Here is a 57,130-nt window from a genome sequence, read left to right as displayed (position 1 = left end):
CTGGGTTCCGGCACGGCCGGCGTCGTGCTCGCCGTGTTCGCCATGGCCGCGCTCGCCGTGCTGCCGTTCACCGGGCGCGCCATGGACCGGCGCGGGCCCGTCCCCGTGCTGATGGGCGCGGCCGTGACCGCCGCCGCAGGCGCGCTGGCGCTCGGCCTCGCCACCTCGGTGACCGCGGCAGTGGCGTCCGCCGCACTGCTTGGTGCCTCGACGGCCGTCATCCAGCCGGCGCTCGCCACCCTGATCGTCTGGTGCTCGACGCCCGCGAACAGGACCAGGGCGTATGCGACGCAGTTCTTCCTGCAGAACCTGGGCCTCGGCATCGGCGGCCTCGTCGGCGGGCAGATCGTCGACGAGCACCGGCCGGCGACGTTCACCCTGCTGTTCTCCATCGAGGCCGCGATGTTCCTCGTCCTGGCGGGCGCCGCCGCCACCGTGCGCATCGCGCGGCCCGCCGTGGACGCCGGCGGGGACGGCGTCCCGGCAGCCGGCGGCAACGGGGTGCGTGCCCTGCTGTCGCACCGGGCGATGGTGCAGATGCTGGTCCTCGCGTTCGTGGTGTTCTTCGCCTGCTACGGCCAGTTCGAGTCCGGCCTCACCGCCTACGGCACGGACGCCGCGGGCATCGACCCGTCGTCGCTCGGGGTCGCGCTGGCGGTCAACACGGCGGTGATCGTCGTGGCGCAGTTCCTGGTGCTGCGGACCGTGGAGCGCCGGAGGCGCACGCGCGTGATCGCGCTCGTGGGGCTCGTGTGGGCGTTCGCGTGGGTCGTCGCCGGGTACGCGGGGCTCGCGCATGCCGGGCAGGCCGTGGCGACGGTCGCGTTCGTGTCGACGTACGGGCTGTTCGGCTTCGGGGAGGCGCTGCTGTCGCCGACCGTCGCGCCGCTCGTGTCGGATCTGGCGCCCAGCTCCATGGTCGGCCAGTACCAGTCGGCGTTCGCGCTGGTCAAGCAGCTGGCGCTGGCCGTGGGTCCCGCCGTGGGAGCGCCGATGGCCGCAGGGCTGCACGCCCCGTACATCGCGACGTTCGTGCTGTTCTCGCTGGCCGTGACGGTGCTCGCGGTGCGGCTCGGCAGGCGGCTCACCCCGGGTCAGGAGCGGCCGGCGCTCGCGACGACGTCGCGTGTGGTCGCGCAGCACCTGCCCGAGCCGTCGGACGGGCTCGCTCACGCGCCCGGACGCGTGAGCTGACGCGGCGCCCGCAGGGCACCGGTCCGCCCCGGCGCCGTCAGGGCTCGGGCAGGGCGAACTCGCACCACACGGCCTTTCCGCCGCCCGGTGTGCGGCGTGAGCCCCAGGACGAGGCGATCGTCGCGACGATGGAGATGCCGCGGCCCGCCTCGTCGGCCGGTTCGGCCTTGCGTCGGCGCGGCAGGTGATCGTCGCCGTCGGTGACCTCGATGATCAGCCGGCGGTCCGTGCGGCGCAGCCTCAGGCGCATGGGCGGCACGCCGTGCTTGAGCGAGTTCGCGACCAGTTCGCTGGCGGCGAGGACGCCGAGGTCGCGCAGTTCGACGGGGAAGCGCCAGGACGCGAGTACGCCCGACGCGAAGGCGCGGGCGCGGGGTGCCGCCTCGACGCCGCCGAGGAGTTCGAGGGCCGCGTTGTGGAAGAGCTCCGCGTCGCTTCCCGTACGTGCGGGGTGCTGGAGGACGAGCACCGCGACGTCGTCGTCGTGCTCGGCGGTGATGCCCTGGCTGCGCAGCAGCCGGTCGCAGACGACCTGCGGCGTGCCCTGGGCGCCGGACAGCGCCTTCTCCAGCTTGGCGACGCCCTCGTAGATGTCCTCGCCGCGCCGCTCCACCAGGCCGTCCGTGTAGAGGACCGCGGTGGATCCCGGCGGCAGCGGGATGGATCCCGAGGTGTGCATCCAGCCGCCCGTGCCGAGCGGCGGGCCCGTCGGGTCGGCGCCGCGGGCGACCGTGCCGTCCTCGGACCTGACGAGGATCGGCAGGTGGCCGGCCGACGCGTAGACGAGGACGCCCTCGTTGGGGTCGTGGACGGCGTAGACGCAGGTGGCGATCTGGCTGGCGTCGATCTCGGCGGCGAGGCCGTCGAGTAGCTGCAGGACCTCGTGCGGCGGCAGGTCGAGACGCGCGTAGGCGCGGACGGCGGTGCGCAGTTGCCCCATGACGGCGGCGGCGCGCACGCCCCTGCCCATCACGTCCCCGATGACGAGGGCTGTGCGGCCGGCGCCGAGGGTGATCACGTCGTACCAGTCGCCGCCGACGGCCGCGTCGGCGCCGCCCGGCTGGTACGTGGCCGCGACGCGCAGGTCGTCGGGTTGTTCCAGCTCCTGCGGCAGCAGGGACCGCTGGAGAGTGACCGCCGTCTCGCGGTGCCTGCGGTCGCTCGCGCGCAGCCGCTCGGCCGCCTCCGCGTGGTCGGTGACGTCCGCCGCGAAGACGAGGACGCCGCCGGTGCCCTCGCGGCCGACCGGCGCGCACGTGACCGTGAACGACCCTTCCGCCCGCCGCTCGGACTGCCCGGCCGGGCCCGTGCGCCCGGTGTGCAGGTGGCCGGGCACGGCGATCCTGCGGGACTTGACGGTGCGTGGCGTGCCGCTGCGCAGCACCTGGTCGAGCAGCGGCATGAGTCCGAGGTCGGCCAGTTCGGGGCAGCTGCCGGCGGCGGGGCTGCCCAGCTCGCGTGCGCCGAAAGCCGCCTCGTAGGCGTCGTTGACGTAGGAGACACGGTGCTCGGGGCCGTGCACCAGCGCGACGAGTGCGGGCAGTTCGCCGAGCACCTGCCGTACCGCCAGGTCGTCGGGGGTGAGCGGGCGTTGCCCTGCCTCCTTGCCGCCCTCGCCTTCCGTGGCGGGCCGCTCGTACTCGCCGCGGGCGGCCGGCACCGATCCGCGGTCGCCGCGCGTGGCGGTTCGGCGCTGCGTGCTGCGGGGGAGCCGGGCGCTCCAACGCGTGAAGTTCACGGTTCTTTCAGGCCTCGTGTGGTGTCGTGCTGTCGTCGTGGCGCGGTGGCGTCCGCCGGGCCCGACGCGTCGGGCCCGGCGGGTGGTGCGTGGTGCGGTCTGCGGCGGTGCGGCGGTGCTGGGCGGGACGGCGCCCACGGGCCGTACCCGTGCGGACCGCTCCATGGTCACACGTCCAGTGTGGCGGAGCCCACTGACAGTAGTGCCCGCCGTGACGGTGGGGGCGGGCGGCGCGGTCCCGGGTCGCTATATCTTCCCCGGCCCGCCGGGCGGTTCGCGGCCCGCCGCGCTCTCGAACTCGGCGCGCGGGTGCTCGAGCGAGCCGAGGGAGACGATCTCCCGTTTGAACAGGCCCGACAGCGTCCATTCCGCGAGGACGCGCGCCTTGCGGTTGAAGGTGGGGACGCGGCTGAGGTGGTACGCGCGGTGCAGCAGCCAGGCCGGATAGCCCTTCAGGCGCCGGCCGCGCACGTACGCGACGCCCTCGTGCAGGCCGAGGGAGGCGACCGAGCCCATGTGCGCGTGCCGGTATTCGCCGAGCGGTTCGCCGTGCAGCGAGGCGGCGATGTTCATGGCGAGCCTCTTCGCCTGGCGCACGGCGTGTTGCGCGTCGGGGACGCACAGGGCGCCCTCTTCCGCCGCGGCCAGGTCGGGCACGGCCGCCGCGTCGCCCGCGGCCCAGGCGTGCTCCGTGCCGGCGACACGCAGTTGGGCCGTGCACAGGAGCCTGCCCTCCGCGTCGCGCGGCAGGTCGGTCGCGCCGACGAGGGGATTCGGCCTGACGCCGGCGGTCCACACGAGCGTGCGGGTGGGCAGGACCGTGCCGTCGCTGAGATGGGCGACGCGGCCCTCGCAGGACACGAGCCGGGTCTCCAGGCGCACGTCGACGTTGCGGCGGCGCAGCTCGCGCACCGCGTAGTCGCCCATCTCCTCGCCGACCTCGGGCAGGATGCGCGCGTCCGGCTCGACGAGCACCCATCTCAGGTCCTCGGCCTTGAGGTTGTGGTAGTAGCGCGTGGCGTACGCGGCCATGTCCTGCAGTTCGGCGAGCGCCTCGACGCCCGCGTACCCGCCGCCGACGACGACGAAGGTGAGTGCCGCCTCCAGGACGCCGGGGTCGCGCGTGGACGAGGCGATGTCGAGCTGCTCGATGACGTGGTTGCGCAGGCCGATGGCCTCCTCCACCGTCCTGAACCCGAGGCCGTGCTCGGCGAGTCCCGGCACGGGGAGGGTACGGGCGACGGAGCCGGGCGCGAGGACGAGTTCGTCGTAGGGCATCCCGAAGGTGCCGGTGCCGTCCTCCATGGAGGCGGCCGTCCGCACGGTGACGGTCCGTTCGGCGTGCGAGACGGCGGTCGCCTCGCCGACGACGACGGTGCACCCGTCGAGGACGCGGCGCAGTGGTACGACGACGTGACGCGGCGAGATGTTGCCCGCGGCGGCCTCCGAGAGGAAGGGCTGGTAGGTCATGTACGGGTCGGCCGAGACGACCGTGATGGCGGCTTCGCCCGCGCTGAGCCTCCGCTGGAGCCCGAGGGCCGTGTACAGCCCTACGTAACCGCCGCCGACGACGAGAATGCGCGCTGCGGTCCCTGCTCCGCGTGTGGTGTCTCGGGGGGTGTCAGCCATCACCTGACCATGAGGCAACGCGAGCCGGGGTTTGTCCACAGCCCCGGCAAATTGTGTGACCGGAGCGTTCCGGCGCACACCCTGGGGCATATCGCCACGATTACCGGGGGACGCGCAGGTCAGTGCCCATGTGCACCGTGGCGAATGTTGATTGAATCCAATATCTTCTCCCCCTTCCTCCGGTCGGGGGCCGTCCGGACGGAATTACCCCTTCTGAATTACGGTGGGCTCAACTATGTTCGTATCCCGTCGGGGTGCGGGTCCGTGACTGGTCTGCGCCCTTCGTGTCGAAAACGGGGAATGTCTCCGGGGGGAGACGTACATGAGCCGGGGGAACGGTCATGCGCATTAAGGATTCGTATTGGCAGGGCGCGCCGGTCGTCGACAGTGACGGCGCGGCGGGTGACGGTGCGGCGGTGAAGGCCGTCGCGCCGGAAAACATCGGGGGGCCGGCACAGGTGACAGCGGCGCAGGGTGCGCAGGGCGCCGGTCAGCCGGCCACGAGCACCGCGGGGGGCGGGCGTTCCGTGCCGCTGCGGGTCGACGCACAGCGCAACCTCGAACACGTGCTGCGCGCCGCGCGCGAGGTCTTCAGCGAGCTGGGCTACGGCGCGCCGATGGAGGACGTGGCACGCAGGGCCAGGGTCGGCGTGGGCACGGTGTACCGCCGCTTCCCCAGCAAGGACGTGCTGGTGCGGCGGATAGCCGAGGAGGAGACGTCCCGGCTGACAGATCAGGCGCGTACCGCCCTCGGGCAGGAGGAGGAGCCCTGGTCGGCGCTCTCGCGTTTCCTGCGCACATCGGTCGCGTCGGGCGCGGGCCGGCTGCTGCCGCCCCAGGTGCTGCGCGTGCGGATGGCGTCCGACGAGGTGTCGATGCCCGGGGAGAGGCGCGTGCCGCAGCAGCGCCATGCCGGGGAGGGCGAGGTGCACCCGATCGAGCCCCGGTTGAGCGTCGACGAGCTGGACGCGCCGGGCGCGGTCGAGCTGCTGGATGTCGTCGGGCAGTTGGTGGCGCGTGCCAGGGAGGCCGGTGAGCTGCGCCTCGATGTGACCGTCGCCGATGTGCTGCTGGTGATCGCGACGGCCGCGCCCTCGCTGCCGGACGCGACGCAACAGGCCGCCGCGTCGGCACGGTTGCTCGACATCCTGCTCGAGGGGCTGCGCCCGCGGGCGCTGTGAGGCTTTGACCGGCGGTGGCGGCCGGGCCGTGTGTCAGGGCGCCCACCGTTTCTCAGCTCCCGAACTGACGTGCCTTTCCTGTGTGGGCCGGGCGGCCGCGAGACGGTCCCGAGGGGGAGAAGAGCGGACCCGGTGCCCACTTCGCGCCCCTGGCGTGTGGTTGAGCCGGAACCGCTCACGCCGTGCCTCTGCGCTGTGGCACGCTTACCCGGTGTTTGGGTCTCATGGTGCATACGGGGGCTGCCGCGATGAGCGGTGAGGGACGGGACGAATCGCAGGGCGGGCCCGGCGGCGCGGACGGCGGTACGGACGGCGGCGGCCCATCGGCGCGCCAAGTGCCGGGTCAGGGCGGCCCCGCCGGGGCCGGAGGGCCGGTCGGGCCTCCCGGCGTGCCGGGGCCGGCAGCCGAGCCCGGCCCGGCGGACGGAACGGGTCCCGAGGCCGACACCAACGTGCCGCAGCAGCGCGAGGGGCGCGGCGACCCCGCGCCCACGGCGCCGCTGCCCAAGGTGCCCTCGCCCGCACAGCGGCAGGGCTCGCAGTCGGCGCGTACCGCCGCCACGGCCGCGCCGCCCCTCGCCGACTCGGACCTCGTCCAGCGGATGCGGGAGGGCGACGACAGCGCGTACGAGGAGCTGTTCAGGCGCCACTCGGTCGCCGTGCGCCGGTACGCGCGTACGTGCTGCCGCGACGCGGACACGGCCGACGACCTCACGGCCGAGGTGTTCGCCCGCACGCTCCAGGCCGTCCGTGGCGGCGCGGGTCCCGAGCAGGCCGTGCGGGCCTACCTGCTCACCACGGTGCGCAGGGCGGCGGCGGCGTGGGCGAAGACCGCGAAGCGCGAGCACCTCGTCGAGGACTTCGCGGTGTTCGCGGCGCAGGCAGCCGCGTCCTCGACGGTCTCCGATGACGACACGCTCGAACTGGGCGCGGACGTCCGCGCGATGCACGAGGCCGAGCAGTCGCTGGCGATGCAGGCGTTCCGCTCGCTGCCGGAGCGGTGGCAGGCGGTGCTGTGGCACACCACCATCGAGGAGGAGCCGCCGAGCCAGGTGGCGCCGCTCTTCGGCCTGAGCGCCAACGCGACGGCCGTACTGGCCGGGCGGGCGCGCGAGGGCCTCAAGCAGGCGTACCTCCAGGCGCATGTCAGCTCCGCGCTGACCGCGGGCGGCGACTGCGCGCGGTATGCGGACCGGCTCGGCGCGTACGCGCGGGGCGGGCTGCGGATGCGCGCCGAGCGCGGCCTGCGCAAGCATCTGGAGGAGTGCGCCAAGTGCCGCATGGCGGCCGGGGAGTTGGCGTCGGTCAACGCGCAGATCCCGGCCGTCGTTCCGGTCGCCGTCATCGGCTGGTTCGCCACCGGGTTCTCGCTCAAGGCCCTGGGCATCATCGGCGGCGCCGCCGCGGGCGCCGCGGGCGCGGGCACGGCAGCCGCCGCGGGCGCCTCCTCGGGGGCCGCCTCCGGCGGCGCGGCGGGTGGCGCCGCCGCCGAGGGCGCCAGTACACCGCTGAAGGTCGGCGCTGCCGCGCTCGCCGCGGTCGCCGCGGCCGCGGGGCTCGTCTGGGCGCTCACCTCCGGCGACGGCAAGAAGGCCCCACCGGCCGAGGCCAAGCCGCCGGCGGCGCAACCGCTCGTGCCGCAGATCCCCGTGCCGTCGCACAAGCCGCCCGCGAAACCCGCGCCCCCGGCCGCCCCCGCGCCGAGGGCGCACACGCCGCACCCGGCCCCGCCGCGGCCCTCTCAGGCGCCGACGCCCAAGCCCAAGCCGACGACACCGCCGCCGGCGCCGTCGCACACGCCGCCGCAACCGTCTCCGACGCCGCCGAAACCGACCCCGACGCCGCCGCCTCCCCCGCCGCCGTCCGTCTTTCACGTGAACCAGCTGCGGTACGGCCAGTTCGGCGACGCCACGGACCCGCGGGTGCGGCTCGGCGCGGCCGGGTTCCTGTGGCAGCGGTCCGGTATGTCCGTCGGTGGGACGCGCTACGGCTACGGCGTGAGCATGCACGCGCCGAGCAGCGTCACGATCGACCTGAACCGTCCGTGCTCGACGTACCGGGCGTCCGTCGGCGTGGACGACGTGACGCTGGGCATCGGTTCGCTGCGCTTCTCCGTGTACGGCGACGGCGGGCGCCTGTGGACGTCGCCCGTGGTGCGGGGCCGTCAGGCGGCCGTGCCGGTTTCCGTGAACGTCGAGGGGCAGAAGACGATCAGGCTCGTGGTGCAGCCGGTGACTCCGTTCAGCGCGGTCGCGGTGGCGGACTGGGCCGACGCACGGATCGAGTGCGGCTGACCGTCACGCGCGGGCGTGCACGCCGACGCCGCCGGAGACCACGAGGTCGTCGCCGGTGATGTAGGCGGCGGCGTCCGAGGCGAGGAAGGCCACCGCCTCGGCTATGTCGACGGCGCTGCCCGCGCGGCCCAGCGGCACGTCACGGCCCCAGGCGTCGACCATCTCCTGGGAGACGCCCAGCTTGCCGTATGCGGGGGTGTCGATCAGCCCGGGGCTGACGGCGTTGACGCGGATGCGGCGGGGCGCGAGCTCGATCGCGAGGGACCGCATGAGGGGCAGCAGGGCGCCCTTCGCGGCCTTCATGGCGGCTCCGACCACCTCGCCCGCGCCCACGGTGAACACGACCGACGACCCCTCCTTGAGGAGCGGGAGCGCCTTTTGCAGGGTGAAGAAGTTGCCCTTGACGTTGATGCCGAACAGCGCGTCGAAGGTCTCCTCGTCGGTCGACTCGACAGGACCTGGGCGGGAGATGCCCGCATTGAGGAAGAGCAGGTCGAGGGAGCCGAACTGCCTGCGCGCGTGGTCCATCAGGCGGTCGATGTCGGGCAGTGACCGCGCGTCGGCCCGGACGACCGTGACGCCTTCGGGCAGACCCGCGCCGGTCGCGTTGCCGAGTCCGCTGACCATGACGCGATGGCCGCGCGAGTGGAGCAGCTCGGCCGTCGCCTTGCCGATACCGCTCGTACCGCCGGTGATCAGAGCTGTGGGTGCGGACATGACGTACTCCTTCGTGTGCTGTCGCAAGGCAGGCGGCTCGCCGCCCACTTCTGTCAGCGTACGGCAGCCTGGCAGCGACTGCCATCCCCCGTGCGAGTGTCATGCTGGCAGTGCTGGGCTAATCTGGTGGCATGAAGCAGGAAGCCAGGACGGCGACGGGGACACCGGCCACGCTGTGGGACCGGACGCGGCAGCTGGCCTCGCGGGAGATCCTCGACACGGCCCTGCGCCTGTTCACCGAGCAGGGCTACGACGAGACGACCGTCGCCCAGATCGCCAGGGAGGCCGGGGTCTCCCAGCGCACGCTCTTCCGCTACTTCCACGGCAAGGAAGACCTGCTCGGCGCCGACCAGGACCGGTTCAGGCAGGTCCTGACGGCCGCGATCGGCGAGCAGCCGGACGAGGCCGGCGTCTGGGAGGTCCTGCGCGCCGGGGTCGCCGCCGTACTGGCCCTGCACGAGAGTCGCGAGCAGGCATTCGAGCGGTTCCGGCTCGTGCACACGACGGCCTCGCTGCGCGCCGGCCGGCTGGAGAAGCAGCTGCGGTTCCAGGAGGATCTGCTGCCGCTGATCGAGGCGCGCATGGGCGGGGGCGCCGGCACCGCCGCCGTCAGGGCTCGCGCGGTGATCGGCACCTCGTTCGCCTGCCTGGACGCCGCGTCGATGACGTGGGTCGCGGGCGGCGGCCAGGGCGAGATCATCGACCTGTACGACGACTGCCTGGCCGCGGTGCGCGGCTGACCACCGGCGTCCCGGGGGAAGGTACTCAAGCACTCAGGTGCTCAGGTGCTCAGGTGCTCAAAGCGCTCAGGTGCTCAGGTGCTGAGCTTCGGGCGCGGGATCACGCCGCCCGCCACCGCGCGCCGGCGCGGCGCCGCGGTGCCCGTCCAGCACGTCCCCCTGCGGGACAGCAGGCGGCGCAGCCACAGTTCGGTGGAGACGAGGTCGGCCAGGCCGTCCAGGGGCACCGGTTCGCCGTCCGCCGCGGCGCGCAGCGCCTTGCGCACCACCCGGGCCTCCACGAGGCCCGCGTCCGCGAGCAGCGGCGCGTCGAACAGCGAGACCAGCTCGCCCACCGCGGAGCGCAGGCCGGCGCGGTCGGCCGCCGCGTACGTCGCGCGCGAGGTGGCGCCCCAGCCGGGCGGCAGGTCGTGGATGCCGGTGCCCGCGAGGACCGTGCGCAGCACCTCCGCGCGCGCGTCGGGCTGGACGCGCAGCGCCTCGGGCAGCTCGCGGCACGCGCGTACGACCTGGTTGTCGAGGAACGGCGCGTGCAGCCGCTGGCTGCGGATCTCCGCGGCCTGCTCGAAGACGCGGTGGTCGGCGGCGTAGCGCGCGAGTGCCGCACGCGCGCGTGCCTCGCCCGGGCGCTGTACGGAGGTGGGGCGGGTGGCTGCCGCGTGCAGCCGCTGGGAGACCTGGGCGAGCGCCTCCCCCGTCAGCCAGCGCGCGGCGGGACCCGGGCGCGACCAGGTGAGTGCGGCGAGGGAGGCGTCGACGGGGCCGCCGTAACCGTTCGTGGGCGCAGCCCGGTTCGCCGCGGGCAACCGGGCGGCGGCGTCCTCCATTCCGGTGCGGTACGGCGTGCGGGCCAGACGGCGGGCCGCCCGGTAGACGGTCAGCGGAACGAAGAGCGAGAACAGCGAGAACGCCGACGCCCCCTCGGAACGCGCCAGTTCGGAGCGGGCCAGTTCCGTCACGGGATGGAGCAGGTGGCGTCTGCGCCGGTCGAGCAGGAGGTCGGCCAGGCGCGCGGGGTGCGCGTCGAGCACCTGCCGCGCGCCGGCGCCCGTCAAGTGGTCGGCGCTGCCCGCCGCGAGGCGCCGCTTGTGGCGGGCGGCCCCGACGAGTGCGGGCCCCGGCTCGTCGGTGAGCGGCCCGTCGAGGTCGGCGTACGGCAGCGCCTCGGCGCCGCCCGCGACCACGACGTGGTGGAGGCGCGGGTTCTCCGCGATGAGGCCCGCACGTTCGAGTTCCGCGTCGTCCCTGCCGCCGGTGGTGAGGTCGTTGAACGTGACGGCGAGCAGGCGTTCGCCGGCGCCCGTGCCGTGTCCGAGCACCGTGCCTGGCGCGCCGGGCAGCCCGGCGGCGAGCAGCGCGAGCGTGGCGGACGCGCTGCCTCCCGAGAGGTCGGCGCCGATGCCGGGCAGCGGGGCGCCGCGTGCGGCGCGGCGGTCCGCCGGGCCCATGCCCGGCACGGGGCCCGGATCGGGCAGGGGCGTCTCGGGCGCGTGGCGCGGCGCCGTGAGGCGCGTGCGCACGGCCTCGACGAGGGCGTCCTTCACGTCGCGTACGGCGTGTTCGGGGTCGCGCTGCGGCGCGGCGACGGCGAGGGACGCGACGGGTTCGTAGCCGGTGATCTCGCGCGAGCCCTCGCGCAGGATCAGCGCGTGGCCCGGCGGGATGCGCTTGACACCCTCGTAGGGGGTGGAGTCGCGCAGCGCCTCGGGCGTCTCGGGGCAGGCGAGCAGCGCCGCGAGATGCCCGACGTCGAGCTGGGCCTCGATGAGGTCGGCGAGCGGCAGGGCCGCGGTGGCGTAGGCGGTGCCGCCCGCCCAGGGCGTGTGGAAGACGGGGCGCGCGCCCGCGAGGTCGCCCGCGATGGTGATGCGCCGCCCTATCTGCGCGACGGCGGTGTAGCTGCCGGGCCAGGCGGTCAGGTGGCGCAGGGCGCCGCCGCGCGCGGCGACGATCCCCAGGCGCAGTTCGTCGTCGGTGGCGCCGCAGCAGCCGAGGACGGCCAGGCGGTTGAACGGGTCGACGGACACGACGCGTACCTCGTCGGGCCGCCAGTCGCCGACGGCCCACAGCGGATCCGGGTCCCCCCACAGGAGTTGGGAGCCCACGGGCGTGATCGTGCCGCCGTCGTCGAGGTCGCCGAGGGAGTCTACGGCACCGACCGTGCCGAAATGAGCGGCGATACTGCTCCACCCCACCAGCCAGCGCATCGCCGCCTCCACACCCTGTGGACAATCCAAGCCATAGCCCGTTCGGGACCATGCTGCCACGCCAACGGCGCACAGGAGGGGGGACGGAGGCACGGGCCGCGTGGCGCATGCGCCCCTGGCATGAGCCAACTGGCCGGAACACGCCCCTTGCCGGGAACCCTTCGCCCGGCGGCGGTCCGCCGCCGGCGTCGGCGCACGACGGGCGTCATTCGGCCAAATCCGCGAGCGGCGCCGCACCGCGGCCGGGCGTGCGGAAGCACGCGGGGAACGTACGCACGCTCGGTCCGGGAGGACGCCTCGCGCCTCCCGGACCGGTCCGCCGCCCGCGGGGATTGGGGCGGCGGTGTCCCCCAGCCCGCTGGTTCCAGTACGCAGCGGGCCGACCCACGCAGGACCCATGGAAGCGCTCTCCCCGGCGGGCGGCCACGGCGCACGTCCGGGCGCACGGCCACACGGGAGGAGCACGGCGCGTCGTCACGACGGCGTGCGCCGCCGCCGGCCGCACGGATGTGCGTCCCGCCGACGGACCACATTCCCGCCATCCGGAAGTCCGCCCCTTAACGGTCGGGATGTGGCGAACTACGCTGGGTTTACGAATGCCGCGCGCCTATGCCGCGACGCGGCGGCCGTCTGTGTGTCGAGGGGTGACGCATGTCCAGGGAGCTACGCGGGCCGAACGAGAAGCTCGGTACGGTCCTCGCCCTCGCGGGAATCAGCAACGCCGGGCTTGCCAGGCGTGTCAACGACCTCGGGGCGCAACGCGGCCTGACGCTCCGTTATGACAAGACGTCCGTGGCGCGGTGGGTGTCGAAGGGCATGGTGCCGCAGGGCGCCGCGCCCCACCTGATCGCGTCCGCGATCGGGGCGAAGCTCGGCAGGCCGGTACCGCTGCACGAGATCGGGCTCGCGGACGCGGATCCGGCGCCCGAGGTCGGGCTGGCGTTCCCGCGCGATGTCGGCCAGGCGGTGCGCACGGCCACGGAGCTGTACCGCCTCGACCTCGCGGGCCGCAGGGCCGGCTCAGGAGGCCTGTGGCAGTCGCTGGCGGGATCGTTCTCGGTGAGCGCTTACGCGACGCCCGCCTCACGCTGGCTGATATCGCCCGCCGATTCCTCCGTGGCACGCGACACGTCCGTCGCGCTGGCCGCGCGCGGGGCGCACGGCGCGGACACCGCGCGGGGCCGCAGAACCGGCCAGGCGGGCGCCGGCACGGGCACGGGCGGCCCCGGCGCGCAGGCGGCGGCCGAGGGGACCGCGGCGGCGGCAGGGGCCACGGTGGCGGGCACGGGCACCGCCGGCCTCCAGCAGCCCGGCGCCGACGGCGCGAACGGCGCCGCCGCCGACGCCGCGGCACCGCTCAGGGTCGGCCACAGCGACGTCGCGAAGCTGCGCGAGGCGGCCGCGGACGCGAGACGCTGGGACTCCAAGTACGGCGGCGGCGACTGGCGTTCCTCCATGGTGCCCGAGTGCCTGCGGGTCGACGCGGCGCCGCTGCTGCTCGGCGCCTACAGCGACGAGGTCGGGCGCGGCCTGTTCGGCGCCACGGCGGAACTGACCAGGCTCGCCGGGTGGATGGCCTTCGACACCGGCCAGCAGGAGGCCGCGCAGCGCTACTACATCCAGGCGCTGCGGCTCGCCCGCGCGGCGGCGGACGTGCCGCTCGGCGGGTACGTGCTCGCGTCGATGTCCCTCCAGGCGACGTACCGGGGCTTCGCCGACGAGGGCGTCGACCTGGCGCAGGCCGCCGTCGAGCGCAACAGGGGCCTGGCGACGGCGCGCACCATGAGCTTCTTCCGCCTCGTCGAGGCCCGCGCGCACGCGAAGGCGGGCGACGCGACGACGGCCGGCGCGGCGCTCAAGGCGGCCGAGGGCTGGCTGGAGCGCTCGCGCGAGGGCGACGCGGACCCGACCTGGCTGGCGTTCTACTCGTACGACCGGTTCGCCGCCGACGCCGCGGAGTGCTATCGCGACCTGAAACTGCCGCGGCAGGTGCGCAGGTTCACCGAGCAGGCGCTGTCGAAGCCGACGGAGGAGTTCGTGCGCTCCCACGGCCTGCGGCTGGTCGTGAGCGCCGTCGCCGAGCTGGAGTCCGGCAATCTGGACGCGGCGTGCGCGGCGGGCTCACGCGCGGTGGAGGTGGCGGGCCGCATCTCGTCGGCGCGTACGACGGAGTACGTCAGGGACCTGCTGCACCGCCTCGAGCCCTACGGGGACGAGCCCCGCGTCGCGCGCCTGCGCGAGCAGGCGAGGCCGCTGCTGATGGCGCCGGCGTAGGCGGGCCCCCGCACGGGGAGTCGTGGCCCGGGCACGGAGGTGGCGGCCACCGCGGTCCTTGACCGGCGGGCGGCCGGGCGGCCGGGCGGCAGGACCCGGCGGCGCGGGGGCGGGCCGGCGCGGGACCCGGCGGCGCCCGGCGGCCGTTTACGATGGGTGCACCATGTCCCCCCAGTCCGAGACCCCCAGCCGGCTGTTCCCCGACGGCGGCCCCGCGGCCGACCCCGCCGGGGAACACTTCGAGCGGCGCATCCGCAGCTTCCAGCCGCGCCGCAGCCGCGTGACGGCCGGGCAGGCCGACGCCATCAGGCGACTCTGGTCCACCTGGGGCTTCGACGTCGACGGGCAGCGGGTCCTCGACCTCGACGCGATGTTCGGCGCGGTGCCCGTCGTGCTGGAGATCGGGTTCGGCATGGGCGAGACGACCGCCCGCATGGCCGCCGCGGATCCCGGCACCGGCCTGCTCGCCGTGGACGTCCACACCCCGGGACAGGGAAACCTCCTCGCGCTCGCCGAGCGCGAGGGGCTCACCAACGTGCGCGTGGCCAACGGGGACGCCGTCATCCTGATGCGCGAAATGCTGGCGCCCGCGTCGCTCGCCGGGATCCGCGTGTACTTTCCCGACCCCTGGCCGAAGAAGCGCCACCACAAGCGCAGGCTCGTCCAGCCGGAGTTCCTGGACCTGGCCGCCACCCGAATGGCCCCGGGCGCCGTGCTGCACTGCGCGACCGACTGGGAGCCGTACGCCGAGCAGATGCTGGCCGTCCTGGACGAGCACGATGCGTATCAGAACACGGCACCCGGCGGCGGCTTCGCCGAGCGGCCCGCCCACCGGCCGCTGACCCGCTTCGAGGGCCAGGGCCTCGACAAGGGGCACGTGGTGCGTGACCTGCTGTTCCGGCGAAAATGAGCCCGAATGGGGCCGAAGGCGCCATCGCCGTTGTCAGTGACCCTCGTTAGGGTCAATACGTGAGCGAATCGACCCCGCAGTTCCTTCAGCCGCGGCCTGCGATGCGCCTCGGCGGCCGGTCACTGCGAGAGCGGGGGCGCGCGCTGGCGCGGCGCCGCGGGGTGCGGATCGGTGCTCTCGTCACGCTGCTCACACTCTGCGGCCTCGTCATCCTGGCGCTCGTGCGCGACCAGACGGGCACGGAGGGGTTCTTCGTCGGGCTCGCGCTGGCCATCGCGCCCGTGCCGGTGCTGGTGGCCGTCTTCCGCTGGGTCGGCCGGGTGGACCCGGGCCCCTGGTCCAACCTGGCCTTCGCGTTCGCCTGGGGTGCGTGCGCCGCCGCGCTCATCGCGATCATCGCGAACTCGTTCGCGACGCAATGGCTGACGACCGCCACGGCCGACCCCGCGGGCGCGCAGTCCCTGGGGGCCACGGCCATAGCGCCCGTCGTCGAGGAGAGCGCCAAGGGCACGGCCGTACTGCTGCTGTTCCTCTTCCGGCGGCGCCACTTCACCGGCGTGGTCGACGGCATCGTCTTCGCCGGCTTCACCGCCACCGGCTTCGCGTTCACGGAGAACATCCTCTACCTCGGCAACGCCTTCGGTGAGGACAAGCTGCTGGGCGGCACGGGGATCGCCTCGTTCACGGTGGCCACGTTCTTCGTCCGGATAGTGATGTCGCCGTTCGCGCATCCGCTGTTCACCGTGCTCACCGGCGTCGGTTTCGGGCTGAGGACCCTCGTCGGCGGCCGTCACGCGAAGGCGCTGCGGGTGGCGGCGCCGCTGACCGGGCTGCTCCTGGCCATGGGCATGCACGCGCTGTGGAACGCCTCGTCGGGGTTCTTCCGGCCGTTCGGCTTCTACATCGTCTACGCCCTGTTCATGGTGCCCGTGTTCGGCCTCGTCACGTGGCTGACGATATGGGCACGCCAGCGAGGCCTGCGGATGGTCTCCGACGTCCTGCCGGCGTACGTGGCGGCGGGCTGGCTCGACCCGGCCGTGCCCTGCGCGCTGTCCTCGATGCGGGCCAGGACCATGGCACGCGACTTCGCGGGCCGCACGTACGGCACCTCGGCGGCGAAGGCCGTCACGGAGTACGGGCGGCACGCGACGGCCCTCGCCGCCCTGCGCCGGCAGGCGGAGCGCGGGGCGGTGCCGGCCGCCGAATTCGCCGTGCGCGAGCGCGAGCTGCTGGCCCGAATATGGGAGCGCCGGGAGCCGGCCGGGCACGCGCTGCTGCACGCGGCGCGCGCCACGGGCCGGGTCTGGGCGCCGCCCCCGTATCTGGACCACTCGGGCTTCAACCCGTACCGCCTCTAGCCCCGCTCGCGAGCCGACTCCGGGTGTCCTCAGGCGGACGCCGTCGTCAGCTCCGCCATCTCGTCGTCCGTCAGGCGCAGGTCCTGCACCGCGAGCAGCGCGGGCAGCTGTTCGAGCGTGCGGGCCGACGCGATGGGCGCGGCCACGGTGGGGCGCTGCGCCAGCCACGCCAGCGCGACGGTCGCGACCTCGGCGCCACGCGCCTGCGCCACGCCGTCGAGCGCGGCCAGCACCTTGCGTCCCCTGTCGGTCTCCACGTAGGCGCCCGCCCTGCCGGAGCGCACGCTCTCCACCTGGGTGCCCGGCCGGTACTTGCCGGTGAGGAAGCCCGCGGCCAGCGAGAAGTACGGCAGCGTGCTCAGGCCGTTGTCCGCGACGACGTCCTGCAGCGGGCCCTCGTACGTGTCGCGGGAGACCAGGTTGTAGTGCGGCTGGAGCGCGACATAGCGTGCGAGGCCCTCGCGCTCGGAGAGGGCCAGGGAGGCGGTCAGCCGCTCCGGGCTGATGTTGGAGGCCCCGATCTGGCGCACCTTGCCCTCCCTCACCAGCGCGTCGAGCGTGCCGATGATGTCCTCGACGGGGACGGACTCGTCGTCGAAGTGCGTGTAGTACAGGTCGATGTGGTCGGTGCCGAGCCTGGTCAGCGACAGTTCGACGGCGGCCCTGATCGTTTCGGGCGCGAGGCCCTTGTACTCGGGGTGGTTGCCGACCTTGGTCGCGATGACGACGTCGTCGCGGTTGCCGCGCGCCGCCATCCACTTCCCGATCAGCGCCTCGGAGCCGCCGCCCTTGGACCCGTCCGCCGCCCGCCCGTACGAGTCGGCGGTGTCGACGAAGTTGCCGCCGCCCGCCGCGTACGCGTCGAGGACGTCGAACGTCGTCGCCTCGTCGGCGCTCCAGCTGAAGACGTTGGCGCCCAGGCAGAGAGGGGAGACGGTCAGGTCGGAGGGGCCCAGCGGGCGTCGATCGGTCATGCCTCCATTGAACCCGCAGGCGGCAGCGCCCGCGCAGCCCCCTCCCGCCGGCCGGTCAGGGGGTGTGGCCGTGCGCCTCGAGCCAGGGCCTCGGGTCGATCGCCTTGCCCGCGGCCGTGTGGACCTCCAGGTGCAGGTGCGGCCCCGTCACGTTGCCGGTGGCGCCGACACGGCCGATGACCTCGCCGGTGGTGACTTTCTGCCCGGCCGACACGAGCATCGACGACTGGTGGCAGTACCAGAGCTCCTCGCCGTCGTCGAGCTTCACGACCGTGCGGTACCCGTAGGCGCCCGCCCAGCCCGCCGACACGACCGTGCCGCCGTGCACGGCCTTGATCGGCGTGCCCGTGGGGGCCGCGAAGTCGAGGCCTGTGTGGTAGCCGGACGACCACATCGAACCCGGCTCGCCGAAGGTGCCGGTGATCCTGTACGAGGAGACGGGGAGCGTGTAGCTCTTCGCCAGCTTGGCGAGGCGCTCGGCCTCCGCCTTCTTCTTCGCCTCGGCGGCGGCCTTCTTCTTGGCCTCTTCCGCCTTCTTGTGCGCCGCGGCCTGCTGCTTCTCCGCCTCGGCGTGCGCCTTGGCGGCCGCCTGCTGCTCGGCCTGCTGCTGCGCGGTGTCGTCGGCGGCCTGCTGCTGCGCCGCGGCCTGCTCGAGTATCCGCGCCCGCAGGGCCTCGCCGGCGTCCGTGGAGCCGTGCTTGAGGTCGGCGGTGGTCATGCCCGCCGTGGTGAGCGGTTCGCTCGCGAGGACATCCTGCGGCGAGGCCTTCTTGTCCGGCACGATCGACCCGACGACCGGGATCGACGCCACGCTCTGCGGGATGTGGTCCGTGATGGCGTCGGGCACGGATATGGAGACGGGCGGCTTGCCCTGGGCGGCCGCGACCCCGCCGGCCCCGACGGCCGCGATGACGCCGACGCCGAGCACGGTGGAGCTGCGGGCAAGGCCGCCGCGCTGCTTGACGACGCGGTGCTTGCCGCGCAGCGGGGAGATCGAGGTGGCCGACCCCTCCTCGGCCGAGAAGGCACCCCACGCCTTCTCCTCCTCCTCGGACAGGCCCTCGTCGAACGCCGGGCCCTCGTCGAATGCCGGGCCGTCGTCGAATGCCGGGCCGTCGTCGTACGCGGGCCCGGCCGGCGGGGCCGCCTCCTCGGGGAAGGCGAACGCCGGGGCGGCGTAAGGGCCCTGTGCGTGGGCCGGTGCCTGACGCGGCGCGAGGCCCTGGTTGCCGTAGCCGTACCCGCCACCGTTGCCCTGGCCGCCGCCGTATCCGACCGCGGGGGCGTGTGATCCGTACGTCCCGGGGTAAGTCTCCATGTGCGGACCGCCGTTGTACGCGGTGGCGTTGTACGCCGCGCCTTCGAACGGGGCGGCAGCGCCGAAGGGGCGTGTTTGGAACGGGGGTTCCGGGGCAGGCTTGTTGGACGCCACGAGGGCGACACTCCTTTCCTTCCTTCTCGCCTACCGGGTTAGCTGACGGGTTCGGAGCAGGAAGGTCTCCTACGGGTGCGCCCGGCCGCCTCAGCGGTGGCAGGTAGCGCCCGATTCACCCCAATGGTTGGTTCCCCGGTTCCCTCGCGGGATTCGGCGCACGCGCACGGAGCCGCCTCTGGCGACGGCTGGGACGACCGCGCTGCGTTATCGAACGTTAATAGAGATCCGGTCGTTATTCCAAGCCGTTCCCGGTGATCGTTTAACGACTTCGCATCGGATCAACCGGGACAGAACCAGGCGGATTGGGGCGAGTTGACCCGCCCTCAGCGTGCCGGTCACCCCCGCCGAGGCCGTCGCGGACGCCGCGCCGCGCAACCGCACTCCACTCGGCCGTGCGGAGCGCTCGCGAACGCTCACGCACGGTGACACTCCCGGGTTGCCCACGGCCGGGACTCAGAGCGGCGGCACGACGCTCATGATCCTGCGCCGTTCCGGTTGCCCCTCCGCCGGCCTGCTCACCGCGAGCAGCGCCATGTCGTCGCTGCTGCCGCCGCCCGTGTGCACGCGTACGTCCCCCACTACGGCGTCGAGCATCTCCTCGGGTCCCGGGAAGATCCGGCCGTCAAGACGCGCGGCCGGGTCGTAGAAGACGCCGTCCTTGTCCCGCGCCTCCGACAGGCCGTCGGTGTAGAACAGCAGGGTGGCGCCCGGCGGATAGGGGCGCTCGTCCGCGCGGTCCGGCCAGGAGCCGATCTCCGTCATGCCCAGCGGCAGCGCGAACTGGCCGGGGTCCAGCGTGTGCACCGTCCCCGAGGGTTCCAGCAGCATCGGCTCGGGGTGGCCGCGGTTGACGAGCCGTACGACGCCGCCGCTGTGCGGGACCTCGGCCAGCACGGCCGTCGTGAACGACTCCGACGAGTCGCGCTCGGCGCGCCGCGTGCCCTCACGCGTCAGCGCGCGGTCCAGCCGGTGGGCGACGCCCTCCAGCGTGCGCTCCTGCTCGGCCGCCTCGCGGAACGCGCCCACGAGCACGGCCACCGTCTCGACGGCGTCCATCCCCTTGCCGCGCACGTCGCCGACGATGAGACGCACCCCGTGCGGGGTGTCCTGCACGGCGAACAGGTCGCCGCCGATGAACGCGTCCTCCTGCGCCGCCTCGTACCGCGCCGCGATGTGCAGTCCGCCGATCCGCTCCGACGGCTGCGGCAGCACCGCGCGCTGCGCCATCTCGGCGATGATGCTCGCGGATGCCAGTCGCTCGCCGCTGAGCCGCACGATGCGGTTGATGCCCATGGCGAGCACCGTGACGGTCACCACGGTCAGCAGGTCGCCCACCGCCTCGGGCCTGGCGAGCGTGCCGTCGTCGTAGCGCAGCAGCACCTCGCACGCCAGCCCGGTGAGCCCGGTGACGAGTGTGCCGAGGAGCCCGAAGAACGGGGCCGCCACCATCGGGGCCGCCGCGAAGAAGGGGGACGCGGTGAAGCGGGTCGGCGTCAGCGCGTCGAAGACGACACCCACGGCGATGACGATGACGGGCAGCCAGAACATGACCTTGTTGGGGCGGGGACTCGCCGCCACCTCGCCGCGGGACGGCTCGCCGTCCCGGCGCGCGACCCAGTCACGCGCGATGCGCACACCACGCGAGCCCTTGCCGCCCCTGCGGCCGCGCGTGTCGCGCCCCGACTTGCCCACGAGTGGCCTCTCCTGCCGGTCTCCTTGAGGCTCGGACGGTACCCCGCCCCTACCAGGCTGGCCGCCGCGGCGCCGGGCGGCGAATCGCCGTCGACCGACTGGCGTACGAAACACACCGAAGGCCCGGATCCATGGGATCCGGGCCTTCGGTCTCTGAGTAGCGGGGACAGGATTTGAACCTGCGACCTCTGGGTTATGAGCCCAGCGAGCTACCGAGCTGCTCCACCCCGCGTCGGTGAGTACAACACTACGCCATGCGGACCAAGATCGTCACCACTGCGGGGCGGCGGCCGCCGCGACTACGCGGCCGGCACCACGTCGGCCTTCACCGCGGCCGCCCACTCGACCAGCAGCTCCTGGTAACGCTCCTGCTCGGCAGGGGTGAGCGTGGCTCCGGCCCGCGCCCACAGGGCACGGATACGGGCGTTGACATCGGCGGCCGAGCGCCCGGAACCAGGCTCGTCGACGGTGTCGGACAAGGAAGCGAACATGGGTACAAGACTACGGGCCGCCACTGACAGTCGGCGGAGCGTACGGGGCCCGTGGGGCCACGTGTGATACAGGACACGTGGGGGGTCACCGCGTCGCGTAATCGTGCGGCGGGCCGCCCTGCCACTCCACCCACCCCGGGTCGTCGAGCAGGTCGCCGGCGTCGGGCAGCCCCGCCCTGCGCAGGAACTCGACCAGGTCGCCGTCCGAGTGGGCGAGACCCATGATCTGCCCACGGACCGTCACCCGCCGGCCACCGGTGCCCGAGGCCCTGTGCACGACGATCGGTGCGTCACTCATAAGGCCAAGCGTGCGACGAACCGGCGCGCTCCGCAGCCTCCTGGGCGCATTCCTTTCCCAGGAGCACCGCGGCGCCGGGCGGGAGAAGTAGGCCGTGTGGGACTTGAACCCACAACCAACGGATTAAAAGTCCGCTGCTCTGACCAATTGAGCTAACGGCCCGCACGGCGAAGCATAGTCCGACGCCGGCACGAGACGTGCCCGAGCCCGGGGTCGCGGACACCGGCCGCGGCCGAGCAGGGAGCGCGGCCGTCAGAAGCGCTTGTAGAGGTCCGACAGGATCTGCTTCGTCCGGCTCGCGGACTCCGCGTGCGCGACCATGCGGTCCATGGCCTCCTTGTGCTCCGCGACCTCGGTCACGTCGTCCAGGTAGAGCGCGCCCGTCAGGTACTCGACGTAGACGATGTCCGGCACCTCCGGCGCTTCGAACCGGAAGAGCACGAACGACGTGTAGGTGCCTGGGTGGTGGCCCGCCGAGAGCTCCGCCATCTGGAGCGTCACGTTGGGCAGTTCCGCCATCTCCAGCAGGCGGCCGATCTGGTCGCGCATCAACTCGGGCGTGCCGACGGGCCGCAGCAGCACCGTCTCGTCGATCACCGCCCAGTACGTGGGCGCGTCCTTCCTGGTCAGCAGCGCCTGGCGGCGCCCACGCAGCGCCACGTGCCGTTCGACGCGGTCCGGGTCGAGCCGGCCGATCGCGCCCGTGCGCAGGATCTCCCGCGTGTACTCCTCCGTCTGGAGGACGCCGGGCACGAAGTGCGGCTCGTACGTGCGGATCGTCTTCGCGGCCTCTTCCAGGCTGACGTATCCGCTGAACCAGCCGGGCAGCACATCGTGGAAGTGCTGCCACCAGCCGGGCTTGTTGGCCTCCTCGGTGATGTCGAGGAACGACTGGACGCCGGCCGCGTCGACCCCGTACGCGGGCAGCAGCACCTGAAGGTACGGGATCTTCAGCGCGACCTCGGCGGATTCCATGCGCCGGATCGTCGCCACCGTCACGTGCAGCAGCTTCGCCGCCTGCTCGCGGGTGACGCCCGCCCGCTCCCGGAGCCCGCGCAGCTGCCTGCTCAGAACGAGCTGCCCTATGGTCGGGGCGGACCGGGCCTCACTCATGATCCGTATCCCCCAGTGCTGGCATGGTGGCAGTCTGCCACAGGCGGGAGAACGCGCGTGCGGGACCACTCGCCCCGTTTTGCCCGTATTCGTGATCCGCGTCGTGACCCGAACCGTGTCCCCCCGGGCGCCTCATGCCGGGGACGGCTGCCTCGCCCGGCCGTGTCCGGCTCCCTTCAGGAACGTCAGCCCGTACACCGACGCCACGGCCGCCATGATCCCGAAGCTCGGCGGCAGCGTGGGCACCGCGTAGCTCAGCCCGAGCCCCGCCCACATCTCGGCGAGCGCCAGTCCCGCCGACAGCGCCAGGCCGCGGAACGGGCGGTCGGTGAGCCGGGCCGCCGCGCCCGCGGGGGCCGCGAGGAGCCCGAGCAGCAGCAGCGACCCGACCGCCTGGGTGGCCTCCGCCGCACACGCGCCGACCAGGACGAGGAAGACCAGGCCGAGCAGGCGTACGGGCACCCCGCGCGCGGCGGCCACCGCCTCGTCCACCGACGCGAACAGCAGCGGGCGGGCGATCAGCAGCAGCACCGCGCAGACGGCCGCGGCCACCAGTGCCGCCGTCAGGGCCTGCCCGGCCGACAGGCCGAAGAGCGACCCGAACAGGACGGACACCCCCGCGCCGCCGTTCCCGGCACTGCGCGAGGTCGTGTAGAGGGTGAGGAAGAAGGCGCCGAGCCCGAGGATCCAGGCGAAGACCGACCCGATGGCCACGTCGTCCGCACGGCCCCCGCGTCCGATGGTGCCGATCAGCAGGGCCACGGCCACGGTCGCGGCGAACAGGCCGAGCCTCAGGTCGTAGCCGCCGGCCAGTGCGGCGAGCGCCCCGGTGAAGGCGACGTGGCTGAGCGCGTCGCCGGTGAACACCTGCGCGCGCAGCACGAGGAAGTACCCCGTAAGACCGGCGGCGAGCGCGATCGCGGACCCGGCGAGGAAGGCGTGCAGGAAGTACGGGTGCGTGAACGCGGCGAACCAGCCGCTCCCCGCCCCCGCGGCCAGTGCGTGCGAGGCGAGAGTGCCTGCTGCGAGGGCGTGCGCCGTCATGCCGCACCCCCCGCGGGCAGCGGCGCCGGGGCCGGGCGCGCGATCCGCTCGCGTGCGTACCGTCCGCCGCGCGAGAGTACGTACGCGGCGAAGGCGAACGTCGTCACGTAGAACCCCACCGGGTAGGGCGAGTAGTACGCGACGGTGAGCCCCGCCCACGTCACCGCGACCGCGATCAGGACCGCGAGCGCCAGGCTCGCCGCGGGCCGGGCGCTCAGCGCCTGCGCCGCGGCCGCCGGCATCACCAGCAGGGCGAAGACGAGCAGCGTCCCGGTGATCTGGCTGGCCTCGGCGGTCGCCGCGCCCAGCAGGACGAGGAAGAGCGCGGACAGCGCACGCACCGGCACGCCGCGCCCGGCCGCCACGTCCGGGTCGACGGACGCGAACAGCAGCGGCCTCCCGACGGCGGCGAGCACGGCGAGGACCGCGGCGGTGACCGCGAGCAGCAGCCACACCTGACTGTTCGTGATGCCGAGGAAGCTGCCGAACAGCAGGGACGTCAAGCCGCCGAGCAGGCCGTGGTACAGCGTCGTGAACAGGAATCCGCAGGCGAGGAGGAAGGCCTGGACCGTGCCGGTGACCGCCGACTCGTGGCCGCCCGAGGCGCGTCCCCCGCGCGGCATGGCGGCGATGACGAGCGCGGCCGCCACGCAGAACGCGAAGTAGCCGTAGCTCACGGACACGCCGAGCAGGGCGGCGCATGCGGCGCCGGGGAAGCCGACCGTGGCGACGGTGTGGCCGGCGAAGCTCTGCCGGCGCAGCACCATGAACCACCCCATGGCCCCCGCGCAGACGGCGACGAGCGTGCCCGCGCGGAAGGCGTTCACCATGAAGGGGAAGGCCCACATCCCCCGCAGGTCGGCCACCGGGTTCCAGGACCATACGGGCAGCGCGCCCGCGGCGAGCAGGACGTCAGGCACGGCGCTCGTCCCCCCGGACGGGCGGCGCCGACGGCGCGGGGCCTGCCGCGACGGTAAGGGCGTCGCGGGGCGCGGGCACGGCGGACCCGCCTCCGCCGTCCGCGTGCCGGTCGACGTGGCGGGCCGGCGCCTCCGGCTGGCCCACCACCACGAGCCGGCCGTCCGACGTGGCCAGCACCTCGATCGGCGTCCCGTACAGCCGCGACAGCGTGGCGGACGTGATGACGTCCTCGGGCCGGCCGGTCACCGCGCCGCCCTCCGCGAGGTACACCACCCGGTCGAGGTGCGCGAGTATCGGGTTGACGTCGTGCGCGACCATCATCACCGCGACGCCCTCCTCCCGGCAGATCCGGCCGATCAGCGCCGCCACGGCGGCCTGGTTCGGCAGGTCGAGGCTGTCCAGGGGCTCGTCGAGCACGAGGAGCCGTGGGCGGCGCACGAGCGCCTGCGCGATCAGCAGCCGCTGCTGCTCGCCGCCCGAGCACTGGCCGATCGGGCGGTCCGCGTACCCCTCGGCGCCGACGAGCCCGATCACCTCGGCGATACGTGCCGACGCGGCCGCGGCCCCACGGCGGAACCTGGCCGGCAGCGGCAGCCCCCACCGGTCGCCGTCCCAGCCGAGCCTGACGATGTCCGTGCCCCGCATCCGCAGGGACGCGTCGAAGCTGCGGCGCTGCGGCAGGTAGCCCACGCTCGCCCCGGCGCGCCCCGGCGCGGCGCCGAGCACCCGCACCTGCCCCGCGGCCGGCTGCCTGACGCCGAGCACCACCTTGACCAGCGTCGACTTGCCGACGCCGTTCGGCCCGAGCACGGCGACGAACTCGCCCGGGCCGACGTCCAGATCGACCCCGGACCACAGGGTCCTGCCGCCGACGCGCACGGCGGCGCCGCGCAGCGACACCACGGGCGGCGCGGCGGGGTCCGCGACGGCACGGAGCGGCGCAGTGTCAGCCGCGGTCATTTCTCCTGCCCCTTGCCCGTGCCCTTCGCCAGCGCGGCCTTGATGCCCTTGAGCTGGCGCACCTGCCAGTCCTGGAAGGAGGCGCCCGCGGGCGTGAGCGTCTCGGTGACCGTGGCGACCGGGATGCCCGCCGCCTTGGCTGCCTTGACCTGCGCCCGCACGTCGGGCGTGGCGTTCTGGGAGTTGTAGACGTAGGCCTTGATCTGCTTGTCCGCGATCTGCCGGTCGATCGTGGACTTGTCCTTCGCGGTGGGGTCGGTGCCCTCGCTGATCGCGTCGAGGAACGACTCGGGGGTGAGCAGGTCGAGGCCGAGGCCCTGCGCGAGCGGCGCGAAGATCGATTCGGAGGCGCCGACCGGCGTGCCCTTGTAGGCAGCCTTGATGTCGGCGATCTCCTTGTCGTAGGGGGCGAGCGTGGTGTTCTCGAAGGTGCTCTTGAGCCGGTCGAAGTCGGCGGAGTCGGCCGGGTCGAGCTTCTTGTAGTCCGCGGTGATGCGCTCGATGACCTGATGGACGTCGTCCGGCGAGTACCAGCGGTGCGGGTTGCCGTCGGCGGGTACGCCGACGAGCTTGCCGACGTTCAGGTCGGTGCGGCCCTGCCCGGGCTGCGCGGCGAGCAGTTTGCCGGCCCATGAGTCGTAGCCGACTCCGTTGACGAGGGTGAGCCGCGCACCCGCGACGGCGCGCGCGTCGGCCGCGGTCGGCTCGTAGTCGTGCGGGTCGGCGGCGGGGTTGTCGATGATGCTCGTGACCTTCACGTGGTCGCCGCCCAGCTGGGAGGCGATGCTGCCCCAGAAGTTCTCGGCCGCCACGACGGGTATGCGGGTGCCGGCGCTCTTCGCGGCGGCGGCGGAGGCATCGGACGAGCCGCCGCCCGCGCCCGGGGAGGTGGAGCAGGCGGCGACGGACAGGGCGGCAGCGGCGGCTATGGAGCCGAGGGCGAGACGGGAGGCATGGGCGTTCATGACCGCAACGCTAAATGAAAACGACTTTCAATACCAGGCACCCTCGTGCGGATATGAAAATCATTGCCGTTTCGTGATACGAGCAGGGCATGGGCAGGAGGCAGCGCGAGGCGAGGAGCCGGCGAGGCAAAGAGAGGGGCGAGGAGAGGTGGGCCGTGTGGGACTCGAACCCACAACCAACGGATTAAAAGTCCGGAGCTCTGCCAATTGAGCTAACGGCCCCTGTACGGCACACCGAGCATAGTCCGGCGGGCCGTTGCGGCTTCGACGGCAGCGGGCCCGCCCCACCGCGAAGGTGGAGCGGGCCCGCCGTCAAGCCGGTACCGCGTCAGTCGTCACCGCGTCAGCCGTTGCGCTTCCAGCGCGGCTTGTCGTCGCGGCGGCCGAACGAGCCGGCGCCGCCGCGGTGGTCGTCGCGGCGACCGTACGGGCGCTCCGACGAGCCGCCGCGGTAGCCGCCGCCCGACGGGCGGTCGTCACGGCGGTCGCGGTTGAACGGGCGGTCGCTGCCGCGGTGTTCGCGGTGGTCACGGCGGTCGAAGGAGCGCCCGCCGCGATCGCCCTGGCGGTCGCGGTTGAAGCCGCCGCGGTCGTCGCGCCTGTCGCGGTTGAAACCACCGCGGTCGCCGCGGTCGTCACGGCGCTGGAACCCACCGCGGTCGCCACGGTCGCCACGCTCGCCGCGGTCGCCACGGTCACCGCGGTCGTCACGGCGGAAGCCGCCGCGGTCGTCACGGCGGTCGCGGTTGAACCCGCCACGGTCGCCGCGGTCGTCACGGCGCTGGAACCCGCCGCGGTCGCCACGCTCACCGCGGTCGTCACGGCGGAAACCGCCACGGTCGCCGTCGCCACGGTCGTTCCTGCGCTCGAAGTTGCCGCGCTCGTCGCGCCGCCGGCGCTGGCGCTCCGCCTCGGCGGCGGCGGCCTGCGCCGCGGCCTCCTCGATCGCGCGCTCGGCCTCGGCCGCCACCTCGGCGACCGCTGCCTCCGGGTCGTCACCGCGCTCGCGTGCTGCGCGCGCCACCAGGCGGCCCGCCTCGTCGCGCAGTTCGGCCGCGCGGCGCTGTGCGCGCTCCAGCTGCTTCGTCAGGTCGGCGACTTCGCGCTCGGCCTGCTTGGCCGAGTTGTTCGCGGAGTCGGCCTGCACCTCGGTGAGCGAGCGGGCGCCGGTGATCTCGGCGACCTCCGGGTCGAACGCGCCGGCGCCGCCCACCATGTGACGGGAGGCGTCGACGCCCGCGTCCTCCATCAGCCGGAAGATCTGGCGGCGCTGGTGCGGCAGCGCGAGGGAGACGACGACGCCGGACTTGCCGGCGCGCGCCGTACGGCCCGAGCGGTGCAGGTAGTCCTTGTGGTCGCCGGCCGGGTCCACGTTGAGCACCAGGTCGATGCCGTCGACGTGGATGCCGCGCGCGGCGACGTCGGTGGCGACCAGCGCGTTGACGTAGCCGTCCTTGAAGTCGGCCAGCGTGCGCGTCCTGGCGCCCTGCGTCATGCCGCCGTGCAGCGCGTCCGCCTTGACGCCGGAGTCGCGCAGCTGCTCCGCGATCCGGTCGGCGCCGAGCTGGGTGCGGACGAAGATGATCGTGCGGCCCTTGCGCGCGGCGATCGCCGCCGTCACGGGGGCCTTGTCCTTCGGCTTCACCACGAGGACGTGGTGCGACATGGTCGTGACGTTGCCCTGGGCGCTGTCCACCTCGTGGCTGACCGGGTCGGTCAGGTAGCGCTTGACCAGGGTGTTGATCTCGTTCTCCATGGTGGCGGAGAAGAGCATCCGCTGGCCGCCCGTGGGCACCAGGTCGAGCAGCTCGGTGACCTCGGGCAGGAAGCCCAGGTCCGACATCTGGTCGGCCTCGTCGATGACCGCGACCTGGATCTGCTCCATCGAGGCGGCGCCGCGGTTGATGAGGTCGCGCAGGCGGCCCGGGGTGGCGACGAGGACGTCGACACCGCGCTCCAGGGCGTAGATCTGGTTGCCCATGGACGTACCGCCGCAGACGACCTTCATCTTGAGGCCCAGGACGTCGCCGTACGGCTGGAGGGCGTCCGCGACCTGCATCGCGAGCTCGCGGGTCGGCGTGAGGATGACGCCGCGCGGCTTCTTCTTCTCGGTGCGGCCGCCGGACAGTGTCGCGAGCAGCGGCAGGCCGAACGAGAGCGTCTTGCCCGAGCCGGTTCGGCCGCGGCCCAGGATGTCCTTGCCCGCGAGCGCGTCCGGGATGGTCGCGGCCTGGATCGGGAAGGGGCTGGTCACGCCGTTCTGCGCGAGCTTGCGCACGATGGACTCGGGCAGGCCCAGGTCGGCGAAGCTGGGCTCGGGAGCCGCCTCGGCCTCGGCGGGCTCGACAGGAGCGGTGGCGGTGGCGGGCTCGGCGGCGGCGGGCGCCTCGTGGCCGTCGTTCTCGTGACCGTCGTTCTCGGGCATGACGGCCTGGTCAGTACTGGAAACGGACATGCGAAATGCGAAACCTTCCGGAGTCTCGGCACGCGCCCAAACTCCGTGTTTCACCTATCGACCGCCTCAATGCGGTCAGCCACGGTAAGGGAGAGTACGCGCCACACGGCGCTCTTCCTTTTCGGCGCCGGGGAAATGATCAAACGATCTACTACCATACGCAGCCCCCGGCACCTGAGGCAAATCGGTTCCGGGAGACGCCGCTCACACCACGCCCACCCGCCCTTCCACGCCCGGCTTCCCCGACGACTCGGGTGCCGCGCGCGTCACGCGGGCCCCAACTGCGGTGACGCGGAAGGCTCCTTGCGCATCCCCACGCCGTCGCCCGGCGCCAGTGCCGTCGTCCGCACGTCGGCCGCGGGCGAGGCCGAGGGCGGCGCCGCACTGCCTGACGGGTCGCCACCTCCCGTGTCCCCGCCCGTCCCACCACCGGAGCCCCCGGCGGGCGGGCCGTCCGTCGGCGCGGGCGGGTCGCTCGCTGGCTGACCACCTGGCGGCCCGGCAGGGCCGCCAGAACCGCCAGAACCGCCGCCCGCCTGCCCGCCGGCCGCGCCGCCGCCGTGGTGGCGTGGGCGGTGGTGGTGGCCCCCGGCCGTGACCACGGGCGTCGGACCACCGGCCGCGGACGGATCGGCCGAGGCGCCCCCGGCGTCCTTCGCGCCCTTCCCCTTGGCGTCCTTGCCGTCCTTGCCCTTGCCGCCCTTGCCCTTGTCCGCGCCGTCCGACGCTCCGTGGCCCGTTCCTCCCCCTCCGCCTTCGCCGCCGAGCACCGCACGCGAGCCCGCGCGGCCGTCGGGCCCCGCCGCGGCACCCTGCCCCTTCGCGGAGTGGCCGGGTGCGGGGGCGTCGGCGGCGCCGCCGACGCTCATGCAGCCCGCGGACGCGGCCACGGCCAGCGACGTGGCGACCCACACGGCGACGCGCCGCGCGACGCGCCCGTGCCCCGGCACGCTGCGAGGGGCGCCGCGGGGAGCAGAGGCGGAAGGGGACGACTGGCGCACGAGGGCACCTCCGGGACGGGAGCGGGGCGGGTCGCCCCTCGCGGGCGCGGTCTGACCACGAGGGGCGGTGGGCGGTACGTCGCCCTGTCCAACGGGCATGGCCCCGTCAGGACACGCCCCGGCGTAGCCCGCGTACGCCCGCCGTCGCGCCCGCCGCCGTACGCCACCCGCTCACGCGGCCGGGACGGGCGCCGGGCGGGGCTCAGGCGACGGATGCGGGGGGATGCGCGCCGGTCGCGCCCCGGGTGAGCGCACGTTCGGCACGGGCGAGTCCGCGTACCGCCTCGGCGAGTCGCTCAGGAGGGAGCGTGTACGGCAGCCGGACGTTGCGTTCGAACGCGCCGCCGATCCCGAAGCGCGGTCCGGCCGCGATCGCCACTCCGTGGTCGGGGGCGATCGCCGCCAGCCGCGAACTGATCGGCTCGGGGAACGTGGCCCACAGCGTCAGGCCGCCGGCCGGCTGCGGCGCGCGGACATGCGGCAGGTGCTCGTCGAGTGCCCGCGCCAGCGCGTCCCGCTGGTCCCGCAGCTGCCGCAGGGTCTCGCGCCGCGGGGTCGGGCGTTCGTCGAGCAGGACCGCGGTGGCCAGCTGTTCGACCACGGGGGTGCCGAGGCCGGTGGCCGGGCGCACCTGCTCGACGCGTTCGAGGAGGGCGGGGGTCGCACGGATCCAGCCGATGCGCAGGCCGCCCCAGATGCTCTTCGACACCGAACCGACGCTGATCGCGTCGGGCATGTGGACGGCGAAGGGCGCCGGTGCCTCCCCCTCCAGAGCCAGCTCGGCCATGGTCTCGTCGATGATCGTGGGACAGGGGAGTACGAGCTCGCGGCGCACGCTCGCGGGCATGAGCAGGCCGGTCGGGTTGTGGAAGTCGGGGATCAGGTAGGCGAGGCGCGCGGCGCGCGCCGCCTCGCGCAGCTGTGTGGCGTCCCAGCCCGCAGGGGTCATGGCGACGGGCAGCGGCCGGGCCCGCACGTCCAGGAAGGTCCTGATCGCGTGCGGGTAGGTCGGGTGGTCGATCACCACCCTGTCGCGCGGTGACAGGAGGGCTCGCGCCAGCAGGGCCAGCGCGTGCTGCGCGCCATTGGTGATCATGATCTGGTCGGACGAGGTGGGCAGTCCGCGCCGCCCGTACCGGCGGGCGACCGCCTCGCGCAGCTCTCTGATGCCGTAGCGGTCGTAGCCGTGCCGCTCGAAGTGGCGTGGCAGTTGCTCCAAAGCGGTCGCGAACGCGGCATGGAGGATTTCGGCGGGTGCGGACGGCGCGGCCAGGGACAGGTCGATGATCGACGGGCCTTCGGCCGCCCGTCGTCCGGTCGGCGGGTCACCCGGCAGCCGGACGGTGGCCCTGGCGCGCGGCCGGGTGGCGAGGTACCCGTGCTCGACGAGGGTGCGGTACGCGGCGCCGACGGTGGTCCTGCTGGTGCCGAGCACGGTGGCCAGATCCCGCTCGCTCGGCAGGGCGGCGCCGATGAAGAGGCGTCCGTCCAGGATCAGCAGCCGTAGCCGGTCGGAGAGGCGCCGGTGCCCCGGCCCGGGGCCCTCCTGCCAGCTGCCCAGCATGCCGGCGACCGCGTGCGAACTGACCTTCACCGGACCAGCGTAGCCGATCTGGCTATGGAATCAGGGTCCAGATGGCCCCAGGGTAGACCCCATGGCACCTCTCGCTCGCCCCGCACGCTCTCGCCGCGACCGTCCCGTGCTCCCCCGCATGAGCGCCCTCGCCCAGATTCGTGCGGGCCGGACGACCCGGCGGATCCTCCAGCTCCTGACCGGCCTCGTGGGGTACGGGGCCGCCGTGATGATGCTGGTCAGGTCCGGGCTCGGGGCGACGAGCTGGAGCGTGCTCGCCGAGGGCACGTCGCACGCGACCGGCATCTCCTTCGGCTGGGCGACGAACATGATCTCGGTCCTCGTGCTCCTCGCGTGGATCCCGCTGCGCGAGCTCCCCGGGCTCGGCACGCTCCTCAACGTGGGCATCATCGGCTTCACCGCGGACGCCACGGCGGCCGTGCTCCCGGAGCCGCACGGAGCGCTCGGCCGGGCGGGCTACCTGCTGCTCGGTCTGCTCGCGCTGGCCTTCTTCGACGCGCTCTACCTGGGCGCGCAGTTCGGGTCGGGACCGCGCGACGGCATCATGACCGGGCTCGTGCGGCTCACCCGGCTGCCCGTCGCCGCCGTCCGTACCGGGATGGAGGTCGCGGTCGCCACCGCGGGCTGGCTCCTGGGCGGCACCGTCGGGGCGGGCACCGTTCTCATCGCCCTGTGCGTGGGGCCCCTCGTCGGCTTCTTCCTGCCGCGGGCAGCCGTCCGATTGCCGGCCGCTCCCGCGCACCCCCGGGGCGAATCGTGATCGCGGGTACGCCCGCGGCGAGGGTCACCCGTACCCGAGCGCGTGCAGGCGCGCGTCGTCGATGCCGAAATGGTGTGCGATCTCGTGCACCACGGTGACCTCCGTCTCCGCGACCACGTCCGCGCGGGTCGCGCAGAAGCGGAGCGTCGGGCCCCGGTAGACGGTGATGCGATCGGGCAGCACCCCTGCGTACCACTCGCCGCGCTCGGTCAGCGGCGTCCCCTCGTACAGGCCGAGCAACTCCCGGTCGGACGAGGGCGGTTCGTCCTCCACGAAGACCGCGACGTTGTCCATCAGCCGGGTCAGCTCGGGCGGTATGCGGTCGAGCGCCTCGGCCACCAGTTCCTCGAACTCCTCGCGCGTCATCTCCAGCACCCGGCCATTGTCGCCGGGGCCGGGATGCGGCGCGAGGGGCCGCGGGAGCAGGCGAAACCGTTTTGGCGATAGCTCAGCGCATCGCCTATGCTGCTCCCGTCCCCCGTCGCGCCCGATGGCGCCCGGCACGGCCCGTAAGCCCTCATCGTCTAGTGGCCCAGGACGCCGCCCTTTCAAGGCGGTAGCACGGGTTCGAATCCCGTTGGGGGCACTGCGCACACAGTCCCCCTGACCGACGCGGAATCCGGTCACGGGGACTCTTTGCTGCTGCCGCCGGACGGCAGACGAAAGCGCCCGTGCCCTGGAGCGGACACGGGCGCCACATCACTCGCCTGCCAGCGGTGTCAGCAGTTGCGCACGCTGGTGGGAGCGGTCTTCTTCGGGCTGTCGTACGGGTAGTGCATCGGGCGGCCGGTCTTGGTGCTCGGAACCCAGGTCGTGCCGCCGGGGTAGTAGAACGTCGGCTTCGCCCCGCCGGTCTGGTAATTGTCGAACCAGGTGGCGACGCCCGGGATGTTCCAGCGCTGGCAGACGTAGAGCGCCTTCCAGTGGTACTTGCCCGAGGAGTCCTTGTAGTGGATGCACAGGTCGCCCGTGTAGCACGTGAACGACGCGGCGGCCGGCGTCGAGGCCTCGGCCGTCGCGGCGGTGAGGCCGGTCAGGCAGAGCGCGGCCGCGGCGGCCGCGGAGGCCAGTCGGGCAGGCGTACGAAACCTCATGCGATTTCCCCCTTGTGGTCGGAATTGCTGGCGGATCGCACTCTGGCAGGCGCCGGAGCGGACGCGTAAGGCGTTTCGGGATGGGCCGAAACCCCGGTGGCGGCGCGCCGGGCGACGCCGGGCGTCGTTGACGCGTACACACAACAGGCCTATATACGAGGAAAGTTGGTTGACCGAGTCGTGATGGCCGAGGCCACTCGCCGGTTGCGGTGAGTTGTCCCGGACGGGGGAAGGGACTGGGGGAATGCTGCGGATCCATTTCACGGGGGAGGACCTTCGGAAGGTGCGCGTGGCACCGGGGCCGGACGCGATGTGGGAGACCGTCCTCGCCGTGCAGCAGCTGGCGGGAAGCGGGCCGCTTCCGCCGGCATTCGGCCAATGGCGCCCGCGGGCCCTGGCCGACCTGGCGGAGCGGCAGCTGACGGCCGCGGGCAGGCTGCTCGCCGCACTCGCGCCCGCGACGGCCCGTGACTTCCCCGACTTCCTCACGCCGGGCGAAGCCGTCGACGGTCTCGAGGCCGGCCTCGACGGGCTGCGTGGCACCGCCCCCGACCGGCTGCGCAGGGAACTGGGCTGGCTGTGGCGTGATCGTCGCCCCACACCGTGGATGCGCGGTCTGGCGGCCAGGAACCCCGAGCGGATGGACGAACTGACCGGCACGTTCAGGGCTCTGCACGCCACCGTCGTCCAACCGGACTGGGTGCACGCGACAGCGGGCGTGGACGAGGACCGCCGGTTCCGGGCGACGACGCTGGCCGACGGCGGCGTGGACGCCCTGCTCCAGTCGCTGCGCCCGCTGGCCGCGTGGAGGCCGCCCGTACTGGAAATGCGGTACCCGAGGGAACGCGACCTGCATCTGGCGGGGCGCGGCATCCGGCTCGTGCCCTCGTTCTTCTGCTGGCGGACACCCGTGGCCCTGGCGGACCCCGCCCTGCGGCCGGTGCTGGTGTACCCGATCAGCCATGAGACGGCGACCACCCGGCCACCGGCCGATTCCCGCCCGACCGCCCTGGCCAAACTGGTGGGACGGACACGGGCCCGGGTGCTGGCCGCCTGCGAGAAGGGCATCACCACCGGCGAACTGGGGCGCGCACTCGGCGTGTCGGCGGCGTCGGCGAGCGAGCACGTCAAGGCCCTGCGTGCGGCAAGTCTGGCCAGCAGCCGACGCGACGGCGGACGGGTCGTTCACGTCCTGAGCCCGCTGGGCGTCGCCCTGCTCCACGGCCGCCTGCCCGCTTCATCATCGTGAACGTCTGTACGTCTGGGATTCGCGCGACGAGTCGATGGCGGTTGCCGGAAAATGCGTCCGATGGCACCGTACGTTATTCTGTACGTTATGAAGACGATGAGTGTCACCGAACTGCGCGCGGGTATCGCCGACGCCCTCGACGCGGTGGAGGACGACGCCGAGGAGCTCGTCATCACCCGCGCCGGCCACGAGCCCATGGTCGTCGTCTCCCTCGCCGAGTACGAGGCGCTGAAGGAGACCGACTACCTGCTGCGGTCGCCCGCGATGGCCGAGCGCCTGCGCAGGTCGGTCGAGCAGGACCGGATGGGCCGCGGCACGGTCCGCGAATTGGTCGACCCCGACGACGGGGCCGGACAGGGCGCCGCGTGAAGGTGCGGTTCCTCGACGATGGCTGGGACGACTACGTGTGGTGGCAGGCGAACGACCGCAAGCTGCTGAAACGGGTCAACCAGCTCATCGCCGACATCGACCGCAACGGCCACGAGGGGATCGGCAAGCCCGAGCCGCTGCGGAACGACCTCTCCGGGTACTGGTCGCGGCGCGTCAACTCCGAACACCGGCTGGTGTACCGCATCGACGAGGACGATGCCATCCACGTCGTGGCCTGCCGCTTCCACTACGACCGCCGATGAGGACGCGCCCGACCGCAGGCGGCGGGCCCGGTCCAGAGGCCGACAAACGAGGCACCGGCCGCCGCATGAGACCAGGCGTCGCCCCCGTGAGCCCGGGTTCGCGGCTGCACAGGTCAGCCACTCCGTGCTGACACGTCGGCACCGGACCCGGATCGAGGAGGATGCAGCAGGACGCAGGCGGACCCGAACAGGGGTATTCATCCGACTTCCGCGCGTTTCCGCGGGTCAGGCAGGTAACGATGTCGGGTTCGAATCCCATTGGGGCACTCTTGCACCCCTATCGTGAGCCCCAGGGTGTCCAGGCACGGGAGGCGGCATGTCAGCAGGTCCGCCCGACACACCAGGTGCCGACCTCCCTGAGTTCCTGAGCTGGGACGAACTCCAGAAACTTCCCGAGGACATCGCGGCCGCGATCGAGCTGTGGGAGCGCAAGGTGGTCCGGAACCGGCGCGGGCCCCTGGAGCACCAACGCTTTGCCGTGCGTATGCGCAACGCCCTCGAAACCGGCGCCCGCCGGGCCATGCAGGGGAGACGCAAACCGCGGCCGGCGGGCCTGCGGTGGCCCCGTCCGCATGGATCTGGAGGGGCTGGCGGCGCTCGGTGTCGTCAGCGCAGATGATCACCTCACACCGGACGGCTCCCACGCGTTGCCCTGGCGGACGCCGCACGTGTGCTCTTCCTCGCTCGTGATCCGGTAGTCGCACGGCCCGGGGCCGTGGAGGGCCAGGGTCTGCATCGTATGGTTCCCGGAAGCCGACCAGCGGGCCGCCCGACTGGGCTGATGGGCCATCGAGTCCCGGTACTACCCTTCCGCAGGAGGCTGGAGAGGACCCACGCGGTCAGGCTCAACGGCCGACTGGCAACGGGCGGCCGGATGCCGGAGGGCCGGGGACGGATCTGCCTCAGCACCACATATCAATCACATGCTGAGGATTATCTCCTGATCATGTTGCGCAAGTATGTGGATACCTTGTGCGGGTTCCGCGCGGAGGTTCGTATGTGCCGGAGCGTCCCCGGACGTTCCCAGTACCCGTCCGAAAGGCCACACGTGAGACCGACCCATACCGCCCTGACCATCGCTGCCGCCGCCCTGGCCCCGGCGCTCCTGTTCGCGACCCCCGCGTTCGCCGCGGGCTTCGCCGCGACGCCCTCGGCGTCCGCGGTCTCGGCGTCCGCGGTCTCGGCGTCAGGCACGGACGGTTCGACCACGCCGGTCGACGAGATGTCCGACGACGACGTCCGGGTGGCGATCTTCCGCATCCTCGCCGACCCGGACACCGGCAAGTCCGTCCACGCCGCCGCACAGGCTGCCCTCGAAGGCACCATCGAGGACCAGCGCACCTTCCTGGAAACGGGCTTCACGCAGGCCCAGTTCGAGGACGACAGCGTCGCCGTCTTCACGATCCTGGGCCACGCGCGGGAGAACAACGACAAGGCGGTCATCAGGGAGGCGGACAAGGCCCTGGAGATCGACACCCCCGAGTCCGTACGCACCTTCCTCGAGACTGGCTACCGCCTCGCCCAGGCCGAGGACGACAGCGTCGCCATCTTCCACATGCTCGCCGACCCGACCATCAGCGACGCGCTGCGGACGGCGGCGCAGAAGGCCCTCGACGACGGCTCGCCGGAAGCGCTGCGGTACTTCCTGGAGCACGGCCAGTACGAGGTCGACGCTTCCTGAGAAGCTCTGCCGTCCGGGGGTTGTGCGCCCGGTGCGGGGAGGGCGATTCGACCGCTGCCGCGCCGGTGTATCACCCGGCGCTGCGGGCTTGTAGTGTGCGCCATGTGGAGGAGCTGTGTTTCCGGGGGAAAGACCAGTACCGCCCGGACGGGTATCAACTGTCCCTAATAGTCAGCCTACTGGCCATTGAGAGCGTCGCTTTGCTCCAGCAGACGGGCATCAAGATCTTCTGCTGGACACTGGGCGGGACAGTGGTGGCCGCCGGTCTCGGCTTCCTGTTCGCGCTGAGCAGCAGGACTGAGGTCGGGGCGGCCGGAATCACCATCCGCAGGGGCTTCGGGCACGGCCGTACCTACCCCTGGCGGGAGATCCGGTGGATCGAAGTGCGGGAGAGCAGGGGGCAACAGGGGAGCGCGCTCGCGGTGCGGATCACTCTCGCGAACGGCCGCCGGCGCATACTGCCCGCGATCCACCGCAGCAGGCTGTACCCGGGACCGCACTTCGAGTTGCATTACGCGAAGGTCGTCGGCTGGTGGAGGGCGAAGACGGAGCCGGCCGCCCGCATCCAGCCGCCGCCGAGGTGATGGGCGGCCGCGCGCTCCACGAGCTACCGATCACCGCAGCGGCCGTCGATCGCCACGCTGTCCCTGGCCTGGAAAGCGCCCGTCTACGGCGCGGCGGATACCGGGGCGGCCGTGTTCAGCGGGTCCTCCGCGTCCTCAACGGCCGGGGTTGGGCTCCTCTGCCGCGGCGGGGGCGACGGGTTCCTCAGCAGCCGGGCAGTCTCGCGAACGCGGTCACCGCTGCTCGACATCTCCACGGCCGGCAGGCGCGGCGAGCTGATGGGCATCGTCGGCCGGTGGATCGACGGCTGCGCGAAGGCCGGGTTCGACGCGGTGGCGCCCGACAGCCTCGCCTCGTACCAGCGTTCTGACGGGCTGCTCGACGCGACGGACGCCGTCGCCGTCGCCTTCGCGAAGCTGCTGGTGCGGCGCGGGCACCGCGACGGCCTGGCCGTGGCCCAGAAGAACACCGGCGAGCTGCTGGGCAGGCACAAGGAGATCGGCTTCGACTTCGCCGTGGTCGAGGAGTGCCGCACCCTGTCCGTCACGCTGCGGGACAGGGACGTCGTGCCCGCGGGCGCCCCTGGCCATCGCGACGAGCGCTGCTGAGGCCCCCGGCCGTTCAGGGCCGCCGTCAGGCCGGTGGCAGCCCCGGCCCCGGGTGGCGCGCGCCCCGCGGGGCCGGCGCGGGCGCCGTCAGCGACGGCACGCCGCCCTCCTCGGCCTCCGCTGCCGCCGCGATGTTGCGGACCATCGCGCCGAAGATCAGCGCGTGGAACGGGTAGACGCTCCACCAGTAGGCCTGGCCGAGGAGGCCGCGGGGCCGGAACAGCGCGAGCTGGCGGTAGACGGTGCGGCCGTCGGCGTCCGTGTCGGCGCGCATCTCAAGCCAGGCGAGCCCCGGCATCCGCATCTCCGCGCGCAACCGCAGCAGCCCGCCGCGTTCGATCTCCTCGACCCGCCAGAAGTCCAGCGAGTCGCCGACCCGGAGCCGCTCGGTGTCCCGGCGGCCGCGCCGCAGCCCCACGCCGCCCGCGAACCGGTCGAGCCAGCCGCGCACCGCCCAGGCCACGGGCATCGAGTACCAGCCGTGCACCCCGCCGATGCCCTCGATCACCCGCCACAGCGCGGCCCGTGACGCCACCACCGTGCCCTCGCGCGCGTCCGTGTAGAGGCTGCCGCCCGCCCAGTCCGGGTCGGTGGGCAGCGGGTCGCTCGGCGCGCCCGGCACGGACGCTGACGACCAGCGCGTCGAGACCTGGCCCTGCCGCACCCGCCGCAGCGCGAGTTCGACCGCGCGGTCGAGCCCGTACGGGTGGCCCGGCGGGTCGGGCACGTACCGGACGATGTCGTGCTCGGCGCACACCACCTCGTGGCGCAGCGACTCCGTCAGCGGCCTGGCGAGGCCGGCGGGGACGGGTGTGACGAGGCCGACCCAGAGGCTGGAGAGCCTCGGCGTCAGCACGGGCAGTGCGACGATCAGCCGCCTCGGCAGGCGGGCCACGCGCGCGTAGCGCCGCATCATCTCGCGGTACGTGACGACGTCGGGCCCGCCGATGTCGAAGGCCCTGCTGACGTCTGCGGGCAGTTCCGCCGCGCCGACCAGGTAGCGCAGCACGTCGCGTACGGCCACCGGCTGGATGCGGTTGGAGATCCAGCTCGGCGTGACCATCACCGGCAGCCGCTCCGTCAGATAGCGCAGCATCTCGAACGACGCCGAGCCCGAGCCGATGATCACGGCGGCGCGCAGCACGGCGGTCGGCACGCCCGACGCCAGCAGGATGCGCCCGATCTCGGCGCGCGAGCGCAGGTGCGGCGACAGCTCGCGCTCCGGCACCCCGGCGGGCGTGAGCCCGCCGAGGTAGACGAGGCGGCGGACGCCCGCAGCGCGCGCCGAGCGGCCGAAGACGCGGGCGGCTTCCCGGTCGGTGTCCTCGAAGTCCTTGCCGGAGCCGAGTGCGTGCACGAGGTAGTACGCGATGTCGACACCGTCCATGGCCGCGGCGACGCCCGCCTCGTCGGTGACGTCGCCCTTGACCACCTCCACGTCGCCGGACCACGGGTGGTCGCGCAGTTTCTCCGGCGTCCGCACGAGGCACCGCACCGCGTACCCGGCCGCCAGCAGCTCGGGCACCAGCCGGCCGCCGATGTAGCCCGTCGCGCCGGTCACCAGGCAGAGCGCGCCGCGCCCGTCCCTCTTCGCCTCGGCGTCCACCGCGCCGCCATCGCCCGCTGCGCCGCCATCGCCCGCTGCGCCGCCATCGCCTGCCGCGCCGCCATCGCCTGCTGTCCCCACGTCCGCACCTCCGCGCCTCGGTGTCGTGCCTGATCCGCTTCCGCTGCCGTGCGTGTGCCCGTGTTCCAGCATCCCCCGCCAGGGCGGCTCCCGCCGCTCGCGGGACGCGGCCCCGCATCCGCCGCGCCCCGGCCACCGCGTCGTGCGAGGCCGCGCCGCGCCGCCCTGGCAGGATGGCGACGGTCCCGGCCTGCCCCAGAAAGGCGACGCGCATGGCAGTCATCCACCACGACACCACGCTGACACCGACGAAGCTCGAACTGCTCACCGCCTGGCTGCCGGGACGCCCGTGGTTCCTCGCCGGGGCGGACGCGCCCGAGCTCGCGAAGGCCGGCGGCTTCCGGCTCGACGACCCCGCGGGCGAGGTCGGCATCGAGTTCATGACCGTCACGGACGTGTCGGGGCCGCTCCCCGTCGCCTACCTGATCCCCGTGACCTACCGCTCGGCGCCGCTCGACGGCGCGGGCCACGCCCTCGTCGGCACCACCGAGCACGGCGTGCTCGGCCACCGCTACGTGTACGACGGCGTCCACGACCCGGTCCTCGTCGAGCAGCTGTACGCCCTGCTGCGCGGCGAGGCCGAGCCGCAGGCGCAGAGCGCGAGCCACACCGCCGATCCGACCGTCACCAGCCACCGCGTGCGGACGGCGCTCCCGGTTGCCGTGCCCGGGGCGGCACCGGCCGCCGTGGCGGACGGTCCCGGCGGCTCCGATGTGCGCGTGCCGACGGGGGACGGCACCTTGACGCTACGGGTCCACCGCGTGCTCGAACCGGAGCAGGACACGGCGGACGGGGGGCTGCCCGGGGGTGTGCTCGGCCGGGTCACCGCCGGCTGGCGCGCACCGGACGGCGCCGCCTTCCGCGGCAGGTACGCGTCCCTGCTCGACGCACGACCGCAGGCGCGGCCGGGCGCATAGGGAGCGCCCCCGCGTTCCGCATCGCACCGCCGTGCGGCACTCTTGGCTTTGTCGCCGTCCCCCGCACCCCGGCCATACGCAAACGGAGTCCCGATGTCCTCATCCACACCCAAGCCCCGGATCGACACCAGCAAGCCGCATCCGGCCCGGGTCTACGACTGGTTGCTCGGCGGCAAGGACAACTACCTGGTCGACCAGGCCGTCGGCGACAAGCTGCCCGAGGACTCCAAGGCCGCCGCCCGGCAGAACCGCGCCTTCATGCACCGCGCCGTCGCCTGGGCGGCACGCGAGGGGTTCGACCAGTTCCTGGACATCGGCACGGGCATCCCGACGCAGCCGAACCTCCACCAGATCGTCCAGCGCGTGAACCCGGCCGCCCGCATCGTCTACACGGACTACGACCCGATCGTGCTGCGCCACGCCGAGGCGCTGCTGATCTCGACGCCCGAGGGCACGACGGACTACATCCAGGCGGACGTGCGCGAGCCGGGCGCGATCGTGGAGCACGCGCGCACCATCCTGGATTTCGACCGCCCTGTCGTGCTGTCGCTGATCGCGCTGATGCACTTCGTCCAGGACGAGGAGGACCCGTACGGCATCGTCCGCACGCTGGTGGACGCCCTGCCGTCGGGGAGCCTGCTGATCTTCTCGCACGGCACGACCGACTTCCACCCGCCCGAGATGGTCGCGACGGTCCAGGAGGCGTACAAGAAGGGCACCATCCCGCTGCGCTTCCGCACGCGCGAGGAGACCGAACGATTCTTCGACGGCCTCGAACCCGTCGAGCCCGGTCTCGTCACTGCGCCGCACTGGTACAAGGAGGAGCCGGCGCCCGAGGAGGAGCGCAGCGGCATCTACGCCGCCGTCGTCCGCGTGCCCTGATCCCTGGGATCATTCGGTGCCGCGGGGGCGCCGCGCGTGCGGCGCCCCCGCGAACACCCCGCACTCAGCCGATCGCCGTCGCGAAGACGTGCAGCGACGCGTTGTCCGGCAGTGTCACGTACGCGACCTGCTTGCCCGCCGTCAGCGGCACCGACGACGCGTACAGGCTGACCTTGTGGTCGTGCGGCAGCGTGTCGGCGGGCGGGTTGTTCCAGTGCGCCGTCGTGGCGACCAGCGAGCAGCCGTCCACCGCCTGGTTCGCGTACCAGTCGGCCAGCGTCACCGTGCCCGTCGAGGTCGTGCCGTCCGCGTACGTGACGGTCACCTGCCCCTGCTGCGTGCCGTTGGTGCCCGCGCCGAGGAACGACAGCCGCGTCCCCGACCCGCGCACGGCGATCGCCTGGCCCGCGGCCGCCACGTCGTCGGGCGTGCCGGCAGCGACGTCCGGCCAGGTGAACGCGGCCGAGCCGGCCGTGACCCGTCCGCCGGGGCTGATGCCGGCGTCGGCGAGCGCCTGCGCCGAGAAGCTGTAGCCGGCGTCGCCGAACGAGCCCGCCGCCGTGGCGGAGTCGTCCGTGACGCCGACCTCACCTGCCGCCGCCCCGACATTGGCGTAGGCGACCTGGACCGTCGCCGAGCCGTCGCCCGGGCTCGTGTGCGGCGAGCCGAGGTAGCGGGTCGTGCCCGTCAGCTCGGCGGCGCCGCCCTTGGCGCCGTCCGGGAGGGTCACCGCCCACGTCGTCGTCACCGACTTGCCGGGCGCCACCAGCCGGTGCGTCGCCGGGCTCGTGGCCCTCGCCCGCCAGCCGGACGGCACGGACAGCCTCGTCGTGGCGCCGATGACCGGCTGCGTCGCGCCGTTGGTGAACGTCGTGCGCACCGCGACCGTGGAGCCGCCCGCCGCGGGCGACGGCGCGGACACCTTGGTGAAGCGCGGGCCCGTCGTCCTGCGCACCTGGAAGGAGCCGCTCAGCGGCAGGCTGCGCGACGAGTCGCCGACGCGCACCCGGTACGTGCCGGGGGTGAGCGTCCACGCCTGCGCGTCGCTGTTCCAGTACGACGCGTCCTGCGCCGTCAGCCGGAAGGTGACGCGCTTGGTCCGGTGCGCCTTCAGGGCCACCTTCTGGAAGCCCTTCAGCTGGCTGACGGGCTCCCCCGCGGCCTTCGGCTCGCTCAGGTACAGCTGGGCCACCTCGCTGCCGTCCCGCGAGCCGGTGTTGGTGACGTCGGCCGTCACCCGCAGCGATCCGCCCTCCCGCATCGTCGAGCCCTCGACGCGCAGGTGGGAGAACTTGTAGGAGGTGTACGAGAGGCCGTATCCGAACGGGTAGAGCGGGTCCTCGTGCTGCGCGTCGTAGTACTTGTAGCCGACGTCGAGGCCCTCGGAGTACTGGACCTTGCCGTCCACGCCCGGCCACTGCGCCGCCGTGTTCGCGGGCACCTGGTCCAGCGACTTCGGGAAGGTGACCGGCAGCTTGCCGGACGGGTTGACGTCGCCGTAGAGCAGCGCGGCGATGGCGTCGCCGGACTCCTGCCCCGGGTACCAGGCCTCGAAGACGCCCTTGACCTGGTCGAGCCAGGGCATCGTCACGGCGGAGCCGGTGTTCAGCACGACGATCGTGTTCGGGTTGGCCTTGGCGACGGCCTCGATCAGGGCGTTCTGGTCGCCCGGCAGGTCGATGCCGGAGAGGTCGCTGCCCTCGGACTCGAAGTCGTTGGCGTAGACGATCGCCACGTCGGACTTGGCGGCGAGGTCCGCCGCCTGGCCCTGGAGGTCGCTGCCGGGCGTCTCCCAGCCGAGGTGCACCTCGTCGCCGCCGCCGCCCTGGTAGTAGTCGACCTCGACCTGCACCGGCTTGCCCGCGGTCAGCGTGGCCGTGCCGGTCTGGGTGTGGGTCGCCTGGTCGCGCCAGTTGTCGATGACCTGCTTGCCGTCGATCAGCAGCCGGCTGCCGTCGTCGCTGGTCAGCCCGAAGGTGTACGTGCCGGTCGCGGGCGGAGTCAGCGTGCCCGTCCACTTCGTGGAGAAGTTGGTGCCGGCGACGCCGTCGGCCGGGGCCGCGCCGTTCCAGTCGAAGTCCACCTGCGGGTCGGTCCTCGTCGCGGCCGGGTCACCGGAGAGAGTCGTGTTGGTGTAGTAGGCGCCCTGGAGGCCGTGGCCCGTGCCGGACGGCGGCGTGAGGTACTGGCTGCCGATCACCGGCAGCTCGCCGTTGGCGCTGACGTTGCCCTGCGCGTACGTCACCTTCGTGCCCGCGCCCGCGCGCGCCTTGATCCCGTCGTACGGCGTGACGGTGCCGGTGCCCGCGACGGTGGCGCTGCCGCCGCCCGCGCTCATCGTGTCCTTGCCGGCGCCGTCGCCGATGACGGCGATCGACTTGACCTTCCCGCTGTCCAGCGGCAGGACGTGCCCGCTGTTCTTCAGCAGGACCGCGCCGTCCTCGGCGGCACGCTTCGCGACCGCGACGTGGGCGGGCGTGGAGGCGTTCGCGTCCGGGGTGTCGGCCGACGGGTGGTCGAAGAGGCCGAAGCGGAACTCCTCGCGCATGATGCGCGTGACCATGTCGTCCACGCGCGCCTTCTTGACCTGACCGCTCTGCACGGCCGTCTTGAGCGCGGTGCCGAAGTAGGAGCCGTCCGGCATCTGCATGTCCATGCCCGCGTTGGCGGACGCGACGGTGGAGTGGGTGCCGCCCCAGTCGGAGGTGATGAAGCCGTCGAAGCCGAACTGCTTCTTGAGGATGTTGTTCAGGTACGCGTCCTCGCAGGCGTACGTGCCGTTGATCGACGAGTAGGAGCACATGGCCGAGGACGGTTTCGCCTGGTCGAGGATTGTGCCGAAGGCGGCCGCGTAGACCTCGTGGACGGTCCTGTCGTCGATGACAGCGTTGTCAGAGGCCGTGTTGCGGTTGGTCTCCTGGTTGTAGACCGCCCAGTGCTTCACCTGGGCCATCACGCCCTGGTCCTGGATGCCCTCGATGTCGGCGGCGCCGATCTGCCCGGTGAGGTACGGGTCCTCGCTGTACGACTCGAAGGCGCGCCCCCAGCGCGGGTCGCGGACGATGTTCACGGTGGGCCCGAGGTCGACGTCGACGCCCTTCGCCTTGTCCTCGGCGCCGATCACCGCGCCGTACGACTTCGCGAGCGACGGGTCGAAGGAGGCGGCGACGTTCGCCGCGGCGGGCAGCTGGGTCGTGTCGGACATCCGCACGCCGACCGGGCCGTCCTGCATCTTGAGGGCGGGGATGCACAGGCGGGAGTCGCCGGGGATGTAGCCGGTGTACGCGGAGCCCGCGGCCCCGTGGACCATCGCGATCTCCTCGTCCAGCGTCATCTTCGACAGGACCTGGGAGACGCGGTGGCCGATGGGGGCGTGCGAGCCGACCCAGGGGCAGTCGGCCGACGTCGGGGAAGCGGGCTCGCCGGGCGCCGCGGCCGCCGCCGAAGCGGAGGCCGGCACGGCCATCGCCGCGACGAGCAGGGCACCTGAGGCAACCGCACCGAGGCGCGGTCTGGTTCTGCGCATGGTGAACTCCTGGGGAAAGGGAGGAGCTTGGGAGCGGAAACGCGTGGGGTGGAGGTGACAGGAAGTGATGTGTGTGACAGTGGGTGGCCGGACATGGACAGAACGAGACGTTTCTACGGCCTGTCATGTCCGGGAACAAGATGCGTGCGGCGGAATTGGCCTGATCATTGAAGTGTGGCCATGCATGGGGTACGGCCACCGCGCCGGCAGGAGGAAGCGAGCGTGTCCATGCCCGAGACCCCAGAGCGCTACGTCGCCCGCGTCGTGGACGTGCCGGACGCGGGCATCCGTCTTGACCCCGTCGCGGGGTCGGCCGTGCCCGGCGAGCCCACCGAGGTCAACCTCCTCGGCCTGGCCGTCGCCCTCGCGCTGGGGTCGGCTCAGTACGAGCACCACCCCGAGCCCAGGGACGCCGCGCTGCAGACCGTCGAGGCGCTGCTGGCCGGCGAGGCCGTCATGCCCTGGCGCGCGACCGGCGGGGTGGCGGGGACGGTGCCGTACGTCGTGTGCGAGCGCACGGCGAGCGGGCACTACGGCTGCCGCGTGCAGCACCGGCCGGAGGGCGAGGCGGCAGGGCCCGCCTAGCGGGCCGCGGGCAGGACGGCGCACCCTCCCCGTTCTGATACGCTCGTCCTGCGACTTCGGGCAAGGACACCACCAGGAAATATCCGGTGGGTGCACGCGTCACCGTATGCGAGACTTGCCCACGCGCATCGCCTGGTCCTGTGGAGCAGTTTGGAGTGCTCGCCACCCTGTCAAGGTGGAGGCCGCGGGTTCAAATCCCGTCAGGACCGCTGCAGCCTTCCGGTTGCGTGGCTGGGTAGCTCAGTTGGTACGAGCGATCGCCTGAAAAGCGATAGGTCGCCGGTTCGATCCCGGCCCCAGCCACAGCGTGACGAGAGCGGTACGTCCCCGAGACGGGGCGTACCGCTCTTGTCGTTGTGCTCTCCTCGTTCCGCTGTCGTTGCGCGCCGCCCGTAATGGGTTCGCCGCCGGGGCCGCGGCGGTGAGATCCTGGGATGCGGTATGTCTACTTCCCTCGCCGACCTCCAGTCCCTGCTGGCCGAGGTCTCCCTGCGCGACGCGCAGCGGCTCGGCCGCCGACTCGAAGGCACCCGGCGCATCCGCAAGCCCGAAGCACGCCAGGCCGTGCTGGACGAGATCCGCGCCGAGGCCGAGAAGGCAGCCGACCGCGTCAGGCGGCGGGCCGCCAGGCTGCCCGCCGTCACGTACCCCGAGCAGCTGCCCGTCAGCCAGAAGAAGGACACCATCCTGGAGGCGATACGCGACCACCAGGTCGTGATCGTCGCCGGTGAGACGGGGTCGGGCAAGACGACGCAGATCCCGAAGATCTGCCTGGAGCTGGGGCGCGGCCTGCGCGGCATGATCGGCCACACGCAGCCGCGCCGCATCGCCGCACGCACGGTGGCCGAGCGCGTAGCGGAGGAGCTCGGGACGCCGCTCGGCGAGACCGTCGGCTGGAAGGTCCGCTTCACCGACCAGGTCAACCCGGCCTCGACGTTCGTGAAGCTCATGACGGACGGCATCCTGCTCGCGGAGATCCAGACGGACCGCGAGCTGCGCGCCTACGACACGATCATCATCGACGAGGCGCACGAGCGCAGCCTCAACATCGACTTCCTGCTCGGCTACCTCGCCCAGCTGCTGCCGCGCCGCCCCGACCTCAAGGTCGTCATCACGTCCGCGACGATCGACCCCGAGCGCTTCTCCCGCCACTTCGGCGACGCGCCGATCGTGGAGGTCTCGGGCCGCACGTACCCCGTCGAGGTGCGCTACCGGCCGCTGCTTGAACAGGACGGCGACGAGGGCGACCGCGACCAGGTCACCGCGATCTCCGACGCCGTGGACGAGCTGCAGGCCGAAGGCCCGGGCGACGTCCTCGTCTTCCTCTCGGGCGAGCGCGAGATCCGCGACACGGCGGACGCGCTGGAGCGCCGCAAGCTGAGGAACACCGAGGTCCTGCCGCTGTACGCGCGCCTGTCGCACGCGGAGCAGCACCGCGTCTTCCAGCGCCACTCCGGCCGCAGGATCGTGCTGGCGACGAACGTCGCGGAGACGTCGCTGACGGTGCCGGGCATCAAGTACGTCATCGACCCCGGCACCGCACGCATCTCGCGCTACAGCCACCGCACCAAGGTGCAGCGGCTGCCGATCGAGCCCGTCTCCCAGGCCAGCGCCAACCAGCGCAAGGGGCGTTGCGGGCGCACGTCGGACGGCATCTGCGTACGGCTGTACTCGGAGGACGACTTCGAGGCGCGCCCCGAGTTCACGGACGCCGAGATCCTGCGCACGAACCTGGCGTCGGTCATCCTCCAGATGACGGCGGCCGGCCTCGGCGACATCGAGCGGTTCCCGTTCATCGACCCGCCCGACCACCGCAACATCCGCGACGGCGTGCAACTGCTCGAGGAGCTCGGCGCGCTCGACCCGTCCGCCAAGGGACACGTCAAGGGGCGCGGCAAGCGCCTGACGGAGCTGGGCCGAAAGCTCTCGCAACTGCCCGTCGACCCGCGCCTCGCACGGATGGTCGTCGAGGCGGACCGCAACGGCTGCGTCCGCGAGGTCATGGTGATCGCGGCGGCGCTGTCCATCCAGGACCCGCGCGAACGGCCCGTCGACAAGCAGGCGCAGGCCGACCAGCAGCACGCGCGGTTCAAGGACGAGACGTCGGACTTCCTCGCCTTCCTCAACCTGTGGCGCTACCTGCGCGAGCAGCAGAAGGCGCGCTCGTCCTCGGGATTTCGGCGGATGTGCAGGGCCGAGTACCTGAACTACCTGCGGATCAGGGAGTGGCAGGACATTTACAGCCAGCTGCGCACGGTCGCCAAGCAGATGGGGATCTCCCTGGGCGACGAGGACGCCACGGCGCCCGACCAGCGCGTCCACGTCTCGCTGCTGGCGGGCCTGCTGTCCCACGTCGGCATGAAGGACGTCAAGGACGGCGCGAAGAACGAGTACGTGGGCGCGCGCGGCGCCAAGTTCGCGGTCTTCCCGGGCTCGGCGCTGTTCAAGAAGCCGCCCAGGTTCCTGATGTCCGCCGAGCTGGTGGAGACGTCACGGCTGTGGGCGCGCGTCAACGCGCGGATCGAGCCCGAGTGGGTCGAGCCGCTCGCGGGCCACTTGATCAAGCGCACCTACAGCGAGCCGCACTGGGAGAAGGACATGGCGGCCGTGATGGCGTACGAGAAGGTCACGCTGTACGGGGTGCCGATCGTCACCGACCGCAAGGTCAACTACGGCCGGATCGACGCGGAGGTCTCGCGCGACCTGTTCATCCGCAACGCGCTGGTGGAGGGCGACTGGCGCACGCACCACCAGTTCTTCCACGACAACCGCAAGCTGCTCGGCGAGGTCGAGGAGCTCGAGCACCGCGCGCGGCGGCGCGACATCCTGGTGGACGACGAGACGCTGTTCGACTTCTACGACCAGCGCGTGCCGGAACACGTGGTGTCCGGCGCCCACTTCGACTCCTGGTGGAAGCACAAGCGCCGCGAGGAGCCCGAACTGCTCGACTTCGAGCGGTCGATGCTGATCAACGAGGCAGCGGAGTCCGTCACCAAGGACGACTACCCGGACTCGTGGCGGCAGGGCCGGCTGAAGTTCCGCGTCACCTACCAGTTCGAGCCCGGCGCCGACGCGGACGGCGTGACCGTCCACGTGCCGCTACAGGTGCTCAACCAGGTCACCGACGAGGGGTTCGACTGGCAGATCCCGGGGCTGCGCGAGCAGGTGGTCACGGAGCTCATCAGGTCGCTGCCCAAACCGATCAGGCGCCACTGCGTGCCGGCGCCGAACTACGCCAAGCGGTTCCTCGACCGCGCCGTGCCGCTCCAGGAGCCGCTGACCGCCACGCTCGCGCGCGAACTGAGGCAGATGACCGGGGTGACGGTCGCGCCCGACGACTTCGACCTCTCACGCGTCCCCGACCACCTGAAGATCAGCTTCCGTATCGTCGACGAGAGACGGCGGAAGCTGGCGGAGGCCAAGGACCTCGAGTCGCTGCGGCTGAAACTGCGCCCGAAGGCGCGCCAGGCCCTGTCCAAGGCCGCCGCCGCGACGGCGGAGCGGTCGGGCGGAGAGGCGATCGAACGCGGCGGCCTGACGGACTGGACGATCGGCTCCCTGGTCAGGGTCTTCGAGACGCGCAGGGCCGGCCAGCCCGTCAAGGCGTATCCGGCGCTGGTGGACCAGGGCGAGACGGTCGCGGTGCGGCTCTTCGACACCGAGGCCGAGCAGCAGCGGGCGATGTGGCGCGGCACGCGCCGGCTGATCCTGCTGAACGTCCCGGTCAACGCGGCGAAGTTCGCGTCGCAGCAGCTGACCAACCAGCAGAAGCTCAACCTGTCCAGCAGCCCGCACGGCTCGATCCAGGCGCTGTTCGAGGACTGCGCGACGGCCGCGGCGGACAAGCTGATCGCCGACCACGGCGGCCCGGCGTGGGACGAGGAGTCGTACCGCAAGCTGTACGACAGCGTCCGCGCCGACCTGGTCGGCGCGACCGTGCACGCCGTGGCGCAGGTGCAGCAGATCCTGGCCGCCTGGCAGGCCTGCGAGCGCCGGCTGCGCGTCACCACGAGCCAGGCGCTGTCGGCGAACGTCCAGGACGTCAGGGACCAGCTGGCCCGTCTTGTGCCGCCGGGCTTCGTCACGGCCGTCGGCGTGCGGCGGCTGCCGGACGTGATGCGGTACCTGACGGCGGCGGACCGCAGGCTCCAGCAGATGCCGACGGCGGTGCAGCGCGACACCACGCGCATGGAGAAGGTCCACGAGATGCAGGACGAGTACGCCTGGCTGCTTGAGCAGCTGCCCCGGGGGCGGCCCGTTCCCGAGCAGGTGGAGAACATCCGCTGGATGATCGAGGAGCTGCGGGTCAGCTACTTCGCGCACGCGCTGGGGACGGCGCAGCCGGTCTCCGACAAGCGGATCGTGAAGGCGATCGACGCGGCGGCGCCGTAGCGGGCCGGGGTGAGCTTCTCAGTTCGACCCGGCGGTCTGAGCTGCTGTACAGTCTGTCTCCGCGGCCCGCACTCGCCGGGCGGCGCGTCAAGGTCCTGTGGAGCAGCTTGGAGTGCTCGCCACCCTGTCAAGGTGGAGGCCGCGGGTTCAAATCCCGTCAGGACCGCATGAGGTGAAGGGCCCGCACCCCGAGGGTGCGGGCCTTTCGCATTGCCCTTCGCGTTGCCCGGCGCGGCGACCGCCGGTTACACGCCGATGTGCGTATTGACGCTCGTCTGTGCACGCCGCACCCTGTGAAGCCCGGCACGCCAGTGCGTGCCCCGGCCGCACGACCGCGGTCCGTGGTGTGACGGGAGTCACTCTCCAACTTTGGTAAGCAGTCCCGTTTATACCTCTCCTACATGCCCTCAATTTTGTATGTGCAATTGCACTCTCCGGGGATCCACTCCCACAGGTTCCAACACACCGACCGGTCGGACCGTCAGAACGCTTCCGCATCCACCCACACGGGGGACACACCCCGCACACAAGATCGCGCCGGACTCGGCGGAGTCCGGCGCGATCTTGACGACTTACCCGTAATGCCTGGGCGTGGGGCCTGTTGGGGCAGGCACCCGTCGTGTGGAGCTATGGGCGGGAACGGCCGAGTTGGGGGAACTGGCCGGGCCCTGCTTGTTGTGCCTGTTGAGCCCTAATGTGCTGTTCAGGCCTCGCTGCGCTGCTGCGGGATACCCGCAAGCAGTGCGCGGACCTCAGCCTCGCGGTACCGGCGATGTCCTCCGAGCGTTCGGATGGACGTGAGCTTGCCCGCCTTTGCCCAGCGTGTGACCGTCTTCGGGTCCACGCGGAACATCGTGGCAACCTCAGCCGGGGTCAGCAGCGGCTCGGCATCAGGGGTGCGAGCGGTCATGAGCGGCCTCCTCGGGAGAACCGAACCTTCTCGGTTCTTTCCACTAAATTCTGCACCTTGGCCCGCGTTGCCCGAAATGGCGCACGCGGACCGAGTCGGTTATAGGACGAACGGCTTGTCCTCGGCACTACAACTACACCATCTGTCCAGCCACGTCGGCCAAACCGATGGAATTGCCCTCTGAGGTGTTCATCAGCGGCGGAAGCCGATGGACCATGCCATAGCGGACAGTCACGCGACTGTGACGATCAGTCACAGAACTGCCAGGGGCCACCAGACCCCCCATACAGAGTGCAATGCAAAACATTCCACCCACACTTGGGCGGAAGGAACCCTCCCCGGACTCCTTGTCCTATTTTGACACGAGGGTGGGGGATGAGCACAAGGCCCCTGTTAGTGCGGTCCATCACGCTTAAGGACCAAACGCCCGGAATCGGGACGTTGGGCGGAGACGAAAGGCACATCCCACCTGGGGCGCAGGCCGTTGGACTGTGTGTGGTCCTGTGCGGCTCTGGTGAAAGCGTTGCGCGGGAGTGTACGGACAATACGTGAAGCACGGCGATTTCGATACGTCGATCTACGCAGCGCCTACGGGCACACCGTCCGCGCCCGCCCGGACACGGGCGCCACGGAGGACCGCACGCGGGCCGGAAGGCCCGTGCGGGCCCTCCCGGGTCAGTTGGCGAACTGGAGGCGCTTCACGGCGCGCCAGCGCTCGGTGAAGCGCGCGTACGCGGCCCCCGCGCCCTCCCCGTCCCCCTCGCGCAGCGCGGCGATGCCCTCGGCCACGTCCGCCGCCGAGTGGTCCTTCGCCAGACGCTCGTCGGGCAGCACGTGCACCAGGCCGCCGTAGTCCAGCTCCACCAGCGACCTCGGATGGAACTCCTCGAGCCAGCGCCCCACGTCGACCAGGCCCTCGATCAGCGGCCCGTCGTCCATCGTGTCGCGAAGCGCCTTCAGCGCGCGGGCCAGCCGCCTGCGCGCCTGCACCATGGGCGTCCGGTAGCGCAGCAGCGGGCGGCGCGCCCCGTCCCCGCCCGGTCCAGGCTCGTACTCGCGCTCGTCGTCGGCGAAGAGCGTGAACCAGCCCACGGGCACCTGCCACACCGACGTCCTGATCCACGGGCGCGCGTCCGGGTTGCCCTCGCGCCAGCGCTCGTAGTCCGCCGCCGCCTGGCCGCGCACCACGGGCGGCAGCACCGCGTCGAGCAGCGAGCCGGGCAGCTCCTGGGCCAGCTCCTCCAGCGCGAGCCACCCGCGCAGCCGCGTCCGCCAGGGGCAGACGCACACGACGCCGTCCACCTCGGCCACGAACGCGTCGGCGCTCTCGTGCACCCGCACCGGGACCGGCGGTGTCGGCAGCAGGTCGGCCAGCGAGCGGCGCAACTCGTCCTGCGCGGTGGGCGTGGGGCCGCGGCGCGCGTACCGCGTCCAGTGCGCCCTCTCCGGCTCGGGGAACGCCGCAAGCGGCTCGTACACCCGCAGGTAGGACGTGTAAGGGACCAGTACTGAGGAGGACTCCGCCGGCATGCCGAAATCGTCCCACGCCTCAGCAGCCCGCGTCGTACCCCCGCGCGCCTCGCCTCCGCGGGTCAACTGCCTCCGAACCCCGGCCCGCAGGGCCGCGCAGGGCTACGCTCATGCCGAACAGGTCCCGCCCGCGCGCCGCTCCCCACCTTCAGGAGCGGCCGCCGGCGGGGCTCCGCCGCTTCGTACTTGGGAGTCACCACCGTGACCGATGTGACCGACGGCGTCCTGCACACGCTCTTCCACTCCGCGCAGGGTGGACACGAGCAGGTCGTGCTCTGCCAGGACCGCGCGTCCGGCCTGAAGGCCGTGATCGCCATCCACTCGACAGCCCTGGGCCCCGCGCTCGGCGGCACCCGCTTCTACCCGTACGCGTCCGAGGACGACGCCGTCGCCGACGCGCTCAACCTCTCGCGCGGCATGTCGTACAAGAACGCCATGGCAGGGCTCCGCCACGGCGGCGGCAAGGCCGTGGTCATCGGCGACCCGGAGCAGATCAAGACGGAAGCGCTGCTGCTCGCCTACGGCAGGGCCGTGGCGTCGCTCGGCGGCCGGTACGTGACGGCCTGCGACGTCGGCACGTACGTCCAGGACATGGACGTCGTGGCGCGCGCCTGCCGCTGGACGACGGGCCGCTCCCCCGAGGGCGGCGGCGCGGGGGACTCCTCCGTGCTGACCGCGTTCGGCGTCTTCCAGGGCATGCGCGCGAGCGCACGCGAGAAGTGGGGCGAGTCCTCGCTGCGCGGCCGCACGGTCGGGATCTCCGGCGTCGGCAAGGTCGGCCGCCACCTGGTCGGCCACCTGCTGGAGGACGGGGCGGACGTCGTCGTGACGGACGTGCGCGACGACGCGGTCGCCCGCATCGTCGAGCGGTACCCGCGGGTGCGGGCCGTCTCCGGCACGGACGCCCTCGTGCGCCTCGCCGGGCTCGACGTCTACGCGCCGTGCGCGCTCGGCGGCGCCCTCGACGACGCGACCGTGCGTGACCTCACCGCGGGCGTGGTCTGCGGCGCGGCCAACAACCAGCTCGCGCACCCGGGCGTGGAGAAGGACCTCGCCGACCGCGACATCCTGTACGCGCCCGACTACGTGGTGAACGCGGGCGGCGTGATGCAGGTCGCCGACGAGCTGGACGGCTTCGACTTCGAGCGGTGCAGGGCCAAGGCGGCGACGATCTACGACACCACGCTCGAAATCTTCGCTCGTGCAAAGATCGATGGCGTTCCCCCGGCCGCGGCGGCGGACAGGATCGCCGAACTCCGGATGGCGGAGGCCACCGGGAGCGCCTGACGAGGGGGCCGGCGAGACGTGACTCACGCCGGTCGGGCGGGTCGGCCCCCGAGATGGGGTTAAAATCGCCACTGACCAGCGAGTACGGGGCGTCTCGCCGGTTCTGCCCCGGGGCGCGTCATGTGGACGGCGTACCGCATGGCCGCGGAAGCAGGTACGGTTGAAGCCCTACGGACGGGTCTCTCCGACGAGAGCTCGTTCTGAACCATGAACGCGTGTCAAGACTCTGGGGCCGAGTAGCCCCGTCACCGAGGGGGTCGAGCCATGGGGCGCGGCCGGGCCAAGGCCAAGCAGACGAAGGTCGCCCGCCAGCTGAAGTACAACAGCGGCGGGACTGACCTGTCGCGTCTGGCCAACGAGCTAGGCGCGTCTACCTCCAGTCAGCCTCCGAACGGCGAGCCGTTCGAGGACGACGAGGAGGAAGACGACAACCCGTACGCTCAGTACGCAGATCTGTACAACGAGGACGAGAAGGACGAGGACGAGGACTCAGGTCCTTCCTCCCAGCGCCGCGGCGCTTGACGCCTCCACACCTTCGCCGTTTCCTCTCTTCACCTGCCCGGTCCGGGATCACGGTCGCGGATCGGGTTTGTGCTGCCCCGATCACCTCAGGCCGCGTAGTCCCCGACCAGCGCGGCCCCGGTCGTCTCCGCTCCCCGTTCGGTGATCCGTCCGGCGACCCAGGCGTCGACCCCGCGGTCGGCCAGCGTCGTCAGCGCGGTGTCCACCGATCCCTCCGGCACCACGGCGATCATGCCGACGCCCATGTTCAGCGTCTTCTCCAGTTCGAGCCGCTCGACGCCGCCGACCGTGCCGACCACCTCGAAGACGGGCGCGGGCCGCCACGACGACCGGTCGATGACGGCGTGCAGCCCGTCGGGCACGACGCGGGCGAGGTTGGCCGCCAGGCCGCCGCCGGTCACGTGGCTGAACGCGTGCACCTCGGTGGTCCTGGTGAGGGCCAGGCAGTCGAGCGAGTAGATGCGCGTCGGTTCGAGCAGTTCCTCGCCGAGGGTGCGGCCGAACTCCGCGACCTCGCGCTCCAGCGACCAGCCGGCCCGGTCGAAGACCACGTGCCGCACCAGGGAGTACCCGTTCGAGTGAAGACCGGACGAGCCCATGGCGACGACGACGTCACCCGCGCGGATACGGTCCGCGCCGAGCAGTCCGTCCGCCTCCACAACGCCCGTCCCGGCGCCCGCGACGTCGAAGTCGTCCTCGCCCAGCAGCCCCGGGTGCTCAGCGGTCTCGCCGCCGACCAGTGAGCAGCCGGCGAGCACGCATCCCTCCGCGATGCCCTTGACGATCGCGGCGACCCGCTCCGGGTGAACCTTGCCCACGCAGATGTAGTCCGTCATGAACAGCGGCTCCGCGCCGCACACCACCAGGTCGTCGACGACCATGCCGACCAGGTCGTGGCCGATCGTGTCGTAGACGCTCAGCCTGCGCGCCAGGTCGACCTTCGTGCCGACGCCGTCGGTCGCCGACGCGAGCAGCGGGCGCTGGTAGCGCTTGAGGGCGGAGGCGTCGAAGAGGCCGGCGAACCCGCCGATGCCGCCGAGCACCTCGGGCCTGCGGGTCTTCTTGACCCACTCCTTCATCAGCTCAACCGCGCGGTCGCCGGCCTCGATGTCGACGCCGGCGGCCGCGTAGCTGGCACCGGTGCGGGGGGCGGGGGACTGAGACATTGCGGGAACCTTCGTGTCGTCGAACGTACGGGGCGGCACGGGATACGGGCTTGGCGCCGGCCGACGGCGTACGCGGGGCAGGGGGCGGGACGGGCGCTACGGGCGGCGCAGGGCGTCGGCGGCCGCCGTGTCGGCGGGGCCGGCGGCGAGCTCGGTCTCCAGGAGCTGCTTGCCGAGCAGCTCGGGGTCGGGCAGGTCCATCGGGTAGACGCCGTCGAAGCAGGCGCGGCACAGGTCCGGCTTGTCGATGGTGGTGGCCTCGATCATCCCGTCGATGGAGATGTAACTCAGCGAGTCGGCGCCGAGCGAGGTGCCGATCTCGTCGATGGTCATGCCGTTGGCGATCAGCTCGGCGCGGGTGGCGAAGTCGATGCCGAAGAAGCACGGCCACTTCACCGGCGGGGACGAGATGCGGATGTGCACCTCGGCGGCCCCGGCCTCGCGAAGCATCTTGACCAGGGCGCGCTGGGTGTTGCCCCGGACGATGGAGTCGTCCACGACCACCAGGCGCTTGCCCCGGATGACCTCCTTGAGCGGGTTGAGCTTGAGCCGGATCCCGAGCTGCCTGATCGTCTGGGACGGCTGGATGAACGTACGGCCGACGTACGCGTTCTTCACCAGGCCCGAGCCGTACGGGATGCCGCTGGCCTCCGCGTAGCCGATCGCGGCCGGAGTGCCGGATTCCGGGGTCGCTATCACCAGATCGGCCTCGGCCGGCGCCTCGGCGGCGAGTTTCCTGCCCATTTCCACCCGGGACAGGTACACGTTCCGGCCGGCGATGTCCGTGTCGGGCCGCGCCAGGTACACGTACTCGAAGACGCAGCCCTTGGGCTTCGCTTCTGCGAATCGAGTCGTTCGCAGTCCGTTCTCGTCGACCGCGACGAACTCGCCGGGCTCGATCTCGCGGACGAACGCGGCGCCGCAGATGTCGAGCGCGGCGGACTCGGACGCGACGACCCAGCCGCGCTCCAGGCGGCCGAGCACGAGCGGCCTGATGCCCTGGGGGTCGCGGGCGGCGTAGAGGGTGTGCTCGCTCATGAAGACGAGCGAGAAGGCGCCCTTCACCCGGGGCAGCACGAGGGGTGCCGCCTCCTCGACGGTGAGGGGCTTGCCGTCCTCGTCGGTCTGGCCGGCGAGGAGAGCGGTGACGAGGTCGGTGTCGTTGGTCGCCGCGAGCTGGGTGGCCCTGCCGTTCTCCTTGGGCAGGTCGGCGACCATCTCCGCGAGCTCCGCGGTGTTCACGAGGTTGCCGTTGTGGCCGAGCGCCACCGAGCCGTGCGCTGTCGCGCGGAATGTCGGCTGCGCGTTCTCCCACACGGACGCGCCGGTGGTCGAGTAGCGCGCGTGACCGACGGCGATGTGGCCCTGCAGGGAGCCGAGGGAGGTTTCGTCGAAGACCTGCGAGACCAGGCCCATGTCCTTGAAGACGAGGATCTGGGACCCGTTGCTCACTGCGATGCCCGCGGATTCCTGTCCGCGGTGCTGCAGGGCATACAGTCCGAAATAGGTGAGCTTGGCGACCTCTTCGCCCGGAGCCCAGACTCCGAAGACGCCGCAGGCGTCCTGGGGGCCCTTTTCTCCGGGGAGCAGGTCGTGGCTGAGTCGTCCATCACCACGAGGCACGCAACCGAGTGTAGGCGAGATCGACCACTGGTCCGAATTGGGGATGCGTAAAACCTGGGCCGGTCCCGCGCGGGCGACCACGCAACGTGACTCCCGCCCAGCGGACCGTGCGGCCGCCCGGCCTCCGTCCACCGCCCGCGACCGGCGGCCCGGGCCCGTCCGGCCGCCGCGGCGGGGGCCGCGTCCCCTTCGCGGCACCCGGCGAGTCCCCGCGCCACGGACACGCGGCGAAGCCACCGCACGGTGACCCAACTCATACCGGCTAGCGGGCGACCGCCGCGAGCCCGGCGCCGTCCTTGCCCTTCAGGAACAGCGCCTTGTGGCTGGTCT

General features: G+C 72.6%; 46 protein-coding genes, 7 tRNA genes and 1 riboswitch (2 of these 54 cut by a window edge). Of the genes, 24 read left to right on the top strand and 29 right to left on the bottom strand.

What is annotated here, in order from left to right; all coding sequences use genetic code 11:
* On the top strand, positions 1-1,194 hold the 3' portion of the coding sequence (locus IH48_RS0120145; RefSeq protein WP_030906189.1) for an MFS transporter. The gene continues 105 nt to the left of window position 1, outside the view; only the last 1,194 of its 1,299 coding nucleotides appear in the window; its start codon lies off the left edge, out of view; its stop codon occupies positions 1,192-1,194.
* A gap of 37 nt (positions 1,195-1,231) precedes the next feature.
* Here IH48_RS0120145 and IH48_RS0120140 read toward each other — a convergent pair whose 3' ends face one another.
* Together IH48_RS0120140 and IH48_RS0120135 are read right to left on the bottom strand one after the other, a co-directional pair.
* Positions 1,232-2,932, bottom strand: coding sequence for an ATP-binding SpoIIE family protein phosphatase (locus IH48_RS0120140; protein ID WP_030906186.1), 1,701 nt, complete (start codon positions 2,930-2,932; stop codon positions 1,232-1,234).
* A 246-nt stretch (positions 2,933-3,178) separates the two neighbouring features.
* Positions 3,179-4,561, bottom strand: a complete 1,383-nt coding sequence (locus IH48_RS0120135) for an NAD(P)/FAD-dependent oxidoreductase (RefSeq protein WP_051840189.1) — start codon at positions 4,559-4,561, stop codon at positions 3,179-3,181.
* A gap of 341 nt (positions 4,562-4,902) precedes the next feature.
* Between IH48_RS0120135 and IH48_RS0120130 the strand changes: the two genes are divergently transcribed.
* A complete protein-coding gene (locus tag IH48_RS0120130; RefSeq protein WP_030906182.1) occupies positions 4,903-5,742 on the top strand; it encodes a TetR/AcrR family transcriptional regulator in 840 nt (279 codons plus the stop codon).
* 248 nt (positions 5,743-5,990) lie between these two features.
* On the top strand, positions 5,991-8,036 hold the full coding sequence (locus IH48_RS0120125; protein ID WP_030906180.1) for a sigma-70 family RNA polymerase sigma factor: 2,046 nt from the start codon (positions 5,991-5,993) through the stop codon (positions 8,034-8,036).
* A gap of 3 nt (positions 8,037-8,039) precedes the next feature.
* On the opposite strand, the gene IH48_RS0120120 is transcribed toward IH48_RS0120125, so the two are convergent.
* Complete coding sequence (locus tag IH48_RS0120120) at positions 8,040-8,753, bottom strand: SDR family oxidoreductase (protein ID WP_030906178.1); 714 nt, start codon at positions 8,751-8,753, stop codon at positions 8,040-8,042.
* 131 nt (positions 8,754-8,884) lie between these two features.
* On the opposite strand from IH48_RS0120120, the gene IH48_RS0120115 reads away from it, so the two are divergent.
* On the top strand, positions 8,885-9,493 hold the full coding sequence (locus tag IH48_RS0120115; protein ID WP_030906176.1) for a TetR/AcrR family transcriptional regulator: 609 nt from the start codon (positions 8,885-8,887) through the stop codon (positions 9,491-9,493).
* A gap of 74 nt (positions 9,494-9,567) precedes the next feature.
* On the opposite strand, the gene IH48_RS0120110 is transcribed toward IH48_RS0120115, so the two are convergent.
* Entirely contained in the window at positions 9,568-11,700 is a 2,133-nt protein-coding gene (locus tag IH48_RS0120110; protein WP_030906174.1) for an asparagine synthase-related protein, read from the bottom strand.
* A 651-nt stretch (positions 11,701-12,351) separates the two neighbouring features.
* Between IH48_RS0120110 and IH48_RS0120105 the strand changes: the two genes are divergently transcribed.
* The 3 genes from IH48_RS0120105 to IH48_RS0120095 all read left to right on the top strand — a co-directional run bounded on the left by IH48_RS0120105 (position 12,352) and on the right by IH48_RS0120095 (position 16,242).
* On the top strand, positions 12,352-13,974 hold the full coding sequence (locus tag IH48_RS0120105) for a hypothetical protein (protein ID WP_030906172.1): 1,623 nt from the start codon (positions 12,352-12,354) through the stop codon (positions 13,972-13,974).
* Between the two features lie 163 nt (positions 13,975-14,137).
* Positions 14,138-14,884, top strand: a complete 747-nt coding sequence (gene trmB / locus IH48_RS0120100; protein ID WP_030906169.1) for a tRNA (guanosine(46)-N7)-methyltransferase TrmB — start codon at positions 14,138-14,140, stop codon at positions 14,882-14,884.
* A 59-nt stretch (positions 14,885-14,943) separates the two neighbouring features.
* Entirely contained in the window at positions 14,944-16,242 is a 1,299-nt protein-coding gene (locus IH48_RS0120095) for a PrsW family intramembrane metalloprotease (protein WP_078849875.1), read from the top strand.
* Between the two features lie 29 nt (positions 16,243-16,271).
* Here the strand turns inward: IH48_RS0120095 and IH48_RS0120090 are convergent, their stop codons facing one another.
* The 16 genes from IH48_RS0120090 to IH48_RS0120015 form a co-directional block, all read right to left on the bottom strand.
* The gene (locus IH48_RS0120090) at positions 16,272-17,216 is read right to left on the bottom strand and encodes an aldo/keto reductase (RefSeq protein ID WP_030906163.1); all 945 of its coding nucleotides are present in this window, start codon (positions 17,214-17,216) and stop codon (positions 16,272-16,274) included.
* A gap of 55 nt (positions 17,217-17,271) precedes the next feature.
* The gene (locus IH48_RS33500) at positions 17,272-18,273 is read right to left on the bottom strand and encodes a M23 family metallopeptidase (RefSeq protein ID WP_051840232.1); all 1,002 of its coding nucleotides are present in this window, start codon (positions 18,271-18,273) and stop codon (positions 17,272-17,274) included.
* Positions 18,274-18,660: 387 nt separating this feature from the next.
* Positions 18,661-18,817, bottom strand: a riboswitch (cyclic di-AMP (ydaO/yuaA leader).
* A gap of 287 nt (positions 18,818-19,104) precedes the next feature.
* A complete protein-coding gene (locus tag IH48_RS0120080) occupies positions 19,105-20,343 on the bottom strand; it encodes a PP2C family protein-serine/threonine phosphatase (protein WP_078849874.1) in 1,239 nt (412 codons plus the stop codon).
* Between the two features lie 158 nt (positions 20,344-20,501).
* A tRNA-Met gene (locus IH48_RS0120075) sits at positions 20,502-20,575 on the bottom strand.
* Between the two features lie 67 nt (positions 20,576-20,642).
* Entirely contained in the window at positions 20,643-20,834 is a 192-nt protein-coding gene (locus IH48_RS0120070; RefSeq protein ID WP_078849873.1) for a hypothetical protein, read from the bottom strand.
* 85 nt (positions 20,835-20,919) lie between these two features.
* Positions 20,920-21,132: a hypothetical protein gene (locus IH48_RS0120065; protein ID WP_030906152.1), complete on the bottom strand. Its 213-nt coding sequence runs from the start codon at positions 21,130-21,132 to the stop codon at positions 20,920-20,922.
* Positions 21,133-21,220: 88 nt separating this feature from the next.
* Positions 21,221-21,294: transfer RNA gene (locus IH48_RS0120060), tRNA-Lys, on the bottom strand.
* Positions 21,295-21,384: 90 nt separating this feature from the next.
* Positions 21,385-22,245, bottom strand: a complete 861-nt coding sequence (locus IH48_RS0120055) for a helix-turn-helix domain-containing protein (RefSeq protein ID WP_030906149.1) — start codon at positions 22,243-22,245, stop codon at positions 21,385-21,387.
* Between the two features lie 132 nt (positions 22,246-22,377).
* The gene (locus IH48_RS0120050; RefSeq protein WP_078849872.1) at positions 22,378-23,289 is read right to left on the bottom strand and encodes a metal ABC transporter permease; all 912 of its coding nucleotides are present in this window, start codon (positions 23,287-23,289) and stop codon (positions 22,378-22,380) included.
* Positions 23,286-24,209 (bottom strand): metal ABC transporter permease, encoded by a 924-nt coding sequence (locus IH48_RS0120045; protein WP_051840187.1) that lies wholly within the window; start codon positions 24,207-24,209, stop codon positions 23,286-23,288. Before IH48_RS0120045 ends, IH48_RS0120050 begins: the two co-directional genes overlap by 4 nt.
* Entirely contained in the window at positions 24,202-25,170 is a 969-nt protein-coding gene (locus IH48_RS0120040) for a metal ABC transporter ATP-binding protein (protein WP_078849871.1), read from the bottom strand. The genes IH48_RS0120045 and IH48_RS0120040 overlap by 8 nt, the downstream gene beginning before the upstream one ends.
* Complete coding sequence (locus IH48_RS0120035; protein ID WP_030906139.1) at positions 25,167-26,135, bottom strand: metal ABC transporter solute-binding protein, Zn/Mn family; 969 nt, start codon at positions 26,133-26,135, stop codon at positions 25,167-25,169. The genes IH48_RS0120040 and IH48_RS0120035 overlap by 4 nt, the downstream gene beginning before the upstream one ends.
* Positions 26,136-26,284: 149 nt before the next feature.
* Positions 26,285-26,357: transfer RNA gene (locus IH48_RS0120030), tRNA-Lys, on the bottom strand.
* A gap of 121 nt (positions 26,358-26,478) precedes the next feature.
* On the bottom strand, positions 26,479-28,590 hold the full coding sequence (locus IH48_RS0120025) for a DEAD/DEAH box helicase (RefSeq protein WP_030906136.1): 2,112 nt from the start codon (positions 28,588-28,590) through the stop codon (positions 26,479-26,481).
* 266 nt (positions 28,591-28,856) lie between these two features.
* Positions 28,857-29,540, bottom strand: coding sequence for a hypothetical protein (locus tag IH48_RS0120020; protein ID WP_030906132.1), 684 nt, complete (start codon positions 29,538-29,540; stop codon positions 28,857-28,859).
* A gap of 253 nt (positions 29,541-29,793) precedes the next feature.
* Positions 29,794-31,185, bottom strand: a complete 1,392-nt coding sequence (locus IH48_RS0120015) for a PLP-dependent aminotransferase family protein (protein WP_030906129.1) — start codon at positions 31,183-31,185, stop codon at positions 29,794-29,796.
* Between the two features lie 61 nt (positions 31,186-31,246).
* On the opposite strand from IH48_RS0120015, the gene IH48_RS0120010 reads away from it, so the two are divergent.
* The gene (locus IH48_RS0120010) at positions 31,247-31,945 is read left to right on the top strand and encodes a YczE/YyaS/YitT family protein (RefSeq protein WP_030906126.1); all 699 of its coding nucleotides are present in this window, start codon (positions 31,247-31,249) and stop codon (positions 31,943-31,945) included.
* 24 nt (positions 31,946-31,969) lie between these two features.
* On the opposite strand, the gene IH48_RS0120005 is transcribed toward IH48_RS0120010, so the two are convergent.
* Positions 31,970-32,320, bottom strand: coding sequence for a metallopeptidase family protein (locus IH48_RS0120005; RefSeq protein ID WP_030906123.1), 351 nt, complete (start codon positions 32,318-32,320; stop codon positions 31,970-31,972).
* Between the two features lie 138 nt (positions 32,321-32,458).
* Here IH48_RS0120005 and IH48_RS0120000 point away from each other — a divergent pair.
* A tRNA-Glu gene (locus tag IH48_RS0120000) sits at positions 32,459-32,531 on the top strand.
* Between the two features lie 133 nt (positions 32,532-32,664).
* Here IH48_RS0120000 and IH48_RS0119995 read toward each other — a convergent pair.
* Positions 32,665-33,039: a hypothetical protein gene (locus IH48_RS0119995; protein WP_030906121.1), complete on the bottom strand. Its 375-nt coding sequence runs from the start codon at positions 33,037-33,039 to the stop codon at positions 32,665-32,667.
* A 289-nt stretch (positions 33,040-33,328) separates the two neighbouring features.
* Between IH48_RS0119995 and IH48_RS0119990 the strand changes: the two genes are divergently transcribed.
* The 6 genes from IH48_RS0119990 (at position 33,329) to IH48_RS0119960 (ending at position 37,773) form a co-directional block, all read left to right on the top strand.
* Complete coding sequence (locus IH48_RS0119990) at positions 33,329-34,288, top strand: ArsR/SmtB family transcription factor (RefSeq protein ID WP_234434319.1); 960 nt, start codon at positions 33,329-33,331, stop codon at positions 34,286-34,288.
* A 78-nt stretch (positions 34,289-34,366) separates the two neighbouring features.
* Positions 34,367-34,657 (top strand): type II toxin-antitoxin system prevent-host-death family antitoxin, encoded by a 291-nt coding sequence (locus IH48_RS0119985; RefSeq protein WP_078849889.1) that lies wholly within the window; start codon positions 34,367-34,369, stop codon positions 34,655-34,657.
* Positions 34,654-34,920, top strand: a complete 267-nt coding sequence (locus IH48_RS0119980) for a Txe/YoeB family addiction module toxin (RefSeq protein WP_030906112.1) — start codon at positions 34,654-34,656, stop codon at positions 34,918-34,920. Before IH48_RS0119985 ends, IH48_RS0119980 begins: the two co-directional genes overlap by 4 nt.
* Before the next feature lie 1,048 nt (positions 34,921-35,968).
* Positions 35,969-36,601, top strand: coding sequence for an ALF repeat-containing protein (locus IH48_RS0119970; protein WP_030906110.1), 633 nt, complete (start codon positions 35,969-35,971; stop codon positions 36,599-36,601).
* A 200-nt stretch (positions 36,602-36,801) separates the two neighbouring features.
* Positions 36,802-37,185 carry a PH domain-containing protein gene (locus tag IH48_RS0119965; protein ID WP_158710329.1) on the top strand — a complete coding sequence of 128 codons (384 nt, stop codon included), beginning with the start codon at positions 36,802-36,804 and terminating at the stop codon, positions 37,183-37,185.
* A 111-nt stretch (positions 37,186-37,296) separates the two neighbouring features.
* On the top strand, positions 37,297-37,773 hold the full coding sequence (locus IH48_RS0119960) for an endo alpha-1,4 polygalactosaminidase (protein ID WP_051840184.1): 477 nt from the start codon (positions 37,297-37,299) through the stop codon (positions 37,771-37,773).
* Positions 37,774-37,798: 25 nt separating this feature from the next.
* Here IH48_RS0119960 and IH48_RS0119955 read toward each other — a convergent pair whose 3' ends face one another.
* On the bottom strand, positions 37,799-39,379 hold the full coding sequence (locus IH48_RS0119955; RefSeq protein WP_078849869.1) for an SDR family oxidoreductase: 1,581 nt from the start codon (positions 39,377-39,379) through the stop codon (positions 37,799-37,801).
* Between the two features lie 293 nt (positions 39,380-39,672).
* On the opposite strand from IH48_RS0119955, the gene IH48_RS0119950 reads away from it, so the two are divergent.
* Positions 39,673-40,377, top strand: coding sequence for a maltokinase N-terminal cap-like domain-containing protein (locus tag IH48_RS0119950; protein ID WP_030906098.1), 705 nt, complete (start codon positions 39,673-39,675; stop codon positions 40,375-40,377).
* 93 nt (positions 40,378-40,470) lie between these two features.
* The gene (locus IH48_RS0119945; RefSeq protein WP_030906095.1) at positions 40,471-41,259 is read left to right on the top strand and encodes an SAM-dependent methyltransferase; all 789 of its coding nucleotides are present in this window, start codon (positions 40,471-40,473) and stop codon (positions 41,257-41,259) included.
* 64 nt (positions 41,260-41,323) lie between these two features.
* Here IH48_RS0119945 and IH48_RS0119940 read toward each other — a convergent pair whose 3' ends face one another.
* Positions 41,324-44,785 carry a glycoside hydrolase family 3 C-terminal domain-containing protein gene (locus tag IH48_RS0119940; protein WP_078849868.1) on the bottom strand — a complete coding sequence of 1,154 codons (3,462 nt, stop codon included), beginning with the start codon at positions 44,783-44,785 and terminating at the stop codon, positions 41,324-41,326.
* Positions 44,786-45,013: 228 nt separating this feature from the next.
* Here IH48_RS0119940 and IH48_RS0119935 point away from each other — a divergent pair, with 228 nt between their 5' ends.
* From IH48_RS0119935 to IH48_RS0119915, 5 genes are all read left to right on the top strand, one after another.
* The gene (locus IH48_RS0119935; RefSeq protein WP_030906089.1) at positions 45,014-45,370 is read left to right on the top strand and encodes a hypothetical protein; all 357 of its coding nucleotides are present in this window, start codon (positions 45,014-45,016) and stop codon (positions 45,368-45,370) included.
* Between the two features lie 134 nt (positions 45,371-45,504).
* Positions 45,505-45,579, top strand: a tRNA-Asp gene (locus IH48_RS0119930).
* A gap of 20 nt (positions 45,580-45,599) precedes the next feature.
* Positions 45,600-45,673, top strand: a tRNA-Phe gene (locus IH48_RS0119925).
* 138 nt (positions 45,674-45,811) lie between these two features.
* Complete coding sequence (gene hrpA, locus IH48_RS0119920; RefSeq protein ID WP_030906086.1) at positions 45,812-49,762, top strand: ATP-dependent RNA helicase HrpA; 3,951 nt, start codon at positions 45,812-45,814, stop codon at positions 49,760-49,762.
* 91 nt (positions 49,763-49,853) lie between these two features.
* Positions 49,854-49,928 (top strand) — tRNA-Asp (locus IH48_RS0119915).
* A gap of 537 nt (positions 49,929-50,465) precedes the next feature.
* Here IH48_RS0119915 and bldC read toward each other — a convergent pair.
* Positions 50,466-50,672 carry a developmental transcriptional regulator BldC gene (gene bldC / locus IH48_RS0119910; protein ID WP_003949541.1) on the bottom strand — a complete coding sequence of 69 codons (207 nt, stop codon included), beginning with the start codon at positions 50,670-50,672 and terminating at the stop codon, positions 50,466-50,468.
* Between the two features lie 675 nt (positions 50,673-51,347).
* Positions 51,348-52,202 (bottom strand): hypothetical protein, encoded by an 855-nt coding sequence (locus IH48_RS0119905; RefSeq protein WP_030906083.1) that lies wholly within the window; start codon positions 52,200-52,202, stop codon positions 51,348-51,350.
* Between the two features lie 201 nt (positions 52,203-52,403).
* Between IH48_RS0119905 and IH48_RS0119900 the strand changes: the two genes are divergently transcribed.
* Positions 52,404-53,489 carry a Leu/Phe/Val dehydrogenase gene (locus IH48_RS0119900; RefSeq protein WP_030906081.1) on the top strand — a complete coding sequence of 362 codons (1,086 nt, stop codon included), beginning with the start codon at positions 52,404-52,406 and terminating at the stop codon, positions 53,487-53,489.
* 264 nt (positions 53,490-53,753) lie between these two features.
* The gene (locus tag IH48_RS0119895) at positions 53,754-54,011 is read left to right on the top strand and encodes a DUF3073 domain-containing protein (RefSeq protein WP_030906078.1); all 258 of its coding nucleotides are present in this window, start codon (positions 53,754-53,756) and stop codon (positions 54,009-54,011) included.
* A gap of 86 nt (positions 54,012-54,097) precedes the next feature.
* Here the strand turns inward: IH48_RS0119895 and purM are convergent, their stop codons facing one another.
* The 3 genes from purM to IH48_RS0119880 all read right to left on the bottom strand — a co-directional run.
* A complete protein-coding gene (gene purM, locus IH48_RS0119890) occupies positions 54,098-55,177 on the bottom strand; it encodes a phosphoribosylformylglycinamidine cyclo-ligase (RefSeq protein ID WP_030906076.1) in 1,080 nt (359 codons plus the stop codon).
* 96 nt (positions 55,178-55,273) lie between these two features.
* The gene (gene purF / locus IH48_RS0119885; RefSeq protein WP_030906074.1) at positions 55,274-56,800 is read right to left on the bottom strand and encodes an amidophosphoribosyltransferase; all 1,527 of its coding nucleotides are present in this window, start codon (positions 56,798-56,800) and stop codon (positions 55,274-55,276) included.
* A 262-nt stretch (positions 56,801-57,062) separates the two neighbouring features.
* Positions 57,063-57,130: the final stretch of an META domain-containing protein gene (locus IH48_RS0119880; protein ID WP_030906072.1), read on the bottom strand. Its footprint extends 796 nt past the window's final position; the window shows 68 of its 864 coding nt (coding positions 797-864); the start codon falls outside the window, past its right edge; its stop codon occupies positions 57,063-57,065.

Source organism: Streptomyces sp. NRRL F-5126 (genome assembly GCF_000721265.1).
In the GTDB taxonomy this organism is placed as follows: Bacteria; Actinomycetota; Actinomycetes; order Streptomycetales; family Streptomycetaceae; genus Streptomyces.
Note: the sequence above shows the minus strand (reverse complement) of the source record. Positions and strands in the feature narration are given on the sequence as shown.

What these genes read in the sequence shown, in the direction of transcription:
- IH48_RS0120010 (WP_030906126.1), top strand. Translation starts at nt 31,247, where the DNA reads ATGGCACCTCTCGCTCGCCCCGCACGCTCTCGCCGCGACCGTCCCGTG.
- IH48_RS0119945 (WP_030906095.1), top strand. Translation starts at nt 40,471, where the DNA reads ATGTCCTCATCCACACCCAAGCCCCGGATCGACACCAGCAAGCCGCAT.
- IH48_RS0119935 (WP_030906089.1), top strand. Translation starts at nt 45,014, where the DNA reads ATGCCCGAGACCCCAGAGCGCTACGTCGCCCGCGTCGTGGACGTGCCG.
- purM (WP_030906076.1), bottom strand. Translation starts at nt 55,177, where the DNA reads ATGTCTCAGTCCCCCGCCCCCCGCACCGGTGCCAGCTACGCGGCCGCC.
- IH48_RS0120025 (WP_030906136.1), bottom strand. Translation starts at nt 28,590, where the DNA reads ATGTCCGTTTCCAGTACTGACCAGGCCGTCATGCCCGAGAACGACGGT.
- IH48_RS0120065 (WP_030906152.1), bottom strand. Translation starts at nt 21,132, where the DNA reads ATGAGTGACGCACCGATCGTCGTGCACAGGGCCTCGGGCACCGGTGGC.
- trmB (WP_030906169.1), top strand. Translation starts at nt 14,138, where the DNA reads ATGTCCCCCCAGTCCGAGACCCCCAGCCGGCTGTTCCCCGACGGCGGC.
- IH48_RS0119905 (WP_030906083.1), bottom strand. Translation starts at nt 52,202, where the DNA reads ATGCCGGCGGAGTCCTCCTCAGTACTGGTCCCTTACACGTCCTACCTG.
- IH48_RS0120055 (WP_030906149.1), bottom strand. Translation starts at nt 22,245, where the DNA reads ATGAGTGAGGCCCGGTCCGCCCCGACCATAGGGCAGCTCGTTCTGAGC.
- IH48_RS0120040 (WP_078849871.1), bottom strand. Translation starts at nt 25,170, where the DNA reads ATGACCGCGGCTGACACTGCGCCGCTCCGTGCCGTCGCGGACCCCGCC.
- IH48_RS0120130 (WP_030906182.1), top strand. Translation starts at nt 4,903, where the DNA reads ATGCGCATTAAGGATTCGTATTGGCAGGGCGCGCCGGTCGTCGACAGT.
- hrpA (WP_030906086.1), top strand. Translation starts at nt 45,812, where the DNA reads ATGTCTACTTCCCTCGCCGACCTCCAGTCCCTGCTGGCCGAGGTCTCC.
- IH48_RS0120070 (WP_078849873.1), bottom strand. Translation starts at nt 20,834, where the DNA reads ATGTTCGCTTCCTTGTCCGACACCGTCGACGAGCCTGGTTCCGGGCGC.
- IH48_RS0120125 (WP_030906180.1), top strand. Translation starts at nt 5,991, where the DNA reads ATGAGCGGTGAGGGACGGGACGAATCGCAGGGCGGGCCCGGCGGCGCG.
- IH48_RS0120115 (WP_030906176.1), top strand. Translation starts at nt 8,885, where the DNA reads ATGAAGCAGGAAGCCAGGACGGCGACGGGGACACCGGCCACGCTGTGG.
- bldC (WP_003949541.1), bottom strand. Translation starts at nt 50,672, where the DNA reads ATGACCGCTCGCACCCCTGATGCCGAGCCGCTGCTGACCCCGGCTGAG.
- IH48_RS0120090 (WP_030906163.1), bottom strand. Translation starts at nt 17,216, where the DNA reads ATGACCGATCGACGCCCGCTGGGCCCCTCCGACCTGACCGTCTCCCCT.
- IH48_RS0119950 (WP_030906098.1), top strand. Translation starts at nt 39,673, where the DNA reads ATGGCAGTCATCCACCACGACACCACGCTGACACCGACGAAGCTCGAA.
- IH48_RS0120105 (WP_030906172.1), top strand. Translation starts at nt 12,352, where the DNA reads ATGTCCAGGGAGCTACGCGGGCCGAACGAGAAGCTCGGTACGGTCCTC.
- IH48_RS0119995 (WP_030906121.1), bottom strand. Translation starts at nt 33,039, where the DNA reads ATGAGGTTTCGTACGCCTGCCCGACTGGCCTCCGCGGCCGCCGCGGCC.
- IH48_RS0120135 (WP_051840189.1), bottom strand. Translation starts at nt 4,561, where the DNA reads ATGGCTGACACCCCCCGAGACACCACACGCGGAGCAGGGACCGCAGCG.
- IH48_RS0120050 (WP_078849872.1), bottom strand. Translation starts at nt 23,289, where the DNA reads ATGACGGCGCACGCCCTCGCAGCAGGCACTCTCGCCTCGCACGCACTG.
- IH48_RS0119895 (WP_030906078.1), top strand. Translation starts at nt 53,754, where the DNA reads ATGGGGCGCGGCCGGGCCAAGGCCAAGCAGACGAAGGTCGCCCGCCAG.
- IH48_RS0120110 (WP_030906174.1), bottom strand. Translation starts at nt 11,700, where the DNA reads ATGCGCTGGCTGGTGGGGTGGAGCAGTATCGCCGCTCATTTCGGCACG.
- IH48_RS0120120 (WP_030906178.1), bottom strand. Translation starts at nt 8,753, where the DNA reads ATGTCCGCACCCACAGCTCTGATCACCGGCGGTACGAGCGGTATCGGC.
- IH48_RS0119940 (WP_078849868.1), bottom strand. Translation starts at nt 44,785, where the DNA reads ATGCGCAGAACCAGACCGCGCCTCGGTGCGGTTGCCTCAGGTGCCCTG.
- IH48_RS0120035 (WP_030906139.1), bottom strand. Translation starts at nt 26,135, where the DNA reads ATGAACGCCCATGCCTCCCGTCTCGCCCTCGGCTCCATAGCCGCCGCT.